The sequence below is a fragment of the Streptomyces sp. NPDC041784 genome, assembly GCF_055591025.1.
Window position 1 is genome coordinate 148,404 of record NZ_JBVJAB010000005.1, and the last position, 56,256, is coordinate 204,659.

At 72.3% G+C, this 56,256-nt stretch carries 50 protein-coding genes, 1 tRNA gene and 1 pseudogene (2 of these 52 running past the window's edge); 20 read left to right on the forward strand and 32 right to left on the reverse strand.

All coding sequences use genetic code 11. The features are described from left to right. On the reverse strand, positions 1-136 hold the 5' portion of the coding sequence (locus ACZ6D7_RS12920) for a hypothetical protein (RefSeq protein WP_469488454.1). 179 nt of this gene lie to the left of the window's left edge; the window shows 136 of its 315 coding nt (coding positions 1-136); its start codon is at positions 134-136; its stop codon lies beyond the left edge, outside the window. Between the two features lie 176 nt (positions 137-312). Beyond that, a complete protein-coding gene (locus ACZ6D7_RS12925) occupies positions 313-732 on the reverse strand; it encodes an ATP-binding protein (RefSeq protein WP_469488459.1) in 420 nt (139 codons plus the stop codon). 145 nt (positions 733-877) lie between these two features. On the opposite strand from ACZ6D7_RS12925, the gene ACZ6D7_RS12930 reads away from it, so the two are divergent. Both ACZ6D7_RS12930 and ACZ6D7_RS12935 read left to right on the forward strand, forming a co-directional pair. Continuing rightward, positions 878-1,729: a helix-turn-helix domain-containing protein gene (locus ACZ6D7_RS12930; protein WP_469488462.1), complete on the forward strand. Its 852-nt coding sequence runs from the start codon at positions 878-880 to the stop codon at positions 1,727-1,729. A gap of 7 nt (positions 1,730-1,736) precedes the next feature. Beyond that, the gene (locus ACZ6D7_RS12935) at positions 1,737-1,988 is read left to right on the forward strand and encodes a DUF397 domain-containing protein (RefSeq protein ID WP_469488465.1); all 252 of its coding nucleotides are present in this window, start codon (positions 1,737-1,739) and stop codon (positions 1,986-1,988) included. Positions 1,989-1,996: 8 nt separating this feature from the next. Here ACZ6D7_RS12935 and ACZ6D7_RS12940 read toward each other — a convergent pair whose 3' ends face one another. The 10 genes from ACZ6D7_RS12940 to rsmI all read right to left on the reverse strand — a co-directional run bounded on the left by ACZ6D7_RS12940 (position 1,997) and on the right by rsmI (position 15,545). Next, positions 1,997-2,674, reverse strand: a complete 678-nt coding sequence (locus ACZ6D7_RS12940) for a helix-turn-helix transcriptional regulator (protein WP_469488468.1) — start codon at positions 2,672-2,674, stop codon at positions 1,997-1,999. A gap of 247 nt (positions 2,675-2,921) precedes the next feature. Continuing rightward, positions 2,922-5,129: an outer membrane protein assembly factor BamB family protein gene (locus ACZ6D7_RS12945; protein ID WP_469488473.1), complete on the reverse strand. Its 2,208-nt coding sequence runs from the start codon at positions 5,127-5,129 to the stop codon at positions 2,922-2,924. An 89-nt stretch (positions 5,130-5,218) separates the two neighbouring features. Beyond that, positions 5,219-7,045, reverse strand: a complete 1,827-nt coding sequence (locus tag ACZ6D7_RS12950; RefSeq protein WP_469488476.1) for an outer membrane protein assembly factor BamB family protein — start codon at positions 7,043-7,045, stop codon at positions 5,219-5,221. A 200-nt stretch (positions 7,046-7,245) separates the two neighbouring features. Beyond that, a complete protein-coding gene (locus tag ACZ6D7_RS12955; RefSeq protein WP_469488479.1) occupies positions 7,246-9,057 on the reverse strand; it encodes an ABC-F family ATP-binding cassette domain-containing protein in 1,812 nt (603 codons plus the stop codon). Positions 9,058-9,400: 343 nt separating this feature from the next. Next, positions 9,401-10,303, reverse strand: a complete 903-nt coding sequence (locus tag ACZ6D7_RS12960; RefSeq protein WP_469488482.1) for a 4-(cytidine 5'-diphospho)-2-C-methyl-D-erythritol kinase — start codon at positions 10,301-10,303, stop codon at positions 9,401-9,403. Continuing rightward, positions 10,300-11,166, reverse strand: a complete 867-nt coding sequence (gene rsmA, locus ACZ6D7_RS12965; protein WP_469488486.1) for a 16S rRNA (adenine(1518)-N(6)/adenine(1519)-N(6))-dimethyltransferase RsmA — start codon at positions 11,164-11,166, stop codon at positions 10,300-10,302. Before rsmA ends, ACZ6D7_RS12960 begins: the two co-directional genes overlap by 4 nt. Positions 11,167-11,240: 74 nt before the next feature. After that, positions 11,241-12,890 (reverse strand): ubiquitin-like domain-containing protein, encoded by a 1,650-nt coding sequence (locus ACZ6D7_RS12970; protein WP_469488489.1) that lies wholly within the window; start codon positions 12,888-12,890, stop codon positions 11,241-11,243. 120 nt (positions 12,891-13,010) lie between these two features. Then, positions 13,011-13,925, reverse strand: coding sequence for a TatD family hydrolase (locus ACZ6D7_RS12975; RefSeq protein ID WP_469488492.1), 915 nt, complete (start codon positions 13,923-13,925; stop codon positions 13,011-13,013). Positions 13,926-13,972: 47 nt separating this feature from the next. Next, positions 13,973-14,389 (reverse strand): hypothetical protein, encoded by a 417-nt coding sequence (locus ACZ6D7_RS12980; RefSeq protein WP_469488495.1) that lies wholly within the window; start codon positions 14,387-14,389, stop codon positions 13,973-13,975. A gap of 247 nt (positions 14,390-14,636) precedes the next feature. Further along, positions 14,637-15,545 carry a 16S rRNA (cytidine(1402)-2'-O)-methyltransferase gene (rsmI, locus tag ACZ6D7_RS12985; RefSeq protein WP_469488498.1) on the reverse strand — a complete coding sequence of 303 codons (909 nt, stop codon included), beginning with the start codon at positions 15,543-15,545 and terminating at the stop codon, positions 14,637-14,639. A 72-nt stretch (positions 15,546-15,617) separates the two neighbouring features. Between rsmI and ACZ6D7_RS12990 the strand changes: the two genes are divergently transcribed. From ACZ6D7_RS12990 to ACZ6D7_RS13005, 4 genes are all read left to right on the forward strand, one after another. Next, positions 15,618-17,381 (forward strand): dolichyl-phosphate-mannose--protein mannosyltransferase, encoded by a 1,764-nt coding sequence (locus tag ACZ6D7_RS12990; protein ID WP_469488500.1) that lies wholly within the window; start codon positions 15,618-15,620, stop codon positions 17,379-17,381. 150 nt (positions 17,382-17,531) lie between these two features. Further along, positions 17,532-18,311, forward strand: a complete 780-nt coding sequence (locus ACZ6D7_RS12995) for a hypothetical protein (RefSeq protein WP_469488503.1) — start codon at positions 17,532-17,534, stop codon at positions 18,309-18,311. Between the two features lie 188 nt (positions 18,312-18,499). Continuing rightward, positions 18,500-20,128, forward strand: a complete 1,629-nt coding sequence (locus tag ACZ6D7_RS13000) for a penicillin-binding transpeptidase domain-containing protein (protein ID WP_469488506.1) — start codon at positions 18,500-18,502, stop codon at positions 20,126-20,128. A gap of 153 nt (positions 20,129-20,281) precedes the next feature. Further along, the gene (locus ACZ6D7_RS13005; protein WP_469488510.1) at positions 20,282-21,949 is read left to right on the forward strand and encodes a penicillin-binding transpeptidase domain-containing protein; all 1,668 of its coding nucleotides are present in this window, start codon (positions 20,282-20,284) and stop codon (positions 21,947-21,949) included. Positions 21,950-22,015: 66 nt separating this feature from the next. On the opposite strand, the gene ACZ6D7_RS13010 is transcribed toward ACZ6D7_RS13005, so the two are convergent. Further along, positions 22,016-22,372: an SsgA family sporulation/cell division regulator gene (locus tag ACZ6D7_RS13010; protein WP_469488513.1), complete on the reverse strand. Its 357-nt coding sequence runs from the start codon at positions 22,370-22,372 to the stop codon at positions 22,016-22,018. 170 nt (positions 22,373-22,542) lie between these two features. On the opposite strand from ACZ6D7_RS13010, the gene ACZ6D7_RS13015 reads away from it, so the two are divergent. The 6 genes from ACZ6D7_RS13015 (at position 22,543) to ACZ6D7_RS13040 (ending at position 27,506) form a co-directional block, all read left to right on the forward strand. Further along, positions 22,543-23,634, forward strand: coding sequence for an energy-coupling factor ABC transporter permease (locus tag ACZ6D7_RS13015; RefSeq protein WP_469488516.1), 1,092 nt, complete (start codon positions 22,543-22,545; stop codon positions 23,632-23,634). A 1-nt stretch (position 23,635) separates the two neighbouring features. Further along, positions 23,636-24,397: a cobalt ECF transporter T component CbiQ gene (gene cbiQ / locus ACZ6D7_RS13020; protein WP_469488519.1), complete on the forward strand. Its 762-nt coding sequence runs from the start codon at positions 23,636-23,638 to the stop codon at positions 24,395-24,397. Then, complete coding sequence (locus ACZ6D7_RS13025) at positions 24,385-25,146, forward strand: energy-coupling factor ABC transporter ATP-binding protein (protein ID WP_469488521.1); 762 nt, start codon at positions 24,385-24,387, stop codon at positions 25,144-25,146. The genes cbiQ and ACZ6D7_RS13025 overlap by 13 nt, the downstream gene beginning before the upstream one ends. After that, positions 25,143-25,607 carry a MarR family winged helix-turn-helix transcriptional regulator gene (locus tag ACZ6D7_RS13030; protein ID WP_469488525.1) on the forward strand — a complete coding sequence of 155 codons (465 nt, stop codon included), beginning with the start codon at positions 25,143-25,145 and terminating at the stop codon, positions 25,605-25,607. Before ACZ6D7_RS13025 ends, ACZ6D7_RS13030 begins: the two co-directional genes overlap by 4 nt. 143 nt (positions 25,608-25,750) lie before the next feature. Continuing rightward, positions 25,751-26,242 carry an organic hydroperoxide resistance protein gene (locus tag ACZ6D7_RS13035; RefSeq protein WP_469488530.1) on the forward strand — a complete coding sequence of 164 codons (492 nt, stop codon included), beginning with the start codon at positions 25,751-25,753 and terminating at the stop codon, positions 26,240-26,242. A gap of 76 nt (positions 26,243-26,318) precedes the next feature. Then, positions 26,319-27,506 (forward strand): serine hydrolase domain-containing protein, encoded by a 1,188-nt coding sequence (locus ACZ6D7_RS13040; protein ID WP_469488533.1) that lies wholly within the window; start codon positions 26,319-26,321, stop codon positions 27,504-27,506. Between the two features lie 96 nt (positions 27,507-27,602). Here the strand turns inward: ACZ6D7_RS13040 and ACZ6D7_RS13045 are convergent, their stop codons facing one another. After that, the gene (locus ACZ6D7_RS13045; RefSeq protein ID WP_469488537.1) at positions 27,603-27,878 is read right to left on the reverse strand and encodes a DUF1876 domain-containing protein; all 276 of its coding nucleotides are present in this window, start codon (positions 27,876-27,878) and stop codon (positions 27,603-27,605) included. A 291-nt stretch (positions 27,879-28,169) separates the two neighbouring features. Here ACZ6D7_RS13045 and ACZ6D7_RS13050 point away from each other — a divergent pair, with 291 nt between their 5' ends. Beyond that, positions 28,170-28,559 (forward strand): VOC family protein, encoded by a 390-nt coding sequence (locus ACZ6D7_RS13050; protein WP_469488544.1) that lies wholly within the window; start codon positions 28,170-28,172, stop codon positions 28,557-28,559. A 19-nt stretch (positions 28,560-28,578) separates the two neighbouring features. Here the strand turns inward: ACZ6D7_RS13050 and ACZ6D7_RS13055 are convergent. Beyond that, positions 28,579-28,707, reverse strand: a pseudogene (locus tag ACZ6D7_RS13055) (EamA family transporter); the annotation flags it as partial. A 116-nt stretch (positions 28,708-28,823) separates the two neighbouring features. Between ACZ6D7_RS13055 and ACZ6D7_RS13060 the strand changes: the two are divergent. Further along, positions 28,824-29,450 carry a maleylpyruvate isomerase N-terminal domain-containing protein gene (locus tag ACZ6D7_RS13060; protein ID WP_469488549.1) on the forward strand — a complete coding sequence of 209 codons (627 nt, stop codon included), beginning with the start codon at positions 28,824-28,826 and terminating at the stop codon, positions 29,448-29,450. 260 nt (positions 29,451-29,710) lie between these two features. After that, complete coding sequence (locus tag ACZ6D7_RS13065) at positions 29,711-31,681, forward strand: YncE family protein (RefSeq protein ID WP_469488551.1); 1,971 nt, start codon at positions 29,711-29,713, stop codon at positions 31,679-31,681. A gap of 85 nt (positions 31,682-31,766) precedes the next feature. Here the strand turns inward: ACZ6D7_RS13065 and ACZ6D7_RS13070 are convergent, their stop codons facing one another. The 3 genes from ACZ6D7_RS13070 to ACZ6D7_RS13080 form a co-directional block, all read right to left on the reverse strand. Then, positions 31,767-32,405, reverse strand: coding sequence for a lamin tail domain-containing protein (locus ACZ6D7_RS13070; protein WP_469488554.1), 639 nt, complete (start codon positions 32,403-32,405; stop codon positions 31,767-31,769). Between the two features lie 357 nt (positions 32,406-32,762). Continuing rightward, the gene (locus tag ACZ6D7_RS13075; protein WP_469488558.1) at positions 32,763-34,976 is read right to left on the reverse strand and encodes an MMPL family transporter; all 2,214 of its coding nucleotides are present in this window, start codon (positions 34,974-34,976) and stop codon (positions 32,763-32,765) included. Between the two features lie 178 nt (positions 34,977-35,154). Beyond that, positions 35,155-35,754, reverse strand: coding sequence for a TetR/AcrR family transcriptional regulator (locus tag ACZ6D7_RS13080; protein WP_469488563.1), 600 nt, complete (start codon positions 35,752-35,754; stop codon positions 35,155-35,157). A 157-nt stretch (positions 35,755-35,911) separates the two neighbouring features. Here ACZ6D7_RS13080 and ACZ6D7_RS13085 point away from each other — a divergent pair, with 157 nt between their 5' ends. Continuing rightward, positions 35,912-39,151 (forward strand): S41 family peptidase, encoded by a 3,240-nt coding sequence (locus tag ACZ6D7_RS13085; RefSeq protein WP_469488566.1) that lies wholly within the window; start codon positions 35,912-35,914, stop codon positions 39,149-39,151. A 171-nt stretch (positions 39,152-39,322) separates the two neighbouring features. Here ACZ6D7_RS13085 and ACZ6D7_RS13090 read toward each other — a convergent pair whose 3' ends face one another. From ACZ6D7_RS13090 to ACZ6D7_RS13105, 4 genes are all read right to left on the reverse strand, one after another. Next, entirely contained in the window at positions 39,323-39,502 is a 180-nt protein-coding gene (locus ACZ6D7_RS13090) for a hypothetical protein (protein WP_469488569.1), read from the reverse strand. 92 nt (positions 39,503-39,594) lie between these two features. Then, positions 39,595-40,479 (reverse strand): SDR family oxidoreductase, encoded by an 885-nt coding sequence (locus ACZ6D7_RS13095; protein ID WP_469488571.1) that lies wholly within the window; start codon positions 40,477-40,479, stop codon positions 39,595-39,597. Then, positions 40,476-41,345: an alpha/beta fold hydrolase gene (locus ACZ6D7_RS13100; RefSeq protein ID WP_469488574.1), complete on the reverse strand. Its 870-nt coding sequence runs from the start codon at positions 41,343-41,345 to the stop codon at positions 40,476-40,478. Before ACZ6D7_RS13100 ends, ACZ6D7_RS13095 begins: the two co-directional genes overlap by 4 nt. Beyond that, complete coding sequence (locus ACZ6D7_RS13105; protein ID WP_469488577.1) at positions 41,342-42,910, reverse strand: flavin-containing monooxygenase; 1,569 nt, start codon at positions 42,908-42,910, stop codon at positions 41,342-41,344. The genes ACZ6D7_RS13100 and ACZ6D7_RS13105 overlap by 4 nt, the downstream gene beginning before the upstream one ends. Before the next feature lie 126 nt (positions 42,911-43,036). Between ACZ6D7_RS13105 and ACZ6D7_RS13110 the strand changes: the two genes are divergently transcribed. Further along, complete coding sequence (locus ACZ6D7_RS13110; RefSeq protein ID WP_469488580.1) at positions 43,037-43,681, forward strand: MerR family transcriptional regulator; 645 nt, start codon at positions 43,037-43,039, stop codon at positions 43,679-43,681. A gap of 5 nt (positions 43,682-43,686) precedes the next feature. Here the strand turns inward: ACZ6D7_RS13110 and ACZ6D7_RS13115 are convergent, their stop codons facing one another. After that, positions 43,687-44,490 (reverse strand): exodeoxyribonuclease III, encoded by an 804-nt coding sequence (locus ACZ6D7_RS13115; RefSeq protein WP_469488583.1) that lies wholly within the window; start codon positions 44,488-44,490, stop codon positions 43,687-43,689. A gap of 77 nt (positions 44,491-44,567) precedes the next feature. Here ACZ6D7_RS13115 and ACZ6D7_RS13120 point away from each other — a divergent pair, with 77 nt between their 5' ends. Further along, positions 44,568-45,047, forward strand: coding sequence for a GNAT family N-acetyltransferase (locus tag ACZ6D7_RS13120; RefSeq protein WP_469488586.1), 480 nt, complete (start codon positions 44,568-44,570; stop codon positions 45,045-45,047). Between the two features lie 53 nt (positions 45,048-45,100). On the opposite strand, the gene ACZ6D7_RS13125 is transcribed toward ACZ6D7_RS13120, so the two are convergent. Further along, the gene (locus tag ACZ6D7_RS13125) at positions 45,101-45,736 is read right to left on the reverse strand and encodes a response regulator transcription factor (protein WP_469489400.1); all 636 of its coding nucleotides are present in this window, start codon (positions 45,734-45,736) and stop codon (positions 45,101-45,103) included. Beyond that, positions 45,733-47,091: a sensor histidine kinase gene (locus ACZ6D7_RS13130; protein ID WP_469488590.1), complete on the reverse strand. Its 1,359-nt coding sequence runs from the start codon at positions 47,089-47,091 to the stop codon at positions 45,733-45,735. Before ACZ6D7_RS13130 ends, ACZ6D7_RS13125 begins: the two co-directional genes overlap by 4 nt. A gap of 187 nt (positions 47,092-47,278) precedes the next feature. Here ACZ6D7_RS13130 and ACZ6D7_RS13135 point away from each other — a divergent pair, with 187 nt between their 5' ends. Together ACZ6D7_RS13135 and ACZ6D7_RS13140 are read left to right on the forward strand one after the other, a co-directional pair. Continuing rightward, the gene (locus tag ACZ6D7_RS13135) at positions 47,279-48,088 is read left to right on the forward strand and encodes an ABC transporter ATP-binding protein (protein ID WP_469488593.1); all 810 of its coding nucleotides are present in this window, start codon (positions 47,279-47,281) and stop codon (positions 48,086-48,088) included. Continuing rightward, a complete protein-coding gene (locus ACZ6D7_RS13140) occupies positions 48,082-50,532 on the forward strand; it encodes an FtsX-like permease family protein (RefSeq protein ID WP_469488595.1) in 2,451 nt (816 codons plus the stop codon). Before ACZ6D7_RS13135 ends, ACZ6D7_RS13140 begins: the two co-directional genes overlap by 7 nt. A 133-nt stretch (positions 50,533-50,665) precedes the next feature. Here ACZ6D7_RS13140 and ACZ6D7_RS13145 read toward each other — a convergent pair. From ACZ6D7_RS13145 to galU, 7 genes are all read right to left on the reverse strand, one after another. Next, positions 50,666-50,739, reverse strand: a tRNA-Ala gene (locus tag ACZ6D7_RS13145). Positions 50,740-50,838: 99 nt separating this feature from the next. Continuing rightward, positions 50,839-52,251, reverse strand: a complete 1,413-nt coding sequence (gene sepX, locus ACZ6D7_RS13150) for a divisome protein SepX/GlpR (RefSeq protein WP_469488598.1) — start codon at positions 52,249-52,251, stop codon at positions 50,839-50,841. Positions 52,252-52,434: 183 nt separating this feature from the next. After that, positions 52,435-53,106, reverse strand: coding sequence for a GNAT family N-acetyltransferase (locus tag ACZ6D7_RS13155; protein ID WP_469489403.1), 672 nt, complete (start codon positions 53,104-53,106; stop codon positions 52,435-52,437). After that, entirely contained in the window at positions 53,103-53,612 is a 510-nt protein-coding gene (locus ACZ6D7_RS13160) for a MogA/MoaB family molybdenum cofactor biosynthesis protein (protein WP_469488601.1), read from the reverse strand. The genes ACZ6D7_RS13155 and ACZ6D7_RS13160 overlap by 4 nt, the downstream gene beginning before the upstream one ends. Next, complete coding sequence (gene moaC / locus ACZ6D7_RS13165) at positions 53,609-54,088, reverse strand: cyclic pyranopterin monophosphate synthase MoaC (RefSeq protein ID WP_469488604.1); 480 nt, start codon at positions 54,086-54,088, stop codon at positions 53,609-53,611. Before moaC ends, ACZ6D7_RS13160 begins: the two co-directional genes overlap by 4 nt. A gap of 153 nt (positions 54,089-54,241) precedes the next feature. Then, entirely contained in the window at positions 54,242-55,564 is a 1,323-nt protein-coding gene (gene glp, locus ACZ6D7_RS13170) for a molybdotransferase-like divisome protein Glp (RefSeq protein WP_469488609.1), read from the reverse strand. A 5-nt stretch (positions 55,565-55,569) separates the two neighbouring features. Beyond that, positions 55,570-56,256 carry the 3' portion of a UTP--glucose-1-phosphate uridylyltransferase GalU gene (gene galU / locus ACZ6D7_RS13175; protein WP_469488612.1) on the reverse strand. Its footprint extends 216 nt past the window's final position, so only the last 687 of its 903 coding nucleotides appear in the window; its start codon lies off the right edge, out of view; it ends in the stop codon at positions 55,570-55,572.

The following is a 56,256-nucleotide window of genomic DNA, read 5'->3' on the forward strand; positions in this document are numbered from 1 at the left end:
CCTGGAAGTTCGGGTTCTCTTCGCCCTGATCCTGATCGGCGTCATTCACGCACAGCCTGGGACTGCCGTCCGCGTCCGTGCCGTAGTCGGTGGCGGAGGCGACTCCGGCACCGGCCAGGCTGAGGGTCCCGATCATGGCAGCCACAAGGGTGGCCTTGCGAATCTTGCGCATTACGTCCCTTTTCTCTCTGGGTGGCATGGCTCGTGGTGTAACGCAACGTTACAGTTCGTAACTGTATGCTACGTTTGCTCCTTTTGTACCCCACCACGCCGACCCGCCCCCGACAACCACCGGAATGCCATTCGGGGGATCTACGCGGCCCCCAGTTCGCACCAGACGAGCTTGCCGCGCCGCCCGAGCCGGGAGAGGGGCCGCCAGCCCCAGGTGTCGGCACAGGCCCGGACGATCGCGAAGCCGCGTCCGCTCTCGGCGTCGGTGAGCCGGTCGAACTTTCCGGGAGGCTCGGGCGGCTGGGGGTCGGCGTCCCAGGCACCGATCTGGAGAACGCCGTCGCGGTAGCGGATCCGCAGGGCGGCGGGACCCTTGGTATGCAGTACGGCGTTGGAGACCAGCTCCGAGGCGAGGAGTTCGGCGGTGTCGGCGAGATGGGTGAGGCGATGGAGGGTGAGGATCAGACGGAGGGTGCGGCGACAGACGGCGACGGCGCGGGGGTCGGTGGGGATGTACAGGGTGTACTCCCAGGAGTCGGGAGCGGGGTCGGTTTCGGGCATGGGGCAGCTCCGGGCACGAGGAGGGGAGGTCACCGCAGAGTGAGCGGAACACCACCGACCGTAAGGCAATAATTTCTGCCCTCGCAAGCTGTTGCCGTAATCTGGCACTCGAACGAGGCACAACAACAAGGACGTTGGGGAGCACATGGCGGCGAGGAGCCATCCCACCGCACGGCAGGTGCGCCTGGGCGCGGAGCTGCGCAAACTGCGGGAGGCAGCGGGATTGAAGGCCCGCGAGGTCGCGGCGTTCCTGAACTCGACCTCGGCCCAGATGAGTCAGGTGGAGGCAGGCATCGCGGCCGTCAGCGCGGAGCGCATCCGTCGTCTCGCGGCCCATTACGCCTGCACGGACGAGGCGTTGATCGATGCGCTGGCGGCCATGGCCGGCGATCGCACGCGGGGGTGGTGGGACGACTATCGGGGAGTTCTGCCCCAGGTGAACCTGGACGTGGCGGAGGCGGAGCACCATGCGACGTTCCTGCGCGAGGTCGTCATCACCTACGTCCCCGGGCTGCTCCAGACTCCCGACTACGCCCGAGCGGTCTTCAGTTACATGCGCCCTGAACTGCCCGAGAGCGAGCTCACTCCCCGGGTGGAACACCGGATGCGGCGTCGCTCGGTCATCGAGGGCGACCTCCCCACTCCGTACGAGACGATCGTCCACGAGCTCGCCCTGCGCGTCCGCGTGTCCGACCGCCAGGCTTCCCTCGCTCAGCTCCGCTGGATCCTTGACCAGATCGAGCAGGGCCACGCCTCCGTGCGCGTCATCCCCACCGACCTGGACGGCTTCGGGGGCGCCGACGCTTCGATGATGTACATGGGCGGCCCGCTCCCCCGGCTCGACACCGGACTGCTGGACGCACCCACGGGTACCCAGTTCATCGATGCGGAAGCGCAGTTGGGACGGCTCCGAACACTCTTCCGTAAGGTGGAGAAGGCGTCGCTGGAACCCACGGCGTCACGGGACTTCATCCACCGCATGACGAAGGAGCTGTGAGCCTCCCATGAACCATGCCCTGCGCTGGCAGAAGTCCACGTTCTCCGGAGGCGGCGAGGGCAATACCTGCGTCGAACTCGCCGCATCCTGGCAGAAGTCGACGTTCTCCGGTGGGGGCAACGGAGACACCTGCGTCGAACTCGCCGCCACCCCCGCCGCCCTCCACCTCCGTGAGAGCGACGTCCCGGCCACGGCCCTCACCACCACCGCCACCGCCCTCGCCAACCTCCTGGAAGGCATACGCACCGGGTCCGTCTAGGGCAGGTCCTAGTCGCGTGCGACGGGACCCGCCCGGTCCAGCAGCCCCGTGCGGGCCGCCAGGGCCGCTGCCTCCAGGCGGGAGCCGACGCCGAGTTTCATGAGGACGCGCTGGACGTGGGTGCGGGCCGTGGAGGGGGCGATGCCCATGCCGGCGGCGATCAGGCGGGTGTCCTCGCCGTCGGCGACCCGGACCAGGACCTCGACCTCGCGCGGGGTGAGCATCTGCAACAGACGCTGGCCCTCGTCGTCCGGCTGGGCCGCGGGGTTCAACAACTCGCTGAAGGCGCCTTGCAGCAACTGCGGAGCCACCGCCGCCTCACCCGCCCGCGCCTTCATGATCGCCCGCTCCACGCCCTCGATGCGCTCGTCGTGCCGCACATAGCCGGAGGCTCCCGCCGCGAAGGCCGCCGCGATGCCCCGGGGGCTCGGTACCGGGCCCAGGACCAGGACCGCCACCTGTGGGCGCTCCCGCTTGATACGGACCACCGGGTCGAACATGCCCGGCTCGGCCGGGGTCGCCGTACCCAGCAGGCACACCTCGGGCGCCCGGGTGATGACCAGTTCCGCCGCGCCCGCGGCCGGCGCCGCAGCGGCGAGCACCCGGTGTCCTCGCAGCTTCAGCGCCGAGGCCAGCGCCTCGGCCAGCAGGCGGTGGTCGTCGACCACCATCAGCCGCACTCCCATCGAGCAACCCCCCAGTCCCCCCACGGAACACAACAGGCCTGGCACACGGACAAGGGGTGCCCCCCGGCACCCCGTCCTTCATGCCCCCGGAAGCTACACGCTTGTTCGACGTTGCGCTCCCCCTACCGGTGAGAAGTGCCCCGGATCGCCGAAATTCCTCGCATTCGAGGGTGATGAGCGGTAAGTGCACGGCCCCGTCCCTGAGCAGGGACGGGGCCGCGACCGAAGGAACAGTACGACTAGATGATCAACCCGTCGTGCCAAACGCCAGCGCCAGGTACTCCGGGTCGTCCGAGGAGGACTCGCTGGCGTACACCTCGGACATGAACAGGCGCCCCTGGGAGTAGATGATCTCGGAGTACTCCGGGAGCATGCCGGTCTCCGCGTCCACGGACGCCTCCGTGCTCGGGTTCTCCAGCAGCTTGGTCTCCTTGAAGGAGCCGCCGTCGATGCTGACGATCTGACCGCCCTTGTCGTACGGCGGACGCTTGTAGGCGATCAGGCTGTTGCCGTCCATCCGCAGCGGGTAGATCGTGTACTCGTCGCCGGCGTCGGCACGCTGGCCGGTCTGCTTGCCGGTGGCCAGGTCGAACGCGACGATCTCGTTCGTCCGGCTGTAGTCGGCGGTGCCGTCGTGCTCCTCGGTCGGGACGTAGATCCGGTCGTTGCCGACGGCCAGGCCCGAGCACTGCTCGATCTTGGTGATCCCCTCGCAGTCGGCCGCGAAGTCGTCGCCCGGCACGGAGATACGGGTGCGCAGCTTGCCCGTCTTGTTGTCGATGGAGAAGAAGTCGGAGATGCCGCTGCCGTCACCGGCGCTGTCGCCGACGTCGGCCGCCACGACCAGCGGCTCGGTCGAGACGACGGACGCGTACTCGATGCCCTTGGTCATCTTGTACTCGGAGATCACCTTGCCGGAGGCCGGGTCGATGGTCTGGATGCTCAGCTGCGGGTCGTCGTAGCTGCCGCACCTGCGCACCGCCACCAGCTTGGGGCCGCCGCCGTAACCCGCGTCGTAGCAGGAGTCGGCCGCCTTCGGCGCCCACAGCGCCTTGCCGGAGTCGATGTCGAAGGCCGCGCCGCCGTCGTTGCCGCCCAGGGCTACGGTGTTCGCGCTGACCGTCACGTTGTCGAAGTCGACCGGGTAGTCGCCGGACGCGACCGACTTCTTCCACAGCTGCTTGCCCGCGGCGAGGTCGATCGCGGCGACCTGGTCGCAGCCGGCGGTGTCCGCGCCGCTCGCCTGGAAGACGATCGCCGTGCGGTGGTCGTCGGTGGCGAACCTGCTGGCCTCGCACACCGGTCCGGGCAGCTTCACCGTCCACAGCTTCGTGCCCTTGTCGAGGTCGTAGCCGACGACCTCGTTGACCCCGGTCTTCACGTACGCCTTGTCGGTCAGCCAGGAGCCCCGGACGCCGACGCTGTCGTCCTTCTTGACGACGGGCATCGGCAGCTGGAACAGGATCTTGGCGGACGGGTCGGCGGGCGCCTTCTCCTTGCCGCCGGCCGCGGTACCGCCGGCGTCGCCCTTGTCGTCGCCCCCGCCGCCGTCGGCTCCGCCGCTGCTCGCGGTGTCGTCCTTCTTGCCGCCGTCGCCGGAGTTCGCGTACAGGACGCCGCCGCCGCCGATCAGCGCGATCGCGACGACCGCCGAGACGATGATCGCGACCTGCGCGTTGATCTTCTTCCCGCCGCCCCCCGTGCCGGGGCCCGGCTGGGGGTGCAGGGCCACGGTGGGCTGCCCCGGGTAGCCGTAGCCGGGGGCGGTGGCGGGCTGACCGGGCTGGCCCGGGTAGCCGTAGCCCTGCTGCGGGGGGTACGGGACACCCGGCTGGCCGTAGGGGGACGGCGGCTGCGGGGACTGGGCGTACGGGGAGGGCGCGGGCTGCTGGGATGCCTGGCCCGGGTAGCCGTAGCCGGGGGTGGCCGGAGGCGTCGGCGGCTGGGGGCCACCCGCCTGCGGGTAGCCGTACGCCGGCTGCGGCGGGGTCGGGGGCGCGGCGGGGGCCGCCTGGCCCGGGTACCCGTACGCCGGCTGCGGCGGGGTGGGCGGGGCCTGCGGCGGCTGCGACGGCTGCGCCGGCTGACCGGGCTGCGGGGCCCCGGGATGAGCGGGATGTCCTGCCTGGTGCGGCATGGGACCCCCGCCCTCCGGCGTCTTGCCGAGCTGCGGGCCCCCGGGCGGGGCGGCCGGCGGAGCCGACGGCGGCGCGAAAGCGGGTGCGGACGCCGGTGCGGACGGCGGCGCGAACGGCGGGGCCGACGCCGGTGCCGACGGCGGGGTCTGCGGGGCGCCCTGCGGCGGAGCGTCCTGTGGCGGAGCGTCCTGCGGCGCGCCCGCGCCCTCCTGCGGTACGGCGTCCTGAGGTACCGCGTCCTGCGGCTCGGGCGGGCCGAAGGCCCCCTGCTGCGGGGGCTGGTCCTGGGGCGGCTGGTTCGGGGGCGGCTGCGTCATGGTGTGGGTACCTCGGGGAAAAGCTCGACGGGCGCAACGGGCTCGACGGGCTTGACGGACTGGGGCGGGAACGGAGGTCGGTCGTCGCCTCACTTGCCGTAGGCGAGCATCAGCTTCTCCTTCTCGTCGTCCCGGCCCGTCAGCCGCGTGGTGGAGAGATAGAAGCGCCCGTCGACCCAGGCGACATCGCGCGAGGAGAAGCCGCTCTCGATCTCGGTCGTGCTCTCCGGCATCTGCAACAGCTTCACCGGCTTGTGCGCGGACCCGGTGGTCGGGATCGACACCACCTGTCCGGGCGCGCTGTACGACGCCTCCACGTAGGCGACGAGCTTGCCGCCCTCGAGGGTCACCGGCAGCATCGACGCGTCCGACGGGGACTTCACCCGCCACTTCTCCTTGCCGTTGGAGAGGTCGATCGCGACGATCTCGTTGGCGCCGGTGGTGGCGTCGGTCGGCAGATAGAGGGTGTTGGCGTCGGCGACCGCGCCGAGGCAGCCCTGGAGGTTGCGCTGGAGGACGGCCCAGCCGCACTCGGGCGCGAAGTCCTCGTCGAAGCCGACCTGGGAGCGGAAGCCGCCGTTCGGCTTGAACGTGGCGATGTTCCAGGTGTTCTTGTCGCTGTTGGTGCTGTAGACGACCAGCGGGTCGACGGAGTAGGTCCGCGCGACCGTCCACCCCTTGTCGAACTTCTGGGTCCACTTGACCTTGCCGGTCGCCGGGTCCAGCTCCTGGACCTCGTCGTGCTCGTCGGGGTCGGTCGCCGCGCAGGAGGCCACCGCGATCAGCTTGGCGCCGCCCGCGAAGGCGGTCGGGAAGCACGCGTCGCCGTACTTCTTCTTGTCGAACAGCTTCTTGCCGGTCCGCACGTCGTACGCCGTCCCCGACATGGAGCGGCCCACCATCAGCGTGTTGCCGGTGAGCGACATCCCGATGCTGCTCGTGCTGTCGAACAGCTCGCCGTCCGCGACCTCGGCGGTCCAGCCCTTGGCGCCGGTGGCGAGGTCGATCTGCTGGAGCTGGTTGCAGTCGGCGCGGTCGCTGGTGCCGTTCATGTACGCCACGACGATCTTGTCGTCGGCCGTCTTCTGCGGGGTGACCGCGCAGATCTTCTGCGGGAACGTGATCGTGTCCCAGGTGGGCCGCCCGTCACCCACGTCGTACGCGACGAGTTCCTTGTACGCCGCCTTCACCGCCGTCTTGGACGTGATCCACATGCCGGGGGCGTCGGCGCCGGAGGCGGGCGCGTCCGGCGCCTCCTTGTACCAGAGCACCTTCGCCTCGCCCGACGCACGGCCCGCGTTGAAGTCCTCCTGCTCCTCGCCGCCGTCGCCGTCGCCGTCACCGGGGTTGACCGGGGCGCCGCTGCCGGTCGCCTTCCCGTCGTCGCTCGGCCCGGCGACCGGCTTCTTCTTGCCGCCCTTGCCGTCCCCGCCGCTGTTCACGGCGAACACCGTTCCGCCGATCACCAGCAGCGCCGCCACGGCCGCGCCTACGACCAGGGCGGGGCGTCCCTTGAAGGGGTTGCGGGAACCACCGGGGGCCGGCGGGACACCGGGCGCGCCCGGGAACTGCGGGGGCTGCGGAAAGCCGTACCCCGGCTGCTGGGCGTAGGGACCGCTCGGCTGGCCGTACGGACCGGGCTGCGCGTAGGGACCCGGCTGGGCGTAGGGGCCCTGCGGGGCGTACGGGCCGGACTGCGGCGGCTGTTGCGGGTAGCCGTAGCCGGGCTGGGGCTGCTGAGGCTGCTGAGCCGGAGGCTGGGGCTGGGGCGCGCCGAAGCCGCCCTGCGGAGCCTGGGGAGCCTGGGGTGGCTGTTGCGCCTGTGGGGGCTGGGGTGGCTGGGCCGGAGCCTGCGGCGGCTGGTTCTCCGGCGGTCCGAACCCGCCCTGCGGCGGCTGATTGGGCGGCTGAGCCATCAGCGTGCTCCCCCTTGTCACTGATTTTTAGCCAGCCCTTTGTATCACCCATGACCGACAGCGAAGGGGGCCGCATCCGCCCCTGTTCCCAAGGACGGACCGGCCCGTAATGCCCTCGTTATGCGCCTTCACGCACCCTTCACGCGGCGCACGCGCCGTCAGCGCGCGCCCCGGACGCGGCGGGCGCACCACCCCATCGGCTACGCATCGTCCGCGAGTTCCAGCCAGCGCAGCTCCAGCTCCTCGCGCTCCCCCGCCAACTCCCGCAGTTCGGCGTCGAGTTTGGCGACCTTCTCGAAGTCGGTCGCGTTGTCGGCGATCTGGGTGTGCAGCTTGGACTCCTTCTCGGAGATCTTGTCCAACTGCCGCTCGATCTTCTGGAGTTCCTTCTTGGCGGCGCGCTGGTCGGCGGCGCTCTTCTCGGTCGTGGCCGGCTTCTGCGCGAGAGCCGGGGCTGCGGAGGCGGCCGCGGCCTCCTCCATCCGCGCGCGGCGCTCCAGGTACTCGTCGATACCGCGCGGGAGCATCCGCAGCGTGGCGTCGCCGAGGAGGGCGAACACCCGGTCCGTGGTGCGCTCGACGAAGAACCGGTCGTGGGAGATGACGATCATCGAGCCCGGCCAGCCGTCGAGGACGTCCTCCAGCTGGGTGAGCGTCTCGATGTCGAGGTCGTTGGTGGGCTCGTCGAGGAAGAGGACGTTGGGTTCGTCCATGAGCAGCCGCAGCAGCTGGAGGCGGCGGCGCTCACCGCCGGAGAGGTCACCGACCGGCGTCCACTGCTTCTCCTTGTTGAAGCCGAACGTCTCGCACAGCTGACCGGCGGTCATCTCGCGCCCCTTGCCGAGGTCGACGCGCTCGCGCACCCGCTGGACGGCCTCCAGGACCCGCAGGTTCGGGTCGAGTTCGCCGACCTCCTGGGAGAGGTAGGCGAGCTTGACGGTCTTGCCGACGACGACCCGCCCGGCCGCCGGCTGGGCCTCTCCCTCGGTGCGCGCGGCCTCGGCCATGGCACGCAGCAGGGAGGTCTTGCCGGCGCCGTTGACCCCGACCAGGCCGATGCGGTCGCCGGGGCCGAGGTGCCAGGTGACGTGCTTGAGCAGCACCTTGGGACCGGCCTGGACGGAGACGTCCTCGAGGTCGAAGACGGTCCTGCCGAGCCGCGAGGAGGCGAACTTCATCAGCTCGCTGCTGTCGCGGGGCGGCGGTACGTCCGCGATCAGCTCGTTGGCGGCCTCGACCCGGAAGCGGGGCTTCGACGTCCGCGCGGGGGCGCCGCGGCGCAGCCAGGCCAGCTCCTTGCGGACCAGGTTCTGCCGCTTGGTCTCCTCGGTCGCGGCGATCCGCTCGCGCTCGGCGCGCGCGAAGACGTAGTCGGAGTAGCCGCCCTCGTACTCGTGGACGTCACCTCGCTGGACGTCCCACATGCGCGTGCAGACCTGGTCGAGGAACCAGCGGTCGTGGGTGACGCACACGAGCGCGGAGCGGCGCTCGCGCAGATGCCGGGCGAGCCAGGAGATGCCCTCGACGTCGAGGTGGTTGGTGGGCTCGTCGAGGACGATCAGGTCCTGCTCGTCGATCAGCAGCTTGGCAAGCGCGATACGGCGGCGCTCACCGCCGGAGAGCGGGCCGATCACGGTGTCGAGGCCCTGCGGGAAGCCGGGCAGGTCGAGCCCGCCGAAGAGGCCGGTGAGAACGTCCCGGATCTTGGCGTTGCCCGCCCACTCGTGGTCGGCGAGGTCCCGGATGACCTCGTGCCGGACCGTGGCGGCCGGGTCGAGGGAGTCGTGCTGGGTGAGCACGCCCAGGCGCAGCCCGCCGGAGTGGGTGACCCGGCCGGAGTCGGCCTCCTCCACCTTGGCGAGCATGCGGATCAGCGTGGTCTTTCCGTCGCCGTTGCGGCCGACGACACCGATCCGGTCCCCTTCGGACACGCCGAGCGAGATGCCGTCGAGGAGGGTACGGGTGCCGTACACCTTGCTGACGTTCTCGACATTGACCAGATTGACGGCCATTTCTCTCCTGCCCGGGGGGATCGATCGACCCTCAAGGGTAGTCGGGCGGACGGACATCCGGCCGGGGCGTCCAGCGGGGCGTACGCGTGGGCGCGCACGGAGGGCTGCGCAGCGCGTGAAGGTGGTACGCGCCGGTGACGCACGGCGCGTCCGCGCCCGGCTCACGCCGTCCGGGCCCGGCCGACGGCGGCCGTCGGCGACGGTGCGCATCCCGTGGCATGTGATCGGTTGCGCGGTACGGGACGCGGGCGGTCACGCGCGCCGGAGGTGTCCGGCGCACGCCGCAGCGGACGCACCGAGCGCGCCCGCCCTGTATCGACCTTCAGCGCTCAGCTTTCGCCGCTCAGCGGGCGTCGACGACCGTCGCCCCCGGTGCCGGCCCCGACGCCACCCGTACGCTGCGGCAGGTGCCCGACGTCCGCAGGGCCTCCGCGATCTTCTCCGCGGAGGCGGTGTCCCGGGCGAGGTACGCCGTGGTCGGGCCCGAGCCCGAGACGAGGGTCGCGAGCGCCCCCGCCGCGCGCCCCGCCGCGAGGGTGTCGGCGAGTTCGGGGAAGAGGGACAGCGCGGCGGGCTGGAGGTCGTTGGAGACGGTGGCCGCGAGCGCGTCCGGGTCGCCCTTGGCCAGGGCGTCGAGGAGTTCCCGGGAGGCGACCGGCTCGGGGATGTCGAGGCCCTCGCCGAGCCGGTCGAACTCCCGGAACACGGCCGGTGTCGACAGCCCGCGCACGGCCATCGCGAACACCCAGTGGAAGGTGCCGCCGACCTCCAGGGCGGTCAGCTTCTCGCCCCGCCCGGTGCCGAGCGCGGCCCCGCCGACCAGGCTGAACGGGACGTCGCTGCCCAGCTCGGCGCAGATGTCGAGGAGTTCCTCGCGGGACGCTCCCGTACCCCACAGCGCGTCGCACGCCAGGAGCGCGCCCGCGCCGTCCGCGCTGCCGCCCGCCATCCCGCCGGCGACGGGAATGTCCTTGACGATGTGCAGGTGCACGTCGGGGGTGCGGCCGTACCGTTCGGCGAGCGCGATCGCGGCGCGCGCGGCGAGGTTCGTACGGTCCAGGGGGACCTGGCCGGCGTCCGGTCCCTCGCAGGTGACGCTCAGCTCGTCGGCCGGGGTCACCGTGACCTCGTCGTACAGGCCGACGGCCAGGAAGACGTTCGCCAGGTCGTGGAAGCCGTCCGCGCGTGCGGCACCCACCGCGAGCTGGACGTTGACCTTGGCCGGCACACGGACGGTGACGCTCACTCGGACCCCTTGTTCTCGGCGATGCGGGCGAACTCCTCGACGGTGAGCGACTCCCCGCGCGCCTGCGGGGAGACGCCGGCGGCGACCAGGGCCGCCTCGGCCGCGGGCGGCGACCCGGCCCATCCGGCGAGCGCGGCGCGCAGCGTCTTGCGGCGCTGGGCGAACGCCGCGTCGATGACGGCGAAGACCTCGCGCTGCGACGCGGTGGTCTTGACCGGCTCGGCCCGGCGGACGAGGGAGACGAGCCCGCTGTCGACGTTCGGGGCGGGCCAGAAGACGTTGCGGCCGATGGCGCCGGCCCGCTTGACGTCGGCGTACCAGTTGGCCTTGACGGACGGGACGCCGTACACCTTCGAACCGGGCGCGGCGGCGAGGCGGTCGGCGACCTCCGACTGGACCATCACGAGGGTGCGCTCGATGCTCGGGAAGGTGGCGAGCATGTGGAGGAGCACCGGCACCGCCACGTTGTAGGGCAGGTTCGCGACCAGGGCGGTGGGCGCGGGGCCGGGCAGCTCGGTGACGTGCATCGCGTCGGAGTGCACCAGCGCGAAGCGCTCCGCGCGCTCCGGCATGCGCGCCGTGATCGTCGCGGGCAGCGCGCCGGCCAGGACGTCGTCGATCTCGACGGCGGTGACCCGGTCGGCGACCTCCAGCAGCGCGAGCGTGAGGGAGCCGAGCCCCGGTCCGACCTCGACGACCACGTCGTCGGGCCGCACCTCGGCGGTGCGGACGATACGGCGGACCGTGTTCGCGTCGATCACGAAGTTCTGGCCGCGCTGCTTGGTGGGCCGTACGCCGAGGGCCGCCGCGAGTTCGCGAACGTCGGCGGGGCTCAGGAGGGCGTCGGGGGTGGGGCTGGTCACGGGACAAGGGTACGGGGCGGCGGCCCGCCCTCCGGTCGGCTCCCCCGCCCGCTCCCCGCCCGCTCCCCCGCGCGCTATCCGTGCAGCCGTGTCCCGCAGTGCGGCCAGGGGCTCGCGCCCCTCCTGACGTACAGCTTCTTCGCCCGGAGCGTCTGTTCCGCCGCCGGGGCGTCCTGGGGGCGGCCCGTGCCGCCGAGGCTCTGCCAGGTGCGGCTGTCGAACTGGTAGAGCCCGCCGTACGTGCCGGAGGGGTCCACGGCGTGGGGCCGGCCGCCGGACTCGCAGGCGGCGAGGCCCTGCCAGTCGAGGCCGTCGGCGCCCCGCACGGACGTCGGCAGCGGCTTGGTGCCGACCTTGACGACCTGCGGCCGGGGATCGCGGACGACCTCGGTGCGGACCAGCCTCGGCTTCTGCTTCACGCCGTTGACCGTGCGCAGGAGGTAGGTGACCCGCCGCAGCCCCGGGCGCCCGGCCCGCTCCACCACCTCCGTGCCCTTGAACAGGGAGGGGTCGGCGGTGCGCCGTACGTCGAAGGCGATCTGCTCGTCCCGGACCTCCTTGCCGCCGGTGATCCGCAGCACGGTGACCGTCTGCCCGTCGCGCGGGAAGCTGCCGGGGGCGACGGAGGTGGTGTCCTGGCCGCGCAGGGTGATGCCGGCCTGCTCGATCGCCTCGCGCACGGTCGCCGCGTTGGTGCGGATGGTGCGGGCCCGGCCGTCGGCCATGACGGTGATGGAGCGCTCGGTGCGCACGTTCAGCGCGAGCCCCTCACGCCCGATGCGCTGGGAGCGCGCGATGGAGAGGTATGCGCCCTCCGCACGCACCCCGATTTGCCTGAGCGCCCCCTCCACCGTGCGCGCCGTCGTCCACACGTCGCGCCGGTGACCGTCCAGGGTGAGCCGGACGGGGCGCCCGTAGTGCACCTCGATCTCGTCGCCGCTGGAGAGGGCCGTGCCGGGGGCCGGGGCGACCAGGTCGTGCGCCCCCACCTCCACGCCCTCCTCCGCCAGCAGCTCGGTCACGTCGTCGGCGAACGTGTGCAGGGTGCGCGGTGTGCCGTCGACGGACAGCTCGACCGCCTTGTCCTCGGCGACGAAGGCGGTGGTGCCGCCGGCCAGGAAGGCGACGACGAGCGCCTGCGGCAGCAGCCGGCGCATGGCCGACTCCGGGCGCTCGACGTCACGCGCCCTGCGCCGACGCGCGGCCCGCCCCACCAGGGTGGGTGCCTCGGAACCCGGCCGGCCCTGCTGCGGCAGCACCGGCCTGGTGAACCGGAGCGAACCGGGCGGCGGAGACGGCGGGGGCGGCACGGGTGCCTCGTAGGCGGGCCGGTACGTGTCCTCGTACCCCGGGGCGTCCGGGCCGTCGTACCCCGGGGCGTCCGGGTTGTCGTACGCCTGCCCGTCCGGGCTGTCGTACCCCCGTCCGTCCGGGTTCTCGTACATCGAGCCGTCCGGGTTCTCGTACCCGGGCGGGTGATACGGGTCGTCGTAGGCGGGCCGGTACGGGTCGTCGTACCCGGGGCCGGGTGCGGACCCGGATCCGGCCCCGGCCCCGGCCCCGGCCCGGCGGTCGTCGTACTGCCCCGGCGCCGCGTACACGCCGTACGCGAGCGTCTCGGCGTTGTGCAGGTCGACGTGCGTCCCGGCACCGCCGTACGGCTCGTGCTCGTGCTCGGGGGTCTGCGCGTACCGGGCATCCGGCAGGTACGGGGAGTTGCTCACGCCGACACGCTCCAGGGGTCCTGGGAGTCCGGAAGGGTCCTGATCGGGGCCCCCAGAACCTAGCGGAGCCCTCGTCACTCTCCAAAGCGACGTGGCTACCCAGAGTTGTGTTCGGGTGAGTCAGTAACCGAACGCCCGGGCCGTGTTGGCGGCCAGCGCCGTGGCGAGGGTGTCCTCGTCGATGCCCCGTACGGCGGCCATCGCGCGCACGGTGACCGGGATCAGGTAGGGCGCGTTGGGCCTGCCGCGGTAGGGCGCCGGCGTCAGGAAGGGCGCGTCGGTCTCCACCAGGACCAGCTCCAGCGGGGCGACGGCGAGGGCGTCGCGCAGGTTCTGGGCGTTCTTGAAGGTGACGTTCCCGGCGAAGGACATGTAGTAGCCGGCGCGGGCGCAGATCTCGGCCATCTCGGCGTCGCCGGAGTAGCAGTGGAAGACGGTCCGCTCGGGAGCGCCCTCCTCCTTCAGCACGCGCAGGACGTCGGCGTGGGCGTCGCGATCGTGGATGACCAGGGCCTTGCCGTGCCGCTTGGCGATCTCGATGTGGGCGCGGAACGACCGCTCCTGCGCCTCCTTGCCCTCGGGGCCGGTGCGGAAGTAGTCCAGCCCCGTCTCGCCGACGCCCTTGACCTGCGCGAGCGCGGCCAGGCGGTCGATCTCGGCGAGCGCCTCGTCGAGCGCCCCGGCGCCACCCGCCTCGCGCGCGCCCTGCCGGGACCAGCCGTCGGGGTCGCCGTGCACGATGCGCGGCGCCTCGTTGGGGTGCAGGGCGACGGTCGCGTGGACGTTCTCGTGCGCGGCGGCCGTCTCGGCGGCCCACCGCGAGCCCTTGATGTCGCAGCCGACCTGGACGACCGTCGTCACACCGACCGACGCGGCCTTCGCGAGGCCCTCCGCCACCGTGCCGGACTGCATGTCGAGGTGGGTGTGGGAGTCGGCGACCGGGACCCGGAGCGGTTCCGGGAGCGGCGGCGCGGCGTTCTTGTCTGCGTTGCTGTCGGCGTTGCTGTCGGTGTTGCGGTCGGCGTTCGAAGGCATGCCCCGATCCTACGAAAGGGGCACGCCCTGCGGCCGCCGCGTTCCGCTCAGCCCGCCTTGCGGTGGAAGGGGTGCAGGAGATCGGACAGGTGCCAGTGGTGGTGGGACGCCGGCGGCCGCTCCTCGGCCCCGGCCGTCGTCTCCGGGGCCGCCGCGGGCCCGGCCGGGGGCGCCGGGCGCGGCCGGCGGGCGGCGCCGAGCACCGACGAGACCTGCCCCGCCCGCATGATCCGCACGACGTGCCCGTCGCAGTACTGGCACGCGGGGCGGCTCAGCGGGGACGGCACGACGCGGCCGTCCGCGACGTAGAGGACGAACTCGTGGCCCTCGGCGTCGGTGTGGTGCTCTATCTCGTACGACTGCTCCCAGCCGTGCCCGCAGCGCATGCAGGCGAAGGAGTACGACTCGTGCACGACCGGGGTCGCCGCGGTGCGCGGGCCGGTCTGCCCAGTGATCTCGCTCATGCCAGCTCCTCTGGTCCGCTGGACGGGGGACGGTTGCGTCCCACGACCCAGTGGACGCCCGCGCCGACGCGAATGCACGAGGCCTGTCGAGTGTTGGATCCGTTTTGGACGTTCCTTGCCATAACGGCCCGTCGGGCGGGGGCTGAACTTTGCCTTCCGCGCCCGCGCTTTGCCCGCACATGGGGCGCACGCTCATCGGACATGCGCCCTGCTCGGAGGGGGTGTGAGCCCCCTCACGACGAGCCCCTCACAGCCCCCCGGCGCCCTTGGCCGCCACGACCGCGTCGAACACCTGCCGCTTGGGCAGTCCGGCCTCCGCCGCGACCGCCGCGATGGCCTCCTTGCGGCGCTCGCCGGCCTCCTCGCGGACCCGGACCCGGCGGACGAGTTCCGCCGCGTCGAGTTCCTCGGGCCCGCGCTCGGGGGCGCCGCAGACGACGACGGTGATCTCGCCGCGCACCCCCTGAGCGGCCCACTCCGCCAGCTCGCCGAGCGGGCCGCGCCTGACCTCCTCGTACGTCTTGGTCAGTTCGCGGCAGACGGCGGCGCGCCGGTCCGTGCCGAAGATCTCGGCCATCGCGGCGAGGGTGTCGTCGAGGCGGTGCGGGGCCTCGAAGTAGACGAGGGTGCGCCGCTCCTCGGCGACCTCCCGCAGCCGGGACAGCCGCTCGCCCGCCTTCCGCGGCAGGAAGCCCTCGAAGCAGAAGCGGTCGACGGGCAGCCCGGACAGGGCGAGGGCGGTGAGCACGGCGGACGGCCCGGGGACGGCGGTCACCTTGATGTCGTGCTCCACGGCGGCGGCCACCAGCCGGTACCCGGGGTCGGACACGGACGGCATCCCGGCGTCCGTCACCAGCAGCACCCGCGCGCCGCCGAGCAGCTCCTCGACCAGCTCGGGCGTCCGCGCGGACTCGTTGCCCTCGAAGTACGACACCACGCGCCCCTTGGTGGTCACCCCCAGCCCCTGCGTCAGCCGGCGCAGGCGGCGGGTGTCCTCGGCGGCGACGACATCGGCCCCGGCCAGCTCCTGGGCCAGCCGGGGCGGGGCGTCGGAGAGGTCACCGATCGGGGTACCGGCGAGAACGAGGATTCCGGGCCGGGTTCCGGCTGGGGTTGCGGGCTTGGTTCCGGGCTTGCTTCCAGGAGCGACTGTCACGTTTCCATCCTCGCAGGGGCGAGCAGGGCCCATGCACGGGACTCACACAGACCTGTTCCCTACGATGGCGCGGTGACCAGTACCGCGTCCTCCATGGACTCCACGGGCTCCACTGACCACCGGCCCGCACCGACACCGCAGGACCAGCGGCCGTCGTCGTGGCAGCAGCGGCTGCGCCGTTTCGGATACGCGGCGGGGCCGGTCGGCGACGTCCGGGAGCGGCTGGTGCCGCCGTACGCGCAGCCCAGCCCCCGGCTGTGGCAGTCGCTCGGCCTGCCGCCCACCTGGGTCGACCGGATCCTGCGCTGGTCCGGGTGGGGTGGTCCGCTGCTGGTCACGCTGATGGCCGGGGTGATCCGGTTCTGGAACCTGGGCAGCCCCAAGGCGGTGATATTCGACGAGACGTACTACGCCAAGGACGCGTGGGCGCTCGTCCACCGCGGGTTCGAGGTCAACTGGGACAAGAACGCCAACGATCTGATCCTGTCCTCCGGCGGCCATGTCACGATCCCGTCGGACGCGGCGTACGTGGTGCATCCGCCGGTCGGCAAGTACGTGATCGGGCTGGGTGAGCTGATCTTCGGCTTCGATCCGTTCGGCTGGCGGTTCATGACCGCGCTGCTCGGCACGCTCAGCGTGCTGCTGCTGTGCCGGATCGGCCGCCGGCTGTTCCGCTCCACCTTCCTGGGCTGTCTGGCCGGCGCGCTGATGGCCGTGGACGGGCTGCACTTCGTGATGAGCCGCACCGCGCTGCTCGACGGCGTGCTGATGTTCTTCGTGCTGGCGGCGTTCGGCTGTCTGGTCGTGGACCGCGACAAGGCGCGCGAACGGCTCGCGGCGGCGCTCCCGCCGGACGTGGACGGCCGCCACCGGCCCGACGCGCACATCGCGGAGACCGCCCGTCTGGGCTGGCGTCCCTGGCGCTGGGCAGCCGGTGTGATGTTCGGCCTGGCGATCGGCACCAAGTGGAACGGCCTGTACATCATGGCCGCGTTCCTGCTGATGACGCTGCTGTGGGACGTCGCCTCGCGCAGGGTGGCCGGCGCGCGCCGCCCGTTCCTCGCGGTGCTGAAGCACGACACGGGCCTGACGTTCCTGGCCACCGTCCCGGTCGCGCTGCTCACCTACCTGGTGTCGTGGACGGGCTGGATCCTCTCCGCCGACGACGGCTCGGGCGGCTACTACCGCAACTGGGCGGCCACCGACGGCAAGGGCGGCAACTGGACCTGGCTCTTCCCGGACTGGCTGCGCAGCCTGTGGCACTACGAGCACGAGGTGTACGAGTTCCACACCCACCTCACCTCGCCGCACACGTACCAGTCGAACCCGTGGAGCTGGCTCGTCCTGGGCCGCCCGGTCTCGTACTTCTACGAGTCCCCCGCGCCCGGCGCGGACGGCTGCCCGACGGACGCGGGCGAGAAGTGCGCGCGCGAGGTCCTCGCCATCGGCACCCCGCTGCTGTGGTGGGCCGCCTGCTTCGCGATCCTCTACGTCCTGTGGCGGTGGCTGATGCGCCGCGACTGGCGCGCGGGCGCGATCGCCTGCGCCATCGCGGCCGGCTACCTGCCCTGGTTCCTGTACCAGGAGCGCACGATCTTCCTCTTCTACGCCGTCGTCTTCCTGCCGTTCCTGTGCCTGGCGGTGGCGATGATGATCGGCGCGCTCGTCGGCCCACCCGGCTCCACCGACACCCGCCGCGTGGCCGGCGCCACGGGGGCGGGCGTTCTGGTCCTCCTGATCGCCTGGAACTTCATCTACTTCTGGCCCCTGCACACGGGGACGGCGATCCCGATCGACGACTGGCGGTCGCGGATGTGGCTGGACACGTGGGTGTAGCCAGGACTCCCGGACGTCCGTTCGCTCCCGTTCGGGCGGGGCGCACGCTTTAGAACGGTCCGTAACGATCGGTGCCGGTACGGTCACGGCGGCGCCACGGGGTCACCGTTCCCCGGCGGGCGGCGGCCGGGCGCCGTTAGACCTCGGGCCGTGAGCACATCGAGCAGCCCGAAGATCGAAACCTGGATCGGCGCCGCCACTCTCCTCGTGGCCGTCGTCGCCCTCGTGGCCGACCACTACACCGACCTCCCCGCCTGGCTGGGATCCGCCTGCGCGGTGGTCATCGGGGGCACGGTCACGTTCGTCGCGTGGCGCCGGCTGGCCCCCGGCACGCGTCCGACCCTCCAGCGCAACCTGCTGGTGGGGCTCCTGGCCGTGGTCACCGTGGCCGGGTCGGTCCTGGCCTGGCCCGACGGCGCCCCGCGGGCCGGCGAGGACGACGACACGGCCGACGCCAAGAACGTCTCCGTGCGGGAGAACGCGAAGGACATCGAGGTCACCAGGATCGGCGACAACGTCCCCGGCGCGGACGCCGAGCTGGTGATCGACGCCTGCCTGGAGATGAGCGGTACCGGCCGCGTCCCGGAGGGCTGGGGGCTCTGGGTGGCCAACAACCGGGACCCCGCCGGCAGTCCGGGGGTGGGCGGCTTCTGGAGCCTCCAGCGCGCACGCCAGAGCGACGGAGCGGCGACGTGGCACGTCGACCGCTTCGGAGTCGGCAACGAGGACGGGGACACCGGCGCGGAGTTCTGGCTCTACGTGTTCCTGGTGCCCCCGTCGTCGGACGCCGTGCTGAGCAGTCTGCTGGCCGAATCGCCGGGTGTGGAGGTCCGCCCGGCCGGCTCGGAGCCGGTGGCCCAGTACCGGGTGAAGCGCAACGGAGTACTCAACTGCCCTTGGTTCGAGAGGAACAAGGAGCAGTCGTCCTGAGCCCACCCGCGTGGTCTCCGTTCGGACACCTTCCGGCGCAACTTCCGGCACAACTTCCGGAAACCACCGTCACAGGAGCCCCTCGGTCGGCCTACAGTTCGGGAGACGGCCAGCCTTTCTGAACATGTTCAGAAGACGTACGGAGGGGCTCACCGAGGCCGACGGGGTGAACGGGGAGGACAAGAGACATGCACAAGGGGGCCAAAGCCGCGATAGTCGGCTCGGTGTTCGCCGTCATGGTCGGTGGCGCCGGGTACGGCGCCTTCAACATCGTGAACGCGCTCGACGGGGGCGGTGGCGGGTCCGATGGGAGCGGTCCCGCACCCGTGCGGACCGGGCCGCCGAGCGGGGCCGAGGTGAAGGAGACGAGCGCCGGGTTCTTCGCGGCCTGGGAGAAGGGGCAGGCGGCGTCGGCGGCCGCGCTCACCAACAACGCGGAGAAGGCCGAGCCGCTGCTGACCTCGTACGACCAGGCCGCCCACATCACCGGTGTGAAGATCACACCCGGCGCGGCCACCGGGGACACCGTGCCGTTCACCGTCGAGGCGACGGTGTCGTACGACGGGAAGAGCCAACCGCTCTCCTACAAGAGCACATTGACGGTGGTGCGCGGGGTCACCACCGGGAAGGCGCTGGTCGACTGGCAGCCCTCGGTCGTCCACCCCGAGCTGACGGACATGGACGACACCCTGGTCACCGGCGAGTCCTCGGCGCCGCCGATCGAGGCGGTGGACCGCGACGGCAACCCGCTGACGAAGGAGAAGTACCCCTCCCTGGGGCCCGTCCTGGACCAGCTGCGCGCCAAGTACGGCGACCGGGCGGGCGGTACGCCGGGCGTCGAGCTGGCGATCCACCACGCCGACCCGAACGCCGCCGACACCCCGCTGCTGACCCTCGCCAAGGGCAAGGCCGGCAAGCTGCCCACCACGCTCAGCGCGAACGTCCAGGCTGCCGCGGAGAAGGCGGTGACCAGATACGCCGAGTCGTCCGTGGTGGCGCTCAGACCGAGCACCGGCGAGGTGCTCGCGGTCGCCAACAACCGCAAGGACGGCTGGAACGCCGCGTTCCTCGGGGAGGTGGCGCCCGGTTCCACCATGAAGATCGTCAGCGCGGCCACGTTCATCGACAACGGCATCACCACCGCGAACGGGCCGGCGCCCTGTACGCCCGACGCGATCTGGCAGAGCCAGACCTTCCACAACATCAAGGGCATGAAGCCGAACCTGAACGCGACCCTCTCGGAGAGCTTCGCGCTCTCCTGCAACACGGCGTTCGTGAAGTACGCGGACGACGTGAAGGTGGACACCCTCACCAACGAGGCCCGGGACCGCTTCGGGATCGGCCTCGACTGGCAGACCGGCATCGCGTCCTTCGACGGCTCCGTCCCGGCCTCCGGCGGCCCGGACACCGCGGCCAACCTGATCGGCCAGGGCCAGGTGCAGATGAACCCGCTCACCATGGCCTCGGTGACGGCGACCGCGATGACGGGCGCCTTCCACCAGCCGGTGATCGTGCCGAAGGGCCTCGACGACCGTGAACTGGCACGCGCGCGTGGGCTGTCCGCGGACACCGTGGCCCAACTGCGCGCCATGATGAACCGCACCGCGACCAGCGGCACCGCGGCCGAGGTGATGTCCGGGCTCAGAGGCCGGATCGGCGCCAAGACCGGCTCCGCCGAGGTCGACGGACAGGCCAGGTCCAACAGCTGGTTCACCGGCTACCGCGACGACGTGGCCGCGGCGGCGATGGTCCAGGACGGCGGCCACGGAGTCGACGCGTCCGGCCCGCTCGTCGCGCAGGTGCTGCGCGCAGGGTAGCGGCGGCGACACCCGGGGGTGGCTGACGTCACAGATGGTGTCACCCCCACAGGACGGGACTCTAGGGTGGTGGTCGTCGTTGGGGTGGGTGAGGACAACGAGGGCATCGGGGCGCGGGGGCCCTGCCCCTGGGGATCCGGAGGATCGCGGACAGTGGGCAAGAGAAGGCGCGTCGACGAGCGGCGCAACAAGCGGCGGCCGGCCGTCGTCGGCGGCATGATCGCCGCCGTCGTCGTCGGCGGCGCCGGGCTCGGCGTCTACGCGCTGTACGGCGGAGCGGCGGCCGAGGGCAACGCGTCCGCCGAGAAGAAGCCCACCGTCAAGACCGGCCCGCTGTCGGCGACCGAGGTGACCACCGCGGCGCGGACCTTCCTCACGGCCTGGCAGCAGGGCACGGTGGCACGGGCCGCGGCCGGCACCGACGACTCCGCGGCAGCCACCGCCCTGCTCACCGGCTTCACCAAGGACGCCCACATCACGGACGTCACGCTCACCCCCGGCACGCGCACCGGCGACAAGGTGCCGTTCTCCGTCAAGGGCACGGTGACGTACAAGAAGATCAGCAAGCCGATCACGTACGACGGCGCGCTGACCGTGGTCCGGCGGGCGAAGGACGGCAAGCCGCTGGTCGACTGGCACGCGTCCGTGGTGCACCCCGATCTCACGGACGGGGACACCCTGGTGACCGGCGAGGCGGGCGACCCGCCCGTCAAGGCGCTGGACCGGGACGGCGGGGAGATCACCGTCGCCAAGTACCCCTCCCTGGGCACCGTGCTGGACGGACTGCGCGAGAAGTACGGCAAGAAGGCGGGCGGTACGGCCGGCGTCGAGCTGCGCGTGGTGCGCGGCAAGGCGGCCAAGGCGAAGAAGGTCTCCGACAAGACGCTCCTGGAGCTCAGCGAGGGCACGCCGGGGACGGTGAGGACGACGCTCAGCCCGACCCTTCAGGCCGCCGCCGAGCGGCAGGTGGCGGCGCGCTCGCGCGCGTCGGTCGTCGCGCTGCGTCCGTCGACGGGCGAGATCCTCGCGGTGGCCAACAGCAGCCACGGCTTCAACGTGGCCCTCCAGGGCTCACTGGCGCCCGGCTCCACGATGAAGGTCATCACGTCATCCATGCTCATCGAGAAGGGCCTGGCGTCGGCGGGCAAGACGCATCCGTGCCCGAAGTACTTCACGTACGGCGGCTGGAAGTTCCAGAACGACGACAAGTTCGAGATCAAGGGCGGCACGTTCAAGGCGAGCTTCGCCCGTTCCTGCAACACGGCCTTCATCAGCCAGGCCCCCGAACTGGACAACGACAGCCTGACCGAGCAGGCCCAGCAGGTCTTCGGACTGTCGATGAACAACTGGGCGGTCGGCGTGCCCACCTTCGACGGCTCGGTGCCGGTGCAGTCGGCGGCCCAGATGGCGGCGGAGCTGATCGGGCAGGGCGGGGTGCGGATGAACCCGCTGAACATGGCGTCGGTCGCCGCGACGGTGAAGTCGGGCACGTTCCACCAGCCGTACCTGGTCGCCCCGTCGGTCGACGACCGCACGCTGGCCACCGCCTCGCGCACGATGTCCGCGGGCACGCTGGGGCAGTTGCGGGAGCTGATGAACTACACCGCCGCGGCCGGCACGGCCGCCGAGGCGATGTCCGGCCTGGGCCCCGACTACGGCGCCAAGACCGGCTCGGCGGAGGTCGACAACCAGAAGAAGCCCAACGGCTGGTTCACGGCCTACCGGGGTGACCTCGCGGCCGCCGGTGTCGTCCAGGCGGGCGGCCACGGCGGCGACACGGCGGGCCCGATCGTGGCGTCCCTGCTGAAGGCGGGCGGCTGAGCCCACGGACGGGCCGCCGGGCCGCGGACCGTCGAGCCCGCGGACGGGCGGCGGAACCGCGTGCCGTCAGTGGGCGACCGGCTGCGCCGCCGCCGAGTACGTGCGGCGCAGAAACCTCAGCAGGGCCTTCGACTCGAACTCCACCACCGAGACGCCGGCCGCGGAGTGGAACTCCACCACCGCCTGCACCCGGCCGCACGGCCACACCCGCACCTCTCCGGTGCCGACCGGGGCGCGCAGGCCCTGTTCGAGCAGGTTGCGGGAGAACGTCCACTCGTGCCGGTCGGGCAGACCGACGTGCACCGAGCGGGGGTCGTCCTCGGGGTCGTAGCGCAGTACGACGGGGACGGCCGCGCGTTCCTCCTCGACCATGTCCGCGTCCGTGACTATGTGGGCGCGCGCGTACTGCTCGACTACAGACATCGGCCGGCCCTCTCACCCTGCGTGACCTGTGTGGGAGCTGTGTACCCGCTCCCACTCCAATGTCGCACAAATTCCGGAATGCGCCCTTCCGCGATGTCGCGTCCCAGGGTGCGATAAATCCAGTCACTCGCTCTTGCGAACTGTTCGCATTAAGCCACTATCATCGAACGGTGCACGTACCCGACGGATTCATCAACGCCCCGACCTCCGCCGCCGCCGGAGTCGTCGCCGCGGGCGCCATCGCCGTGAGCCTGCGCGGCGCGCGCCGCGAACTTGGGGGCACCTCCCGCGCGAGCGAAGCCGAGCGTGGGGGAGAGCGCACGGCGCCGCTGGCCGGACTGGTGGCGGCGTTCATCTTCGCCGTGCAGATGCTGAACTTCCCCGTCGCGGCGGGGACCAGCGGCCATCTGCTCGGCGGCGCGCTCGCCGCGATACTCGTGGGCCCCTTCACCGGGGTCCTGTGCGTGTCCGTGGTCCTGCTGATGCAGGGCATCCTCTTCGCCGACGGCGGCCTGACCGCGCTCGGCGTGAACATCACCGTCATGGCCTGTGTGACGACGGTCGTCGCGTACGCCGTCTTCCGCGGCCTGGTGAAGGTGCTGCCGCGCACCCGCCGCTCGGTGACCGTGGCCTCCTTCACCGCCGCGCTCCTGTCCGTCCCGGCCGCCGCCCTCGCCTTCACCCTCATCTACGGGATCGGCGGCACCACCGACATCGCGATCGGCAGGGTCGCCACCGCGATGGTGGGCGTGCATGTGCTGATCGGTATCGGCGAGGCCGTGATCACCGCGCTGACCGTGGGCGCCGTCGTCGCCGTACGGCCGGACCTTGTGCACGGCGCGCGCGGCCTGGGGCAGAAGCTCCAACTGCGGGTGAACGGCGCGATCGTGGACGCGCCCCCGGCCGAGGAGGCGCGCACGGCGCCCGTGGCGGCGCGCACCTCCCGGCGCACGCTGTGGGTCACCGGTCTGGTCACCTCCCTCGTCCTCGCCGGCTTCGTCAGCTTCTACGCCTCCGCCGATCCCGACGGCCTGGAGAAGGTCGCCTCCGACAAGGGCATCGACGAGAAGGTCGAGGAGCACGCGGCCGCCGACTCCCCGCTCGCCGACTACGGCGTCAAGGACGTCGACAACGCCCGGCTGTCCGGCGGCCTCGCGGGCGTGATCGGTGTCGGCGTGACCGTCGTCGCGGGCAGCACGGTGTTCTGGGCGGTGCGCAGGCGCCGTACCGACGACGTGTCCCCGGCGAGCACGAGCGTCTGACATGGGAGCGGGACACGCGCACCGGCTGTACCGGCACGGGCATTCACCGGTGCACGCCCTGCCGCCGCACACCAAACTCGCCGCCACCTTCGCCTTCGTGGTGGTCGTGGTGTCGACGCCGCGGGAGGCGATGTGGGCGTTCGGCCTGTACGCGCTGCTGCTCGCCGTCGTGGCGCACCGCGCGCGCGTGCCGGCCGGCTTCCTGCTGAAGCGGCTGCTGATCGAGGTGCCGTTCGTCGCGTTCGCGGTGCTGATGCCGTTCGTGGCGGAGGGCGAGCGGGTGGACGTCCTCGGGCTGTCCCTCAGCGTCAACGGCCTCTGGGGCGCCTGGAACGTCCTCGCCAAGGGCACCCTGGGCGTCGCCGCCTCGGTGCTCCTCGCCGCCACCACCGAGCTGCGCGCCCTCCTGCTGGGCCTCCAGCGGCTGAAGCTGCCCCCGCTGCTGGTGCAGATCGCGTCCTTCATGATCCGCTACGGCGACCTCATCACGGACGAGATGCGGCGCATGCGGATCGCCCGGGAGTCGCGCGGGTTCGAGGCACGCGGCGTGCGGCACTGGGGGGTGCTCGCGAAGTCCGCGGGCGCGCTGTTCATCCGCTCCTACGAGCGCGGGGAGCGGGTGCACCTGGCCATGGTCAGCCGGGGGTACGCCGGTTCGATGCCGGTGATCGACGAGGTGACCGCGTCCCGGGCGCAGTGGTCGTACGCCTTCGCCCTGCCGTTCGCCGCCCTCGTCGTCTGCGTGGTGGGATGGACCCTGTGAGCACTGCTTCCCTGGAGGTCTCCGGCCTCGCCTTCGCCTACCCCGACGGCCATCAGGCCCTGTTCGGCGTGGACTTCTCGATCGCGCGCGGGGAGCGGGTCGCGCTGCTCGGGCCGAACGGCGCCGGCAAGACGACCCTCGTGCTGCATCTGAACGGCATCCTGGGCGGCGGCACCGGCACGGTGACGGTCGCCGGACTGCCCGTCGGCAAGCGGCACATGGCGGAAATCCGGCGCAAGGTCGGCATCGTCTTCCAGGACCCGGACGACCAGCTGTTCATGCCGACGGTCCGCGAGGACGTCGCCTTCGGGCCGGCGGCGGCCGGGATGAAGGGCGCCGAGCTGGAGGAGCGCGTGGACCGCGCGCTCGAACGGGTGGGGATGGCGGAGTTCAAGGACCGTCCGCCGCACCACCTCTCCTTCGGCCAGCGCCGCCGGGTCGCCGTCGCGACGGTGCTCGCGATGGAGCCGGAGATCCTCGTCCTGGACGAGCCGTCCTCCAACCTCGACCCCGCCTCGCGCCGTGAACTCGCCGACATCCTGCGCTCGTTGGACGTCACCGTCCTGATGGTCACGCACGACCTGCCCTACGCCCTCGAACTGTGCCCGCGCGCCCTGGTCCTGAGCGACGGCGTGATCGCGGCGGACGGCCGCACGGGCGACCTGCTCGTCGACGACGCGCTGATGCGCGCCCACCGGCTCGAGCTGCCCTTCGGATTCGACCCGCGCACCGCCACAATGGGCGCGTGACGAACCAGGAGACCGACGGCTCACTGCTGCTCGACGACCAGCTGTGCTTCGCGCTGTACGCGGCCCAGCGCGCGGTGACGTCCGCCTACCGCCCGCTCCTCGACGAACTCGGCCTCACCTATCCGCAGTACCTGGTGCTGCTGGTGCTGTGGGAGCGCGGCGAGACGACGGTCAAGGAGCTGGCGGCCGCGCTGCGGCTCGACTACGGCACGGTGTCGCCGCTGCTGAAGCGGCTGGAGGCGGCGGGACTGGTGCGCCGGGAGCGCTCGGCGCAGGACGAGCGCTCGGTGCTCGTCGCGTGCACCGGGCGCGGCGAGGAACTGAAGGGGCGCGCGGCGCGCGTCCCCGGCGCGCTGCTCGCGGCGACGGAACTCGCGGGCGCGGAGGTCGCGCGGCTGCGCGAGGAGCTGTGGCAGCTCGCGGAGAAGGCCCACGGGGCGGCGGACCGGGCACGGCCGTAGGCCCATAGCCCCCTTGGACCGGGTACGACCCTGAACCCCCTTCAAGTTACCCGCGGTTACTACCCCCTGGTAATCGAGTACCTACCTACCGGCCGGTACCTTGTGCACGATGTAATTGGGAACATGCTGGGGGAGGTCCCGCCGTGACAGAAGGCGCCGCCGTCGACACCGCAGACACCGTCGACACCGCAGATACCGCAAGTACCGTCGACACCCGCCCGACGAAGATCATGTACGTCGCCGAGGCCACCGCGCACGGGGGCCGGGACGGCTTTGTGACCAGCCAGGACGGGCAGATCGAGCTGAAGGTGGCGATGCCGCCGGAGCTCGGCGGGGACGGCAACGGCACCAACCCGGAGCAGCTCTTCGCGGCCGGCTACAGCTCCTGCTTCCACAACGCGCTGATCCTCGTCGGCAACCGGGCCGGCTACGACCTGACCGGCTCGACGGTCGCCGCGAAGGTGGGCATCGGACCCAACAAGACCAAGGGGTACGGGCTCGCCGTCGCCCTGAGCGTCTCCCTCCCCGTCCTCGACGCCGACCTCGCCGCGAAGCTGGTCGACGCGGCGCACCAGGTGTGCCCGTACTCGAACGCCACCCGCGGCAACATCGATGTAACGATCATCCTGGGCTGACCCCGCGCAGGAATCGCAGGCTCCACGGGGGTGTTCCCCTTGTAGTTGAAGGCGATGTCGGAGAGGGCGGACGGGCGTGGACGTACACGGTGCGGTGGCCGAGGGCTTCGAGCCGGTCCGGGAGGCGTTCGTACGGAACTTCGAGGTGCTCGGGGACCGGGGCGCGGCGGTGGCCGTCTACCGGGACGGGCACCAGGTCGTGGATCTGTGGGGCGGCACCCGGGACGTCGACGGCACGGCCCCCTGGGAGCACGGCACCGCGCAGATCGTGCGGTCCGCGACCAAGGGTGTCGCCGCCGCCGTCCTCCTGCTGCTGCACCAGCGCGGGGAGCTGGACCTGGACGCGCCGGTGGGGGCGTACTGGCCGCAGTACAAGGCGGCCGGCAAGGAGCGGACACGCGTATGGCATCTGCTCGCCCACCGGGCGGGCGTGCCCGTGCTGGACCGGCCGCTGACCTCCGCCGAGGCCGCCGACCCCGATCTCGGCGCGGCGGCCGTCGCGGCGCAGGCACCCTCCTGGGAGCCGGGCACGGACCACGGCTACCACGCGCAGACGTACAGCTGGCTGACGGGCGAGCTGGTGCGCCGGGTCACCGGGCGGAGCGTCGGCGCGTGGATCGCCGACGAGATCGCCGGGCCGGTCGGCGCCGACCTCTGGCTCGGACTGCCCGAGGCGCAGAGCGCGCGCGTGGGGCGCGTGGGGAAGATCGACGCGCCGACGCAGACCGGGACGCTCAGGACCCGGCCCAAGCCGGCCGTCGCCGACGCCTACGCCGACCCGGACTCCCTCACCCGGCGCGCCTTCGCGGCGATCACCCCGCTGCCCGACGAGAACGACCCCGGCTACCGCGCGGCCGTCCTGCCCGCCTCCAACGGCATAGCGACCGCCGACGGCCTCGCCCGCTTCTACGCCTCGCTCATCGGCGAGGTGGACGGCGGAGTACGGCTGTTCACCCCGGACACGGTGGAACTGGCGCGCGGCGAGCGGTCCGCCGGGCCGGACCGGGTCCTGGTCGTGAACACCCGGTTCGGCCTCGGCTCCATGCTGCACGGCGCCGCCTCACCGCTGCTGTCCCCCACCTCCTTCGGCCACCCGGGCCGCGGCGGCGCCCTCGGCCTCGCCGACCCGGAATCGGGCCTCGCGTTCGGCTACGTCACCAACGGCTTCCGCGCGAGCGTGACGGCGGACCCGAGGGCTCAGGCGCTGCTGCGGGCGCTACGGACGGCGACGGCGGAGACGACGGCGACGGCGACGGCCCGCTGAGCGGGGAGCTTCGTGCAGCTCACACGATGACTCTCATACGTCTTCGTGCAGCTCACACGATGACTCTCATACGTTGAGTCTTCATGCCCTTCCGCTTCATACGTTGATGGGATGCGACGTCCGTCCCGACGCCTCGTCGATCTCCGTGTGCGCCTTGGTGAGCAACCGCATGGCGATCTCGTTCAGCGCGCGGGCGCCGGCGATCTCCTCGCCGACCCGTGGCTGGTCGGCGTCGATGCGGTGGCGGACGGCGTGACCGTGCGCCCGGACCTCGGTCCCGTCGGGCAACCGGACCAGGGCCGCCGCGTCCGTCTGCCGGCCGTCCTCCTTGAACTCCAGCTCGACATGCCATCCCACAGTGGTGTGCATCATGACGATCACCTCCGGAACACCTGCTTCCAGGGTGCGCCTCCGGACGCGCCCCCGCACCCAGTCGGCCGGCATCCCTGGCGGAAAACCCCGTTGCGGCGGCCCGGCGCCGCGCACTAGCGTCGGCCGGGTGACTGCCGGGTCGGCCATGGGCCACGCACGAGTGAGGCGCCCGGCCTCGGCGTGAGCGCGAGGCGGGCGCGAGCCCCGCCGTTCCCCTCCGCGTCTTCTCTTCCTCCAGCTCAGGAATTCACCCAGCTCAGGAAATCACCGGACCCGGAGAACCCACCTCACATGACCACGCTCACCCAGCTCAACCACACCGCCGTCTACGCGAGCGACCGCCGCCGCTCGGCCGAGTTCCTCGCCGAGATCCTCGGCCTGGAGGTCGGCGCCCCCTTCGGCCCCTTCCTCCCCGTCGACCTCGGCAACGGCGTGACGCTCGACTACTACGAGATGCGCGACGAACCGATCCAGTCCCAGCACTACGCCTTCCTCGTCCCCGAGGAGGAGTTCGACTCGATGATCGCCCGGCTGGAGGCGAGGGGCGTCACGTACCACGCCGACCCCTCACACACCGAACCCGGCCGCATCAACCGCCTGTTCGGCGGCCGCGGCGCGTACTTCCTCGACCCGTCCGGCCACAACATGGAAATCCTGACCCACCCCTACATCCGCCCGTAGGCCCCGCCCCCGAGGCCCGTCACCCCGCGTGCAGCACCAGCCCGATGCCGACCACGAGCAGCACAGCGGCGGCGATGCGGGGTGCACCGAAGCGCTCCTTGAAGAACAGGGCCCCGATCGCCGCTCCGACGATGATCGACGTGATCCTCGGAGCGCGTTGGGGATCTGCTGCTGTAACAGCTCTGGCCGGGTAGCTTGATCGGCATGGACCAGGGGCGGGCAGTTGAAGCGTTTCGTCTTGAGGCTGGGCAGCTCGCACGAGCGATGACTGGCGTCTCGGCCGCCGATTGGCATCTGCCGACGCGGTGTGCACCCTGGACGGTGAGCGAGCTGCTGGCGCATGTCCGGGTGGTGATCGCCTGGTTGCCGGGCATGCTGGCCGAGCCGGCGCCGCCCCGTGCCGAGGTCTCGGCAGTGGAGTACTACCGGCCCGACGACCGCTTCGCTCCGGACACCAACGCCGTTCGGATCGCTCTGGCCCAGGATCATGCGGCCGAGCAGCTGAACGGTGCTGCGCTTGCAGAGGACTTCAACGCCACCTGGCGGCAGGTGGATCAGCTGTGCCGGGCCGAGCCCGACAGTCGTGTGGTCCGCACCCGGCACGGCGATCCGATGCTTCTGTCGGAGTTCCTGCTGACGAGGGTGGTCGAGGTCGCCGTGCACGGTCTGGACCTGGCCGACGCCCTGGGGCGAGAACCGTGGCTGACTTCCCAGGCCGCGGATCTGGTACAGGATCTTCTGCTCGGCGGCCCGGACGGGGCGACGGCGCTGAAGAAGCTGGGCTGGGGTCAGCTTCGCTTCCTGCGCAAGGCGACAGGGCGCGAGCCGATCACCGGGGAGGAAGCGTTGGACGTCAGCCGCCTGGGAGTCCGATGGCTCACGCTGGGCTGAGACCTGACCTGTCGTCATGGACGGCACGCCAGTGGTGCGTGCAGCGGACAGGCGACCGAATTGCCGGGCCGGGCGACGAGGCCGCAGCGGTCCCGCGAGGCCGCCGGGATCGCTCGTCGACCCCGAGTCACCGTTGTCACTGGCATGCCATACGCTGCTGGCTCAGCGGCGTTCGCGCGCCCGCCGCGGGTGCGAGGGGGGATGCCGCTTCTTCGGCTCGCCCGGCGAGACCGGGCTTCCACATGGGGGTTCACATCACTGTGCGCAGGCGCAGCATCTCGACCGCGACCACGCTCGCGGTCGTCTTCAGTTCCGCGGTCATCGCCGCGGGTTCGGCGGGAGTGGCCGCGGCCGACTCCGCGCAGCCCCTTCCGGTGAAGTCGGTCGGCGACCTCGTCGTGGACGGCGCCCACCAGCGCGTCTACGTCTCCGACCCGACCAGCGGCAAGATCGTCGTCACCGACTACGCGGGCACCGTGAAGGCGACGCTCACCGGTCTGACCGGCGTGTCCGGCCTCGCGCTGTCCGCCGACTCCGGTCAGGTGTACGCGGCGGTCAAGGGCGGCAACCGGATCGTCTCCGTGGAGACCGGGACGTACACGCAGACCGCGAGCTACCCGGTGGGCACGGCGGCACCGTCCGACCTGGAAGTGGTGGACGGCCGCGTCTGGTTCAGCTACGGCACGGACTTCGGCTCGCTCGACGTCTCCGGCGCCGAGCCCGTGGTGCACCTCGCTCAGAAGTCGGACGTCGACTTCTTCTCCGGCCCGCTCCTCCTGGGCGCCGACCCGGCCGCGCCGGGCGTCCTGGTGGCGGGCGGCGGCGGCCGGCTGGCCGTCTACGACGTGACCGCGGACGGCGCCGCGCTGCGGGTCAAGGGCGACATGGACACGTCCGTGAAGCAGCTGGACCTCACGCCCGACGGCGGCAAGGTCCTCACCTCGTGGGACGGCACCGGCAACGGCTACGGCCTGCCCGCCTACTCGACCACCGACCTGACCGAGGTCGCGAGCTACCCGATCGACGCGTACCCGAACGCGGTGCGGATCGCGCCCGACGGCAGCGTCGCGGGCGGCAGCTTCTCCTGGTACGAGCCGGACGTCCACATCCACCGGCCCGGCGACCCCACACCGGTGCGGGAGTACGACTTCCCCAACACCGGCAACAGCAGCGGCGCCGACACCCTGGTGGACGGCGCGCTGGCCTGGGCCCCGGACAGCAGCCGGGTCTTCGCGGTCTCCGTGAACACCTACGGCACGTACACCCTGCGCGCCCTGACCGACCCCACCAAGGAGCTGCCGAAGCTCACGGTCGCGGCCCCGGCGACGGCGGAGCGGGCCAAGAAGCTCACCGTCACCGGCAAGCTGACCTCGAAGACGGCGCTCCCGGCGGGCACCGTCCTCAAGGTGACCCGGATCGACCTGGAGTCGCCGAGCGGCAAGGCGCTGCCCGTCGTCACCACCAAGGCGGACGGCACGTTCTCCTTCACCGACACCCCGCCGGCCGGCGGCAAGGTCACCTACAAGGTGGCCTTCGCGGGCGACGCGACCCACGCGGCCGCCTCCGGCTCCGACGCGGTGCAGGTCTCGCGCAAGGCGACCACGCTGACGCTGACCAACAACGGCAAGCTGTACGCGTACGGCAAGGACGTCTCCTTCACCGCGCACCTCGGCGCGACGTACAAGAACCGCACGGTCGCGATCTACGCGGACCCGTTCGGCACCGACAAGCCGAAGAAGCTGCTCAAGACCGGCAAGGTGAACTCCCAGGGCAATCTGTCGGCGGTCGTCGACATGACCCGGGACACCACCGTCACCGCCGTCTTCACGGGCGACGCCCGCTCGGCCGGCAAGACCGCGAAGTCGACCGCGTACGCCCACGCCAAGGTCTCCACCTCCGTCTCCCAGCACTACCGGACGGGGAAGATCGGCTCCACGACGTACTACTACTTCCGCAAGAACACCGACCCGGTGTTCACCACGACCATGAACTACTACCAGGGCCGCAAGCAGCGGTTCCAGCTCCAGGTCTACTACCAGGGCTCCTGGTACGACTCCGGGTCCGAGTACTTCGCGCTGGCCACCAACGGCAAGTCGGCCGTGAGCCTGGAGGCGCCGGGCGAGTCCGGCATCCGCGCCCGGATGCGCTCGTCGTACATCAACGGCTCCTCCGGTGACAGCGTCAACTCGACGACGCACGGAGCCTGGAAGTACATGACCTTCACCAACTGACCCCGCACACGCGCAGACGGCGCGCCCGCCCCAGCGAAGGGGTGGGCGCGCCGTCCGGCGTTCACAGCGTCAGCGGGTCACGGCGTCAGTGGCGGTCGCGGCCGTCGTGGCCGTCGTGGCCGTGGCGGCGGTCCCCGTCGTCGTGGCCGTGGCGGCGGTCTCCGTCGTCGTGGCCGTGGCCACGGTCCCAGCCGTCGTGACCGTGACGGCGGTCCCCGTCGTCGTGGCCGTGGCCGCGGTCCCAGCCGTCGCGACCGTGGTGACGGTCGCGGCCCCAGGAGGTCTCGTCGACGAGGCGGTCGCGGTCGTTGCGCAGGGTCGCGGTGTCGGAGTGGTTGTCCCACACCTCACGATGACGGTCCTGGAACAGGTCCGTGCTGGTGTCGCGGCCCTCACCGGTGTGAATGCGGACGGTGGTGCGGGGGGCCAGGCGGTAGTGACGGAAGGTGTAGGTCTCCCCGTCCTCGTCCGAGAGGGTCCACCCGCGGAGGTTGACCGACTGGCGGGTGGTGTTGGTGAGCTCGACCCACTCCCTGTTCAGGGAGCGGGCGGAGCGGTCGTTCCGGCCCGGTGCGTCGTACTGCACGGCACTGATCTTCACGATCGGCCGGTTCGGACGCACGTCGCCGGCGGCGGACGCCGGCAGGGCCGCCGCTCCGGTCACGGCTGCGGCGGCGAGCACCGCGGCGGCGAGACGACGGGCGGAAACAGCGGAAACTGACACAAGGTCTCCTTGCTTGGTGCGAGTTGTGACCATTCGGTCGCACGACCCACACTTGCCCATCAAGACCGCCACACGCGGGACGAGCCGCCGCCCGTTACGAATCCTCCATATACCGGTGACAGTCGAATGCAATGTCCATCCATGACCTGAATGCACCGAATCGCCGCCACGCCCGCCTCCTTCGGCACACCGGAACCGGGCCCTCACCCGAAAGTGCGTCACAAGGAAGAACAGGAAGAACAGGAAGAAAGCGAAGAGAACGAAGAGAACGAAGAAAACGGAGAAAACGAAGAAGCCGGCGAGGGCGCCCCGTCCCCACGGAGCCCTCACCGGCGGTCCTTCAGCTGGTCCGGCGTGTCAGGCGCGGACCAGTTCGCGGTCCTCGTCGCCGGCGCCGGACGGCGTGCGCAGTCCCTCGCCCTCGACATCCACGTTCGGCAGGGCGCGGTCCAGCCACTTCGGCAGCCACCATGCCTTCTTGCCGAGCAGGGCGAGCACCGCCGGGACGATCGCCATGCGGACGACGAACGCGTCGAAGAAGACCGCGATCGCGAGGCCGAAGCCGATCATCTTGATCATGGACTCGCTGGAGCCGATGAAGCCGGCGAAGACGGCCATCATGATCACCGCGGCGGCCGTGACCACCCGCGCGCCGTGCTTGAAGCCCGTCACCACGGCCTGGCTCGGCTTCTCGCCGTGGACGTACGCCTCCCGCATCCGGGTCACGAGGAACACCTCGTAGTCCATCGCGAGGCCGAAGACCACGCCGACCATGAAGATCGGCATCATCGACATGACGGGGCCGGTCTCCTCGACGCCCAGCAGGCCGGCCAGCCAGCCCCACTGGAAGACCGCGACGACCGCGCCGAGCGCCGCCATCACGCTCAGCAGGAAGCCGAGGGCCGCCTTCAGCGGGACCAGGATCGAGCGGAAGACCACGATCAGCAGCAGGAAGGCGAGGCCCACCACCAGGATCAGGTACGGGATCAGCGCGTCGTTGAGCTTCTGCGACACATCGATGTTCATCGCCGTCGAGCCGGTGACCAGGACCTCGGCGTCCGTGCCGGCCTTGATCTCGGAGCCCTTGTCCCGGATCGAGTGGACCAGATCCTCGGTCGAGACGGACGACGGCTTCGAGTCCGGGATGACCGTGATGGTCGCGGTGTCGCCGGCCTTGTTGGGGGCCGCCGGGGTGACGGTGACGACGTCCTTCAGGCCCTTGATCTCGTCGCCGACCTCGGTGAAGGCGGCCTGCGGGTCGTCGCTGCCCTTGGCGTCGACCACGATCATCAGCGGACCGTTGAAGCCGGGGCCGAAGCCGTCCGACAGCAGGTCGTACGCCTTGCGCTGGGTGGTGGACACCGGCTGCGAACCGTCGTCCGGCAGGCCCAGTTCCAGCGAGGTGGCCGGGATGGCGGCGGCGCCCAGGCCCAGCACGCCCAGCAGGAGGACGGCGACCGGACGGCGGATCACGAAGCTGGCCCAGCGGGTGCCCATGTTGGGCTTGGCGGCCTTCTCGGCGGACTTGGCGCGGCCGCCGCCGAGCAGCTTGCTCTTCTCGCCCGCCGGGCGGACCCGGCGGCCCGCGAAGCCGAGCAGCGCGGGGATCATGGTGAGCGCGATCAGGACCGCGATGACCACCGTTCCGGCGGCCGCGACGCCCATCTTCGTCAGCATCGGGATGTTGACGACGGAGAGACCGACCAGGGCGATGACGACCGTCAGTCCGGCGAAGACGACCGCGGAGCCGGCGGTGCCGACGGCGCGGCCCGCCGCGTCCTCGCGGGTGCGGCCCTCGGCCAGCTCGGCGCGGTAGCGGGAGACGATGAACAGGGCGTAGTCGATACCGACCGCGAGGCCGATCATGGAGGCCAGGGTGGAGGTCGTGGAGCCGAGGTCCAGGGTGCTGGCCAGGGCCGTGATGGTCGAGACGCCGATGCCCACGCCGATGATCGCGGTCAGCAGCGGCAGACCGGCCGCCAGCAGCGAGCCGAAGGTGATGACCAGGACGACGGCGGCGATCGCGATGCCGATGATCTCCGTGGCGCCGGTCTCCGGGGTCGCCTGGAGGGCGTCACCGCCGACCTCGACGGTCAGTCCCGCGTCCCGTGCCTCGTCGGCGGCCGTCTCCAGCGCCTCGCGCGAGGAGTCCTCCAGCTCCATGCCGGAGACCTTGTAGCTCACGGACGCGTAGGCGATCGTGCCGTCCTTGCTGACGGCGTTGCCCTCGTAGGGGTCGGCCACGGAGGCGACCTCGGAGCCGTCCGACAGCTCCTTGACCGTCTTCTCGACGGTGGCCTTGTTGGCCGCGTCCGTCATCTTCTCGCCGTCGGGCGCCTTGAAGACGACGCGGGCGGTGGCGCCGTCGGCGCTCATGCCCGGGAAGCGCTGTTCGAGGAGGTCGAAGGCCTTCTGCGCCTCCGTACCCGGAATGGAGAAGGACGAGTTGCCGGCGGCGGGCGCGGAGGCGGCGCCGACGCCCGCGAGAGTCAGCAGCGCGACCCAGATCAGGGCGACGAAGTGTCGTCGCCGGAAGGCGAGCCGGCCCAGTTTGTAGAGGAACGTGGCCATGGAGGCGTACTCCCGGTCAGGTCGTGTGATGTAGGGGCCTATGCCGGAATCCCGGCCGGGGTTCCGGCGCAGGCCCCAAGGGCAGGGGTGACCAACCCGGCGGGAAGGCAGGGGTGATCGGCCCGACGACGTGAGCGGTGACGTCAGGATGGGCGGACCGTGGGGACGGTCGGGTGTGTCAGGAGGTGGGGGCGCCGAGGGCGGGGAGGACCACGGCGTCGATGTACGAACGCATGAAGGCCTGGGTCGGCGGCTGGTCGTCCAGCAGCGCCCGGGTGGCGAAGCCACCGACCATCATGTGCAGCAGGAACTCCAGGGCGGGGCAGTCCGGTTGGACCTCTCCCCGGTCGACGGCGCGCTGGACCACCTGGTGGAACCCGTTCATCTCGGGTTCCACGAGCTGGGCCCGGAACGCCTGGCGGAGATCCGGGTTGTTGTGCATCGCCATCGCGACACCCCGCATCAGGGCGGAGTTCTGCTCGATGGTGCAGTCGTCCTCGAGCATCACCAGGGCGTGCAGGTCACCGCGGAGGGAGCCGGTGTCGATCAGGTCGGAGTGGTCCGGCTTGCTGTGTCTGAGCGCCTTCACGACCAGTTCGGCCTTGCCGCCCCACTGGCGGTAGAGCGTGGCCTTGCTGGATCGCGTGCGGGCGGCGACGGCGTCCATGGTCAGGGCGTCGTAGCCGACCTCGCGGAGCAGGTCGAGCACGGCCTCGTAGAGCTCGGCCTCGCGCTCGGGCGTGATGCGACTGCGACGCACCGTCGTGGCCTCAGTCATGCCCCTCACCCTTCCCGCTCCGACGGCGTCTCGTGTTCGTACACCGTAAAGATACCCTGAGAGTCAACGAAACGAAACCGTTTCGTACGTGTGCTGGCTCACGTCCGTGAAGGGCGCATAAGTTGCCCGGCCCCATTCGCCGGAAAAGCATGGGGAGGTGAGCTATCTGCGCCTGCCCCATCTCAGTGGTGATCTGTTGTGCTTCGTGGCCGAGGACGACCTCTGGCTGGCCCCCCTCGACGGCCCCGGCCGCGCCTGGCGGCTCACCGTCGACCGCACCAAAACCGGACATCCCCGCTTCTCGCCCGACGGCGACCAGATCGCGTACACGACCTGGCGCAGCCTCGTCCCCGAGATCCACCTGGTGCCCGTGGACGGCGGCCCCGGACGGCGGCTGACCTACTGGGGCAGCGCCGACACCGAGGTCCGCGGCTGGACCCCGGACGGCGACATCCTGGCCGTCGCCTCCCACGGCGAGCCCTTCTCCTACTTCACCTGGGCCTACAAGGTCCCCACCGACGGCGCCCCCGGCCGCAAGCTGCCCTGGGGCCCGGTCTCCGACATCCAGGTCGCCGACCTCGAGGACGAGCGCCGGACCCTGCTGCTCACCGGCACTCCCCCGCACGAACCCGCCGCCTGGAAGCGCTACCGGGGCGGCGCCATGGGCCGCCTCTGGCTGCACGGGCAACGGCTGCTGCCCGACCTCGACGGCCATCTCTCCTCCCCGCTGTTCGCCGGCGGCCGGATCGCCTTCCTCTCCGACCACGAGGGCGTCGGCAACCTCTACTCCTGCGCCTACGACGGCTCCGACCTGCGCCGGCACACCGACCACGACGCCTTCTACGCCCGGCACGCCTCCAGCGACGGCACCCGGGTCGCCTACCAGTGCGCCGGTGACCTGTGGATCGTCGACGACCTCACGGCCGGCGCCGGGCCGCGCCGACTCGACGTACGGCTGGGCGGGCAGCGGGCCGGGCGGCGGCCGTACCAGATCCCGGCCGCCCAGCACGTGGACGGCATCTCGGTCGACGAGACCGGGCGGGCCAGCGCCGTCGTCGTACGCGGCAGCCTGTACTGGCTGACGCACCGGGACGGGCCCGCCCGGACCATCACCGACCCGCCCGGCGTACGGGTCAGGCTGCCGGAGATGCTCGGCTCGGGCGGACAGGTCGCCTACGTCACGGACGCGGAGGGCGAGGACGCCGTCGAGATCGCCTATCTGCCCCGGGCCACCGGCGACCGCGCGCCCAGACGGCTGCCCTCCGGGGAACTGGGCCGGGTCCTGGAGATGGTCTCCGACCCCGAGGGCGAACGGCTCGCCCTCGCCTCGCACGACGGACGGCTGCTGCTCCTCGACGCCACGGAGGACTCCAACGGTGAGGTCGCCGAGCTGATCTCCTCGGTCAACGGGCCGGTCCGCGACCTGGCGTTCTCCCCGGACGGGGCGTGGCTGACCTGGTCGCACCCGGGGATCGGGCGGTCGCTGCGGCAGATCAAGATGGCCCGTATCAAGGACCGGCTGATCGTCGACGTGACCAACGGCCGGTTCGAGGACGAGAACCCGGTCTTCACCCGCGACGGCCGCTATCTCGCCTTCCTCTCCTGGCGCGGCTTCGACCCGGTCTACGACGTCCACACCGGCGACCTGTCCTTCCCGCTCGGCTGCCGCCCCTACCTCGTGCCGCTCTCCTCCGCGACCCCCTCCCCCTTCGCGCTCACCCCGGAGGGACGGCCGGCCGCCGGGGGCCTGGACCCGGCGGAGGACGAGAACGGCGGCGCCGACGGGACGGTCACCGTGGAGGTCGAGGGGCTGGAGAACCGGGTCACCCCCTTCCCGGTCGGCGCGTCCAAGTACTCGGCGCTGTACCCGGTGGCGGGCGGCGGACTGGTGTGGCTGCGCTGGCCCATCTCCGGCGCGCTGGGCGAGACGTTCGCCAACCCGGACGACACCAGCGGCCGCCCGACCCTGGAGTACTTCAACATCAGCAAGGCGAAAAAGTCCGAACTCGTCGGCGACCTCGACTGGTTCGCGGTCAGCGGGGACGGCACCCGGCTGGTCGTGGTCGACGAGGGCGAGCTGCGGGCGGTGCCGTCCAGCGAGTCCGGGGACCTGGACTCGACGGTCTGGATCGACCTGCGGCGCATCCTGCACGAGGTCGACCCCGGCGCGGAGTGGCGCCAGTCGTACGAGGAGGCGGGCCGGCTGATCCGCGCGTACTTCTGGGACCCGGGGATGAGCGGGATCGACTGGGACGCGGTGCTCGACCAGTACCGGCCACTGGTCGAACGGGTCGCCTCCCCCGACGAGTTCGCCGACCTGCTGCGCGAGGTGCTGGGCGAACTGGGCACCTCCCACGCGTACGTCACCGCCGCCCGCCGCAACGAGGGCCCGCCGCACTACCAGCGCCGGCAGGGGCTGCTGGGCGCCAACCTCGTGCTCCGGGAGGGCGGTTGGACCGTCCGGCGGATCCTGCCCGGCGACTCCTCCGACTCCAAGGCGCGCTCACCGCTGGCCGGCACGGGCATCCGCGAGGGCGCGGTGCTCACCCATGTCGACGGCCGCCCGGTGGACCCGGTGAGCGGCCCGTATCCGCTGCTGGCCGGGGCGGGCGGTACGACGGTCGAGCTGACCTTCACGCCCGCGGAGGGCGAGGCGGGCCGCTCCCGCCGGGTGGCGGTGGTCCCGCTGATCGACGAACGGCCCCTGCGCTACCAGGACTGGGTGGCCAAACGCCGGTCGGTGGTACGGGAGCTGAGCGGCGGGAAGTGCGGGTACCTGCACATCCCCGACATGGGCGGCTCGGGCTGGGCGCAGTTCAACCGTGACCTGCGCATGGAGGTGTCCCGGCCCGCGCTCATCGTGGACGTGCGCGGCAACGCGGGCGGCCACATCAGCGAACTGGTCGTGGAGAAGCTGACCCGCACCATCCTGGGCTGGGACCTCACCCGCAACGCCCAGCCGGTGTCGTACGCCTCCAACGCGCCCCGCGGCCCGGTGGTCGCGCTCGCCGACGAGGCGACCTCCTCCGACGGCGACATGATCACGGCGGCCTTCAAGCTGCTGAACCTCGGCCCGGTCGTCGGCCAGCGCACCTGGGGCGGAGTGGTCGGCATGACCGGCCGCCACCAGCTCGGCGACGGCACGGTGATCACCGTGCCGATGAACGCGGCCTGGTTCGACGCGTACGGCTGGTCCATCGAGAACCGCGGTGTCCTCCCCGACCTGGAGGCCCTGCGCACCCCCCTGGACTGGGCGGAGGGCCGCTACGCCCAGCTGGACGACGCGGTCCGCCTGGCCCTCGACCTCCTCACCACCGACCCCCCGGCCTCACCCCCGGACTACACCGGAGTCCCGAACAGATCCCGCCCCGAGCTGCCTCCCCGCCAGGAGGGTTAGAACCTTTTCAGGAGGCGTGTCGGGAGGCTTGTCAGGGGCGCGGGGAACTGCGCGACAAGCCCCCACACACCCGCACCCGACAACGAACCGCACCCGGACCGACAAGAACGCGGGGTGCCCCCCGAAGGGAAGGGCACCCCGCGTCAACGCGACCGAAGCCGAGCGCAGCGGCTAGGCGTCGTAGTCCTGGTTCATGCGGTCCTCTTCCTCACGCCGCATGCGCTCCGACTCCTCGTCCGTGTCGCGGCGGCGGCCACGCTGCTGGATCTGCTCCTTGGCCTGCTGGGCCTTCTGCTTGGCCTGCTGCTGCCACTGTCCGGACTGGTCCTGGAACTTGTCCTTCGTACCCATGTGGGTTCACTCCTGTGGGAGATGAGGGGGTTTGGGGCCCCTTGCCGGGGCCTCGACCAGATTCACACGGGCGGACATCTCGCGCATTTCGATCAACTACGCTGCGTAGCGCGGGCCTCCTCGTCGGCCGCCCCGCCCGCCCCGACCAGCCCGGTCCGCATACCGTGCAGCCGGGGCGCGAACCGCTTCATCTCCCGCTGCCCGACCGTACCGATGAGCCCCGGCAGACAGCCGCGCACGCCCTGCATCCCGCGCAGCCACCACTGCCCGTACACATGGGCGGAGCGCCGTTCGATGCCGGCCACGATCCGGTCGACCGCCGGACCCAGCGGGTACGTCTTGTTCGCCGGCCACGGCAGCCGCTGCCGCAACTCCCGCATGACGTCCTCCTGATCGGCTCCGCGCACCATGTCGGTGTCGGTCCAGGACAGATACCCGACGCCGACCCGCACCCCCTGGTGTCCGACCTCGGCGCGCAGACTGTGCGCGTACGCCTCCACACCCGACTTGGACGCGCAGTACGCCGTCATCATCGGCGCCGGTGTGATCGCGGCGAGGGAGGCGATCTGGAGCAGATACCCCCGGCTCTCGATCAGCACCGGCAGGAAGGCGCGGGCCGTCACCGCCGACCCGATGAGGTTGACCTCGATCACCCGCCGCCACGCCTGCGGGTCGGAGTCGACGAAGGGCCCGCCGCTCGCGACACCCGCGTTGGCGACGACGGCGTCCACCTTGCCGAAGCGTTCCTTCACCTCCGCCGCGACCCGCGCCATCGCCTCGTGGTCGGTGACGTCGGCGTACCAGTGACCGCTCTCCCCGTGCAGCCGCTCGGCGACCTGCTTGAGGAGGTCCGGCTCCAGCCCGACCAGCGCGACCGTCGCCCCGCGCGCGGAGAGCTTGCGGGCGAGCAGCTCGCCGACGCCCCGTGCCGCGCCCGTGACGACGACGACCTGCCCCTCGAGACCCACCCTGCTCATGCGCCCTCCTTCAGCTGCGTGTACGTGGTGACGAGTGCCCGGATCCGGCCGCTGACCAACTCGGGCGCCTCGACCGGTGTCATGTGTCCGAGGCCCGGCAGCTCGGTCACGCCGAGGCAGACCGGCAGCGCGGCCGCGATCCGGCGGGCGTGCACCGGCGGGGTCAGCCGGTCGCCGGTGCCGACGATCACCGCCGTGGGCACCCGCAACTCCCGTACGCGGTCGTCGAGATCGAGCAGGCTCAGGACGTGCGACCAGGCGTGGCGCACCCGGCGCGGGCAGGCGTGCACGATCCGGGCGCAGGTCTCCACCATGTGCGGGGCCGAACCGGCGCCCATCGTGGCGTACTTGAGGATCCGCTTCGCGACCGGGGTGACCGGCCCGAGCGGTGCCCTGGACCCGAGGACGTGCCGGGTCAGCCAGGTCCGCAGCCGTCCGGGCCGCAGCGGTACGACGGTGGACTCGGCGACCAGCCGCGAGGCACCGGTGCTGCACAGCAGGACGGCCGCCGCGTGCTCCCGGAAGCGGTCCCGGCCGGCCGCCGCCAGCACCGTCATCCCGCCCATGGAGTGACCGGCGATCACGGCCTTCTCGCCGGGTGCGAGGGTCGCGGCGAGCACCGCCTCCAGGTCGTCGGCGAGGGCGTCCGTGCTGCACACCGGGCTGGGCGGGGTGCGTCCGTGGCCGCGCTGGTCGTAGGCGATGACCCGGTGGTCGGCGGCCAGGTCGCGGATCTGGGCCGCCCAGAAGGCGGTGGAGCAGGTCCAGCCGTGGGAGAGGACGACGGCGGGGGCGGTGTCGGGGCCGTGGACCTCGACGTGCAGGCGGGTGCCGTCGGCGGAGACGGCGGTCAGCTCGCGCGTCACGCGGTCACCTCGTCCTTCGTGCCGGGCTGCCGGCCGTCCTTCGTCCCGTCCTTCGTGCCGTCCTTCGTGCCGTCCTTCGTGCCGTCGTCCGTCGTGGGGGCGGGCGCGCGCAGCACCTCGTACTCCATGAGGTCCACCCGGCGGGTCGCGCGCCGGAACTCGCCCGTGGTGCCCGGCCAGATGGTGGTGTTGCGGCCATTGGCATCCAGGTACCAGCTGGTGCAGCCGCCGGTGTTCCACACCGTGCGCCTCATCCGGTCCTGCACCCGCCGGTTCCAGGCGTGCACCGCGCTCGGGCGGGCGTCGAGGGCGGCGCGGCCTCCGATGACGTCCAGCCGGCGCAGGTAGTCGGCCATGTAGTTCAGCTGGGACTCGATCATCAGGATCATGGAGGAGTTCCCGAGGCCGGTGTTGGGCCCGATGATCGTCATCCAGTTCGGGAAGCCGGCCGCGGAGGCGCCGCGCAGGGCCTCCATGCCGTCCTTCCAGCTCTCCGCGAGGGTCCGCCCGTCGGCGCCCACGACCCGATCGGCGATCGGCATGTCGGTGACATGGAAGCCCGTACCGAAGACGATCACGTCGGCCTCGGCCTCGCTGCCGTCGGCGGCGACCAGCGTCGACCCGCGGACCTCGCTCAGACCGCTGCCGACGACGTCCACATTGGGCCGGGTGAGCGCCGGATAGTAGGTGCTGGAGAGCAGGATCCGCTTACAGCCGATGCGGTAGTCCGGCGTGAGCTTGGCGCGCAGGGCCGGGTCCTTGATGGCGCGGGCCATGTTCTGCCTGGCGAGCTTCTCGACCAGGCCGAGCTGGTCGGGGTGCTTGGTGAAGGCCTGCACCTGGAGTTCGCGGATGCCCCAGAGCAGCCCGCGGCGCAGCTGCGTGGTCACCGGCAGGCTGCGGTGCAGCGCGCGCTCGGCGCCGGAGATGGCCCGGTCGACGCGGGGCATCACCCACGGCGGGGTGCGCTGGAAGAGGGTGAGCCGCCCGACCTTCGGCTGGATGGCGGGCACGATCTGGATCGCGGAGGCGCCGGTGCCGACCATGGCGACGCGCTGACCGGTGAGGTCGTGGTCGTGGTCCCAGCGGGCCGAGTGGAAGACCTTGCCGGGGAAGGAGTCGAGCCCGGGAATGTCCGGGACCTTCGGGTCGGACAGCGGCCCGGTCGCGGAGACGACGACGTCGGCGAAGTACCGTCCGCCGCTCGTCTCGATGTCCCAGCGCAGCTCCTGCGCGTCCCACGTCATCCGCTGCACCTCGGCCCCCAGCCGCAGGTGCGGCCGCAGCCGGAAGACGTCCGTGACGTGCTCCAGATAGGCGCGGATGTGCTCCTGCCCGGAGAACGTGCGCGGCCAGTCCGGGTTGGGCGCGAAGGAGAAGGAGTACAGATGCGAGGGCACGTCGCACGCGCACCCCGGATAACTGTTGTCCCGCCAGGTGCCGCCGACGCTGTCCGCCCGCTCCAGGACGACGAAGTCGGTGATCCCCTCCCGGCGCAGCCGTACGGCGGCCCCCAGCCCACCGAACCCGGACCCGACCACCGCCACGCGTACGTGTTCGGCCATCCCGTCACCTCCCGCGGTGCGACTCTGCCAGTGAACACTGGCGCAATGGGACTGTAGAGCAGCTCCTTACCGAGCGGTAGGGGCCGAACAGGGAAAGTTACCGGCGGTACAACATAGGCTTCCGGCGTGGCAGACAAGCGTGAGTACCGCATGGAGGAGCTGGCCAGGGAGGCCGGGATCACGGTGCGCACCCTGCGCTTCTACCGCGAGCGCAAACTGATCCGGCCGCCGCGCCGGGAGGGCCGGATCGCCTGGTACGACGACGGCCACCTGGCCCGGCTGCGCACCATCGCCACCCTGCTGGAACGCGGCCACACCCTCAACGGCATCGCCGAACTCGCCGACGCCCTCGACCACGGCCGGGACGTCGCCGACCTGCTCGGCGTCGGCGGCCCCACCGAGGAGGAGCCGGTCCGCCTCACCCCCGAGGAACTCGCCGCCCGCTTCGAGGGCCAGGTCACCCCCGAGAACCTCGCCGCCGCCCTCGACCTCGGCTACCTCGGCACCGACGGCGACGAGATCGTCCACATCAGCCGCCGCCTGCTGGACGTCTCCGCAGCACTGGTCCACGAGGGCATCCCCCTCGCCGACGTCCTCGCCGCCGGCGCCCGCGTCCGCGAACACGCCGACGCCCTGGCCGACCTCTTCACGGCCCTGATCCTGCGCCACGCGGACGAGAAAAGCCTGCCCCGCCTGCGCCCCCTGGCCCACAGCGTGGTCGAGGCGGAACTCTCCCTGGCCCTGGACCGACGGCTGCGCGAGCGGGGCTGACGATCTCAGAGGTCGTAGACCACCGTCACCGGCGCGTGGTCCGACCAGCGCTCGGGGTGCGTGGCGGCGCGCTCGACGGTCGCCTTGACGGCCTTGGCGGCGAGCCCGGGCGTCGAGACGTGGTAGTCGATCCTCCAGCCTGAGTCGTTGTCGAAAGCCCGCCCCCGGTACGACCACCACGTGTACGGGCCCTCCACGTCCGGGTACAGGGTGCGTACGACGTCGACGTAGCCGCCCGCCTCGGGGGTGAGGACCTGGGTGAGCCAGTCGCGTTCCTCCGGGAGGAAGCCGGAGTTCTTCTGGTTGGCGCGCCAGTTCTTCAGGTCGGCCTGCTGGTGGGCGATGTTCCAGTCGCCGCAGACCAGGACCTCGCGGCCGTCGGCGGCGGCTCGTTCGCGCAGGTCCTTGAGGTGGGCCAGGAACTCGGTCATGAAGCGGGCCTTCTCCTCCTGGCGGTCGGTGCCGACCTCGCCGGACGGGAGGTAGAGGGAGGCGACCGTCACTCCGGGCAGGTCGGCCTCGACATAACGGCCGCTGGTGTCGAACTCGGCGGAGCCGAAGCCGACCCGGACGGCGTCCGGCTCGCGGCGGGTGTAGAGGGAGACGCCGGCCCGGCCCTTGGCGGCGGCGGGGGCGTGGGTGACGAACCAGCCGTCGGGGGCGCGGACCTCGTCGGGCAGCTGCTTCGCCTCGGCGCGCACCTCCTGGAGGCACAGCACATCGGCGGAGGTCCCGGCGAGCCACTCCACGAAGCCCTTCTTCGCGGCGGCGCGCAGTCCATTCACGTTCACGGAGGTCACGGTCAGCACCCGGGCACGATACCGGCACACTGGACCAGGTCCGGATTCCGATCTCCACGATTGTGCATAGATGTACTGTGAGTGACATGAATATACGCCGCGTCCCGTTCGACCACCCCGACGCCGTCAAGCTCAACGACCAGGTCCAGGCCGAGTACCACGAGCGCTACGGCGACGGCGGTGACGCCACGGTCCTGGCGCCGGCCGACTTCGAGCCGCCGCGCGGGGTCTACCTCATCGCGTACGACGCGTCGGACCGGCCCGTGGCCACCGGCGGCTGGCGCAGCCAGGACGAGAACGGCGAGGGCAACGAGGACGGCGACGCCGAGCTGAAGCGGATGTTCGTGATCCGGGACATGCGCGGACGCGGGCTGGCGCGGCGGATGCTGGTCGCGCTGGAGGAGGACGCCCGGGCGGCCGGCCGGACCCGGATGGTGCTGGAGACCGGCACCGAGCAGCCGGAGGCGATCGCCCTCTACACCTCCAGCGGGTACACGCCGTGCACGAAGTTCGGCTACTACCGGGAGTACGAGTCCAGCCGGTGCTTCGCGAAGCCCCTCGGCTGACGAGGGCGGGTGACGGGGGCGGGTGACGGGGCGGGTGACGAGGGCGCGGCCCCTCAGCTCCTGAGGTAGGCCAGCACCGCGAGCACCCGGCGGTGGGTGTCGTCGGCGGGCGGCAGGTCGAGCTTCGTGAGGATGCTGCCGATGTGTTTGCCGACGGCCGCCTCCGAGACGACCAGCGTCCTCGCGATCGCCCCGTTGGACTTCCCCTCCGCGACCAGCCCCAGCACCTCCCGTTCGCGCGGGGTCAGCCGGGCCAGCGGGTCGCGGCGGCGGCGCAGCAGTTGCCGTACGACCTCCGGGTCGACGACCGTGCCGCCCGCCGCGACCTCGTGCAGGGCGTCCACGAACTCCTCGACCTGGCCGACGCGGTCCTTGAGGAGATAGCCGACGCCGGTGCCGTCGCCGGAGTCGAGGAGCTCGGCGGCGTACGCGCGCTGCACGTACTGGCTGAGGACGAGGACCGGCAGGCCGGGGCGCTCGGCGCGCAGCCGGACCGCCGCGTGCAGCCCCTCGTCCTGGAAGCCGGGCGGCATGCGGACGTCGGTGACGACGACGTCGGGGGTGTGCTCCGCGACCGCCGCCAGCAGCGCGGGCGCGTCGCCGACCGCCGCGACGACCTCGTGGCCGAAACGGCTGAGCAGTGCCGTGAGGCCGTCCCGGAGCAGGACGCTGTCCTCGGCGAGGACTATCCGCAGGATTCGGACGTCGGCGTCGGCGTCGGCGTCGGCAGCGGGATCGGCAGCGGTTCCGGGGTCGGCAGCGGCATCGGCTCGCAAGGGATCTCCACACGCAGCAGGGTCGGCCCGCCCGGCGGGCTGGCCAGCGTCAGTCTTCCATCGAGCACCGACACCCGGTCCGCGAGTCCGGTGAGCCCGGTGCCGCGGGCGCTGTCGGCGCCACCCCGGCCGTCGTCCGTGACCTCCAGCACCAGCCGCCCGTCCTGGTGCTCACCGCGCACGCCCACGCGGTCCGCCCCGCTGTGCCGGGCCACGTTGGCGAGCGCCTCGCGGACCACGAAGTAGGCCGCGGCCTCCACCGCCTGCGGCAGCCGGGGCACGGGCGGCGCGAACGTCACGTCCACGGGGACCGGCGAGCGGTCGGCGGCGTCCGCGACGGCCGCCTCCAGGCCGTGGTCGGCGAGCACCTTGGGGTGGATCCCGTGGATCAGCTCGCGCAGCTCGGCGAGGGCGGCGCCCGCCTCCTCCTGGGCGCGGGCCAGCTGCTCGGCGAGCGGGCCGCCCGCCGGGGCGTCGAGGCGGGCCAGGCCGAGGGCCATGGTGAGGGCGACGAGCCGCTGCTGGGCGCCGTCGTGCAGATCGCGCTCGATGCGCCGCCGTTCCGCCTCGAAGGCGTCGACCAGACGGGCGCGGGAGCGGGTCAGTTCGACGACCCGGGTGTCGCGGCCGCCGTCGGGCGGGGCGACGAGGAGACGGGTGAGCGCGGCGCGGGCGCCGGCCGCCGCCCCGAGGACGTATCCGCCCGCGGCCAGCAGCAGCACACCCAGCGCGGCGGCCGCGAGGGCGGCGGGCGGTCCGGTGACCGTCCACACCTTCAACACCTTCACCTCCCGGCCCTGGCCGACGGTCGCCAGCAGCAGCGGGGTCGCGAGGGCGGCCAGGGGGCAGAGCAGCGCGACGAAGAGCAGCAGCGCCTCGGCCGGCCAGAGGAGGCAGGCGGTGAGGAGGGTGTGGCCGAGTTCGCGCCAGGTGGCCCGTTCGCGCAGGCGGGTGGTGAGCCAGGCGCGCAGTCCCGGCGCGGGCGGTTCGGCGTGCGCGCCGGGCGCGTGGTCCGCGTCGACCAGCCGCAGCCGGCGCCGCTCCAGCGCGGCCACGGGCAGCCCGGCGAACGCGACAGCCGCGAGGAGCGGCAGCCCGACGAGGACGAGCGCGAGCACCCCGCCGGCGGCCACGAGGACCACGAGCACCGCCAGTACGACGGCCCCGGTGACCGCCCCGGTCAGCAGGTAGGCGGCGGCGCGCCAGGGCCACGGGGACAGCAGGTAGCCCGGGCGGGCCAGGGCCTGCCACACGTTTCGGGGTCGCATACGGATCACCGTAGAAGGGGGGCGCGGGGGCGGACCATCCCTCCAGGCCGAGCCCCGGGGGTAGGGCTGTCCCTACCCCAACTCTCGCTCCTGCCCGAACGACCGGGCGGCCCCGCTCACGGTTTCGTGGTTCCACCGCAGAAGACCTGCCGGTCAGGGCAGCCAACGAGTGGGAGTCCAGGGAACGATGACCGACCACGCCGTCCAACTCACCGCCGTCCGCAGGACGTACGGCTCCGCGGGCGCCGGGGTGACCGCGCTCGACGACGTCACCCTCGCCCTCCCCCGCGGCTCCTTCACGGCCGTCATGGGCCCGTCCGGCTCGGGCAAGTCGACGCTGCTCCAGTGCGCCGCGGGCCTCGACCGGCCCACCTCGGGGTCGGTCCGGATCGGCGGCACCGAGCTGACCGGGCTGAGCGAGCGCCGGCTGACCCTGCTGCGCCGGGAACGCGTCGGCTTCGTCTTCCAGGCCTTCAACCTCCTCCCGGCGCTGACCGCCGAGCAGAACATCGCCCTGCCGCTACGGCTCGCCGGGCGCCGGCCGCCGAGGGCGCGGGTGCGCGAGGCGCTGCGCCAGGTCGGGCTCGCCGACCGGGCCGGCCACCGCCCCGCCCAGCTCTCCGGCGGCCAGCAGCAGCGGGTCGCCCTCGCCCGTGCCCTGATCACCCGCCCCGAGGTCCTCTTCGGCGACGAGCCGACCGGCGCCCTCGACTCCACCACCGCCCGCGAGGTCCTCACGCTGCTGCGCGCTCTGGTCGACGACGCGGGCCAGACGGTGGTGATGGTCACCCACGATCCGCTCGCCGCCTCCTACGCGGACCGGGTCGTCTTCCTGGTCGACGGCCGCGTGCACGGCGAACTGACGGGCGCGGACGCGGACGCGGAGACGATCGCGGCGCGGATGGCGGGCTGGGAGACGGGGCGCGCCCACACCGCGCCGAGCGTGCACACCGCGCCGGGCGTGCGCGGCGGCTCCGCGGAGGGCGCCCGATGCTGAGCGTCGCCTTCCGTACCCTGCGCGCCCGTTGGGCCGCCTTCGTGGGCAGTTTCGTCGCGCTCGCGCTCGGCGTCGGGCTGCTCGCCGTGATGGGCCAGGCGCTGGCCGCCTCGCAGGAGGCACCGGCGCGCACGCCGGAGCGTTTCGCGGCGGCGCCGGTGGTGGTCAGGGGCGAGGACACCCTGCGGGTGGACACCCCGAGCGGGGAGCGTACGGCGCCCCTCGCGCGCCCCCGTCCGGTCCCGCCCGCCCTCGCGATCGCCCTGCGCGCCTTGGGCCCGGTGACACAGGACCGCTCCTTCCCGGTCCGCGCGGAGGGCGGCCCCGGCGGCCTGGTCGGCCACCCCTGGTCGACGGCGCGCTTCGCCCCGTACGAACTGAACGCGGGCCGGGCCCCGGAGACGTCCGGCGAGGTGGTCGTCACCGGGGAGTGGGCGCGGGTGGGCGACCGGCTGCGTACGGGGGACGGTTCGGTCCGCGTCGTCGGGACGGTGCACGCGCGGGGTTTCGAGGACGCCGTCTTCTATCCGGACGCCGAGGCCGCCCGACTCGCGCCGGACTCCCCGCAGTTGGTGGTGGAGGCGGACGTGTCGGCGGTCCGGCGGGTCGTGGACGCCGGTGCCAGCCATACCGGTGCCGGTACCGGTGCGCGGGTGCTCACCGGTGACGCGCGGCGCCTCGCGGACGCCGACCCCGGCCGGGACGCCGAGGCGCTCACCGCGCTCAACGCCCTGTTCGGCACGGCGGGCGGGGTGACGGCCTTCGTGTCGGTGTTCGTCGTCGCCTCCACGTTCGCCTTCGCGGTCGACCGCCGACGCCGGGAGTTCGGCCTGCTGCGCACCGCGGGGGCCACCCCCGGCCAGATCCGGCGCTCGGTCCTGGCGGAGGCGCTGCTGGTCGGCGCGCTCGCCTCGGCGACGGGCTGCGCGCTCGGGGCGTACGCCGCCCCGTGGCTGGCCGAGCTGGTGGTCGACGGCGGGCTCGCGCCGCACTGGTACACGATCGGCGGGCACGTCTGGCCGTACCATCTCGCCTTCTGGACGGGCCTGCTGGTCGCCCTGTGCGGGGCGGCGGCCGCCTCCTGGCGGGCGGGCCGGACCGCGCCCGCGCAGGCGCTGCGCGAGGCCTCGGCCGACGGGCGCGCGCTGACCCGGGGGCGGCGCGCGTGCGGACTCGCGCTGCTGCTCACGGCGTGCGCGACCCTGACGTACGCCCTGGTGGCGGACCCCGCCGACCTGCTGCACCGCAAGACGTACATCAGCCGTCCGATGCTGCTCATCACGGCGGTGGCGCTGCTCTCGCCGGCGCTGGTCCGCCCGCTGGTGCCCCGGCTGCCCGGCGTTCTCGGCACATTGGTGCGGGCGAACGCGGTCACCGGGGTCCGCCGGACCGCCGCCGTGGCCGCGCCCGTCCTGGTCACCGTGGCCCTCGCGGGCTCCCTGCTCGGCGCGACGGCCACGCTGGACGAGGCCCGCGCGGCGGAGGTCCGGCAGCACACGGCCGCGGACTACGTCGTGACACCCGGCAGCGGTACGACGATGTCGGCGGCGACGGTCGAGCGGCTGCGCGGGGTGCCGGGCGCCGTCGTGTCGGCGAGCGCGGCCACCGCCGTGTACACCCTGGAGGACGGGGTCGCCCTGGTGAAGTCCGAGGCGCGTGCGGCCGATCCCGCGCTCCTCGCCGGCACCGTACGCCTGCCGGTGACCGCGGGCCGGGTCGCGGATCTCGACGACGGGTCGATCATCGTCACACGCGAGTGGGCGCGGCACGAGGTGGGGCGGACGGTGCGGGTGTGGCTCGGGGACGGTACGCCGCGGACGCTGCGGATCGCCGCCGTCCTGGCCACCGGGACCGGGGACAACGGCGCGTACGTCACGGCCGCCAACGCGGGCGGCGCGGGCGTCGACCGGGTCGACGTACGGATGCGGCCGGGGGCGGACAGGGCGGCGGTCGTGACCGCGCTCCGGGCGGTGGACGGCGTACGGGTCGCGGACAAGTCGCAGTGGGTGCGGGTGAGTTCCCCGCAGTCCGGCGGGACGACCCGGCTGGGCACCCTGCTGGTCCTCGGCATCGCGCTGCTCTACACGGGCATCTCGCTCGCCAACACCCTGGTGATGGCGGCCGCCGAGCGCGGCCGGGATCTGACGGCCTTGCGGCTGGCCGGTGCCACGAGCGGGCAGGTGCTACGGCTCGCGGCCGCGGAGGCGCTGACCGTGGTGGCGCTCGGCGCGGCGCTGGGCCTGCTGGTGACGGTCGTCAACCTGACCGGGATGACCGGCGCGTTGCACCTGCTCTCGGCGCCCGCGACCCTCACGGTCCCCTGGCCGGCCCTCGCCTGGACGACAGCAGCCTGCGCGACCCTCTCCCTGACGGCCACCCTGCTCCCGACGGCCCTGACCCTGCGCACCCACCCGGGAAGGACCGCGGCGCTGGACCGGGGCTGAATGACGGAAGCCGCCATGAGTCCCGATGCGGTACGTCACCGGAAGAGCCCCGGAATGAAGTTGCCGCGCTTCGCCGCCGTACGACATGGCCAAAGCCCCGGTCGGGAATCCCGACCGGGGCTTTGAGCTGCAGTGGACCTGAGGGGATTTGAACCCCTGGCCCCCTCGATGCGAACGAGGTGCGCTACCGGACTGCGCCACAGGCCCTTGCAACGAGTGAAACTCTAGCATCCCCCTCGGGGTGCTTGGAAATCCGTTCCCGGGGCCCTGCGCAGGTCACGGGAGAGGGGCGGGGGCCGGGCGGCCTCACTCGTTGGCGGCGCGGGGGCGCTCGCCGTCCTCGTACTGGTCGAACAGGGGGGTGCGGCCCCGTTCGCGGGCGCGGCGGGCGGACGCGGCGCGGCGGGCGCCGCTGTGCTTGCCGCCGTCCGCCCTGCCGTCCGCGTCTCCCGGTTCTCCGCCTGGTCCGTCCTCGCCGTCGCCGTCGCCGTCCGCCGCGTCCTGCTCCGGCGTGACCGAGCTGGAGCGGGCGGAGCTCCACGCGTCCGGCGCCCCGAGGTCCACATCGGACGTGGCGCGGGGCGCGACCGGGGCGGTCACGTACGTCGGCAGCGGCACCGGTACCGGGTCCCAGCTGTCGCCGTGGCCTGGGCGCCGCTGGCGCTCGCGCTGCTGGTCGACCCATTCGGCGTGGTCGGTCTGCTCGACGAGCGCCCGGCGGTCGGCGGCCAGGGCCAGCAGGCCCGGGTCCGTCTCGGTCTCCGGTTCGGGGCCCTCGTGCGGCTCCTCTGCGCCGACGTCGAGGCCGGCGTCGACCGAGGCGGACGCCGCCGGTGACGACGGCGTGCGCCGGCGCGGCTGGCGTTCCCGCAGCCGCTGCGCGGCGACCTCGGCGCGTCTGCGGTCCATCTGGTAGGCGAAGCGGCGGCGCTCCTGGGTACGCAGATAGGCGATGTACGTGCTGAGGAGCACGGCGGGCACCCCCGGCGCCCAGAGGAACGCGAGGCCTCCGACGGCCGCGACGATCGCGCCGAGGGTGAAGGCGAGAAAGAGCATCACGGTGGTGCGTCTCCGGCGCGCGAGCGCCTTCGAGCGCTGGGCGCGTGCGGCGGCCGCCTGCGAGGAGGGCGTACGCCGGGCGGCCGGCACCCGCTGGGGTGCCGGTGCGGCGGTGCCTTCGTGCGCGGGCGCGGAGGCGGTGGGGGCGGAGGGCGAGGGGACCGAGGCGGAGGCCGCGGAGGGCGCGTGGTCCGCGCGCGCCGCCTGGGCCTGCTGTTCGCGCCCGGCCTTGGCCGCCGCCTGGTCGCGGGCGGCGGCTTCGCGCGCCTGCCCACCCCGTTCCTGCGCACCCCGTTCCTGACCGGCACGTTCCTGACCGGGTCGTGCCTGGCCGGGTCCTTCCGGACCACCCCGCTCCTGGACCGTCGCCTTCACCTGGGGCCGGGTCGGAGGCATGGCGAAGGCCCGGACGTCCACCGAGCCGGTGAGGGCGTCCGGAGCTTCGGCGTCGGACTCCCCCTCCTCGGTGGAGCGCGCCCGCAGGTCCTTGGCGTACCGGCGCTCCATGCCCGCCCGTCCGGACAGCAGCCGGATGGCGGTGCTGAAGCGTTCCGTCGGACGGGCCTCGTTCAGCTCGTCCTGCCTACGGAGCCACATCGGCACCAAGTAGGCGGCCCAGGCCCCGACAATGACTGCGTAGATGAGGCCGCTGCTGCTCACGCCTCACACGGTAGAGGGGTTTGCGTGAGGCCATCCGCCAATTGGGCCGGTGTGTCGCACGATCTGGCTGATATTTCGAGCTTTTTTTGTGACCGATGCGATCAGCAGGCCGCCGAGGGTGCGAATTCAATGCCCCGAGACGGTCATGAGACAGTCACCACTCGATCATTTTCGAACATGTATTCAATTTCCGGGGCCGGTGTGATTCCCCGGAGTGTTCTGGGGGTGGTTGCGGGGCTCTGGCCGGGGACGGGTGCGCCGCCACCGGTTCAGCAGGCCCTCCGGCACTTCCTCGGACGTGAGTGCGAAGACCAGGTGGTCCCGCCAGGCGCCGTCGATGTGGAGATAGCGCGGCCGCAGCCCTTCCTCGCGGAATCCGAGTTTCTCCACGACCCGGCGGCTGGGCCCGTTCTCGGGCCGAATGCAGACCTCGATGCGGTGCAGTCCGACGGTCCGGAAGCAGTGGTCCACGACGAGCGCGACGGCCGTCGGCATCACCCCGCGGCCGGCCACCGACTGGTCCACCCAGTAGCCGACGTGCCCGGAGCACATCGACCCCCAGGTGATCCCGGCGACCGTCAACTGCCCGACGAGCCGCCCCTGGTACTCGATGACGAACGGCAGCATCCGGCCCGCGTTCGCCTCGGACCGCAGGTGCCGGACCATCTGCCGGTAGGTCGGCCGGTGCGCGATGGGCCCACTGGGCGCGGGCGGCGGGATGGTCGCCTCCCAGGGGCGCAGCCAGTCCCGGTTGCGCCTGTTCACCTCGCGCCAGGCCCGTTGGTCGCGCAGCTTTATGGGCCGCAGGACGATGTCGCCCTCCGCGAGCTCGACGGGCCAGGCTGGGCTGTTCAGCTCGCACCCCCGTGGCTGGGTCTGGGGTGATCGCCGCCTCGGAGCTGGTCGACGGCGTGGATCAGCAGGGGCTCCAGGACGGCGAGGCCGTCCTTCACCCCGCCGGTGGATCCGGGCAGGTTGACGATCAGCGTGCGGCGCGCCACTCCGGCGAGGCCCCGGGAGAGCGCCGCCGTGGGCACCTTCTCCCGGCCGTACGCCCGCATGGCCTCCGCGATGCCCGGCACCTCGTGGTCGATCACCCGGCGGGTCGCCTCGGGGGTGCGGTCGGTGGGCGAGATCCCGGTGCCGCCGGTGGTGACGATGACGTCGTACCCGGCCTCGGCGCCGTCGCGCAGCGCGGCCTCCACCGGATCGCCGTCGGGCACCACCCGCGGGCCGTCGACGGCGAAGCCGAAGCGCTCGAGGCCGTCCGCGACCAGCGGGCCGCCCTTGTCCTCGTAGACACCGGCGGTGGCCCGGTTGGAGGCGGTCACCACCAGCGCGCGATACGACCGCTCGCTCATGCCCGGCTCCAGTCGCCCGACTTCCCGCCCGTCTTCTCCTCCACCCGCACGTCCGTGATCACCGCTCCCTTGTCGACGGCCTTGACCATGTCGATCACGGTGAGCGCGGCGACGGAGACCGCGGTGAGCGCCTCCATCTCGACACCCGTGCGGTCCGTCGTCTTCACGGTGGCGGTGATCTCCACGGCGTCGTCCGCGACCGACAGTTCCAGTTTCACACCGGAGACGGCCAGGGGGTGGCACAGCGGGATCAGGTCCGGGGTGCGTTTGGCGCCCATGATGCCCGCGATCCGCGCGGTGGCCAGCGCGTCGCCCTTGGGGACGCCCTCGCCGCGCAGCAGCTCGACCACGCGGGGCGAGACGAGAACGCGTCCACTGGCCCGCGCGGTGCGCGCGGTGACGTCCTTGCCGGAGACGTCGACCATACGGGCGGCGCCCGCCTCGTCGATGTGCGTCAGTCGGTCCTGCGTACTCATGCTTGTGTGGCGCTCCCGGTCCGGGCCCCGTCGCGGTGCGGCGCAGGGCCAGCTGTGCGCGACACGCTACCCCCATGCCGGGGCACTCAGCGGAACGGGATCGCCCTGCGGACCCGCCACCGGGCCCGCCCCGCGCGCGGGGCGGGTTGTCCGTCAGCCGAGGAGGACGACCTCGACCTCGGTGCCCGGTGCGACGGACTCCACGTCCTCGGGGACGACGATCAGCGCGTCGGCGTGGGCGAGGGCCGCGACCAGGTGGGATCCGGCGCCGCCGACCGGGCGGACGGTGCCGTCGCCATGCGTGGCGCGCAGGAACTGTCTGCGCCCCTTGGGCGAGGTCAGCGCCTTGTCCGCGACGAGCTTCGCGCGCGTGGTGGGCCGGTGGACGTCCTTGAGCCCCATCAGGGTGCGGATGGCGGGGCGCACGAACAGTTCGAAGGAGACGTACGACGACACCGGGTTGCCGGGCAGGGCCAGCAGGGGGATGTGGTCGGGGCCGATGGAGCCGAAGCCCTGGGGCTTGCCGGGCTGCATGGCGAGCTTGCGGAAGTCGATGCCGCTGCCGGGTTCGTCCTCGTCGCCGACGTACGACAGGGCCTCCTTGACGACGTCGTAGGCGCCGACGCTCACGCCGCCCGTGGTGACCATCAGGTCAGCGCGGACCAGCTGGTCCTCGATGGTGGACCGGAGGGTCTCCGCGTCGTCGGCGACCGCGCCCACCCGGTAGGCGATGGCGCCCGCGTCCCGGGCGGCGGCGGTGAGGGCGAAGCTGTTGGAGTCGTAGATCTGGCCGCTGCCCAGCTCCTCGCCGGGCTGGACGAGTTCGCTGCCGGTGGACATGACGACCACGCGCGGGCGCGGGCGGACCCGGACCGTGCCGCGGCCGATCGCGGCGAGCAGGGCGATCTGGGGCGGCCCGAGGACGGTGCCGGCGTCGAGGGCGCGGTCCCCCGCCTTCACGTCGCTGCCCATCGCGCGTACGTGCGCGCGTGCCTCGGCGGGCCGGTACACGCGTACGTGCCCGGCGGCCTGCTCGGGGGCGAGGCTGCGGGCGGGCATCCCGCTGACCGGGCCCTCGCCCAGTCCGCCGTCGGTCCACTCCACGGGGACGACGGCCTCGGCGCCGGGCGGCAGCGGGGCGCCGGTCATGATCCGGGCGGCCTGTCCGGGCCCCACCTGGAGCAGGCCGGCCTGGCCCGCCGCGACGTCCCCGACGACCTCCAGGGCCGCCGGGAACTCCTCGCTCGCGCCCGCGACATCCGCGACCCGGACCGCGTACCCGTCCATGGAGCTGTTGTCGAACGGCGGCAGGGAGACCGGCACCGTGACGTCCTCGACCAGGACACAGCCCTGGGCGTCGGGGAGTTGCAGCTCGATGGGTTCCAGGGGGCGGACGGTGGCGAGGATGTCCTCCAGGTGTTCGTCCACCGACCAGAGGTGGTCCTGGCCGGCGGGGCGGGGCGCGGCGGTGCTCAAGGTGGCTACATCTCCTCGGTGACGTAACTGCGAAGCCAGGACCGGAAGTCCGGACCCAGATCTTCACGTTCGCACGCGAGTCTGACAATGGCACGCAGGTAGTCGCCGCGGTCGCCGGTGTCATAGCGGCGGCCCTTGAAGACGACGCCGTGCACCGGGCCGCCGGCCTTCTCGTCCTGGGCGAGCTGCTGGAGGGCGTCGGTGAGCTGGATCTCGCCGCCGCGGCCCGGCTCGGTCTTGCGCAGCACGTCGAAGATGCCCGCGTCGAGGACGTAGCGTCCGATGATCGCGTAGTTCGACGGGGCGTCCGCCGGGTCCGGCTTCTCCACCAGGCCGGTCACCTTGACCACATCGCCGTCGGCGGTGGTCTCGACGGCCGCGCAGCCGTAGAGGTGGATCTGCTCGGGCTCGACCTCCATGAGCGCGACGACGCTGCCGCCGTGCTGCTCCTGCACCTCGATCATCCGCTGGAGCAGCGGGTCGCGGGGGTCGATCAGGTCGTCGCCCAGCAGGACGGCGAACGGCTCCTGGCCGACGTGCGGGGCCGCGCACAGGACCGCGTGCCCGAGGCCCTTGGGGTCGCCCTGGCGCACGTAGTGCATGGTGGCGAGGTCGCTGGACTCCTGGACCTTGGCGAGCCGCTGGGCGTCGCCCTTCTTCTGGAGCGCCGACTCGAGTTCGTAGTTGCGGTC

Excerpts from the sequence above, each read along its gene's own strand:
- ACZ6D7_RS12975 (WP_469488492.1), bottom strand. The coding sequence starts at position 13,925 with ATGCCTTCGAACGCCGACCGCAACACCGACAGCAACGCCGACAGCAAC.
- ACZ6D7_RS13000 (WP_469488506.1), top strand. The coding sequence starts at position 18,500 with ATGCACAAGGGGGCCAAAGCCGCGATAGTCGGCTCGGTGTTCGCCGTC.
- ACZ6D7_RS12950 (WP_469488476.1), bottom strand. The coding sequence starts at position 7,045 with ATGGCTCAGCCGCCCAATCAGCCGCCGCAGGGCGGGTTCGGACCGCCG.
- ACZ6D7_RS13135 (WP_469488593.1), top strand. The coding sequence starts at position 47,279 with ATGACCGACCACGCCGTCCAACTCACCGCCGTCCGCAGGACGTACGGC.
- ACZ6D7_RS13075 (WP_469488558.1), bottom strand. The coding sequence starts at position 34,976 with ATGGCCACGTTCCTCTACAAACTGGGCCGGCTCGCCTTCCGGCGACGA.
- ACZ6D7_RS12930 (WP_469488462.1), top strand. The coding sequence starts at position 878 with ATGGCGGCGAGGAGCCATCCCACCGCACGGCAGGTGCGCCTGGGCGCG.
- ACZ6D7_RS12940 (WP_469488468.1), bottom strand. The coding sequence starts at position 2,674 with ATGGGAGTGCGGCTGATGGTGGTCGACGACCACCGCCTGCTGGCCGAG.
- ACZ6D7_RS13050 (WP_469488544.1), top strand. The coding sequence starts at position 28,170 with ATGACCACGCTCACCCAGCTCAACCACACCGCCGTCTACGCGAGCGAC.
- ACZ6D7_RS12945 (WP_469488473.1), bottom strand. The coding sequence starts at position 5,129 with ATGACGCAGCCGCCCCCGAACCAGCCGCCCCAGGACCAGCCCCCGCAG.
- ACZ6D7_RS13045 (WP_469488537.1), bottom strand. The coding sequence starts at position 27,878 with ATGATGCACACCACTGTGGGATGGCATGTCGAGCTGGAGTTCAAGGAG.
- ACZ6D7_RS12980 (WP_469488495.1), bottom strand. The coding sequence starts at position 14,389 with ATGAGCGAGATCACTGGGCAGACCGGCCCGCGCACCGCGGCGACCCCG.
- ACZ6D7_RS13080 (WP_469488563.1), bottom strand. The coding sequence starts at position 35,754 with ATGACTGAGGCCACGACGGTGCGTCGCAGTCGCATCACGCCCGAGCGC.
- ACZ6D7_RS13160 (WP_469488601.1), bottom strand. The coding sequence starts at position 53,612 with ATGAGCGAGCGGTCGTATCGCGCGCTGGTGGTGACCGCCTCCAACCGG.
- ACZ6D7_RS13140 (WP_469488595.1), top strand. The coding sequence starts at position 48,082 with ATGCTGAGCGTCGCCTTCCGTACCCTGCGCGCCCGTTGGGCCGCCTTC.
- cbiQ (WP_469488519.1), top strand. The coding sequence starts at position 23,636 with ATGGGAGCGGGACACGCGCACCGGCTGTACCGGCACGGGCATTCACCG.
- ACZ6D7_RS13060 (WP_469488549.1), top strand. The coding sequence starts at position 28,824 with ATGACTGGCGTCTCGGCCGCCGATTGGCATCTGCCGACGCGGTGTGCA.
- ACZ6D7_RS13120 (WP_469488586.1), top strand. The coding sequence starts at position 44,568 with ATGAATATACGCCGCGTCCCGTTCGACCACCCCGACGCCGTCAAGCTC.
- moaC (WP_469488604.1), bottom strand. The coding sequence starts at position 54,088 with ATGAGTACGCAGGACCGACTGACGCACATCGACGAGGCGGGCGCCGCC.
- ACZ6D7_RS13090 (WP_469488569.1), bottom strand. The coding sequence starts at position 39,502 with ATGGGTACGAAGGACAAGTTCCAGGACCAGTCCGGACAGTGGCAGCAG.
- ACZ6D7_RS13130 (WP_469488590.1), bottom strand. The coding sequence starts at position 47,091 with ATGCGACCCCGAAACGTGTGGCAGGCCCTGGCCCGCCCGGGCTACCTG.
- ACZ6D7_RS13105 (WP_469488577.1), bottom strand. The coding sequence starts at position 42,910 with ATGGCCGAACACGTACGCGTGGCGGTGGTCGGGTCCGGGTTCGGTGGG.
- ACZ6D7_RS13095 (WP_469488571.1), bottom strand. The coding sequence starts at position 40,479 with ATGAGCAGGGTGGGTCTCGAGGGGCAGGTCGTCGTCGTCACGGGCGCG.
- ACZ6D7_RS12935 (WP_469488465.1), top strand. The coding sequence starts at position 1,737 with ATGAACCATGCCCTGCGCTGGCAGAAGTCCACGTTCTCCGGAGGCGGC.
- ACZ6D7_RS13025 (WP_469488521.1), top strand. The coding sequence starts at position 24,385 with ATGGACCCTGTGAGCACTGCTTCCCTGGAGGTCTCCGGCCTCGCCTTC.
- ACZ6D7_RS13010 (WP_469488513.1), bottom strand. The coding sequence starts at position 22,372 with ATGTCTGTAGTCGAGCAGTACGCGCGCGCCCACATAGTCACGGACGCG.
- ACZ6D7_RS12955 (WP_469488479.1), bottom strand. The coding sequence starts at position 9,057 with ATGGCCGTCAATCTGGTCAATGTCGAGAACGTCAGCAAGGTGTACGGC.
- ACZ6D7_RS12925 (WP_469488459.1), bottom strand. The coding sequence starts at position 732 with ATGCCCGAAACCGACCCCGCTCCCGACTCCTGGGAGTACACCCTGTAC.